55 protein-coding genes and 1 riboswitch (2 of these 56 running past the window's edge) are annotated in these 56366 nt (G+C 75.1%); of the genes, 24 read left to right on the top strand and 31 right to left on the bottom strand.

Annotated features, from left to right (window positions below; translation table 11 throughout):
• Both GTY84_RS07690 and GTY84_RS07685 read left to right on the top strand, forming a co-directional pair.
• Positions 1-838: the 3' portion of a S8 family serine peptidase gene (locus tag GTY84_RS07690; RefSeq protein ID WP_161225343.1), read on the top strand. Its footprint begins 674 nt before the window's first position; 838 of the gene's 1512 nt are visible here — the last part of the coding sequence; its start codon lies beyond the left edge, outside the window; the stop codon is at positions 836-838.
• A 253-nt stretch (positions 839-1091) separates the two neighbouring features.
• A complete protein-coding gene (locus GTY84_RS07685) occupies positions 1092-2099 on the top strand; it encodes a CopD family protein (RefSeq protein WP_161225342.1) in 1008 nt (335 codons plus the stop codon).
• Positions 2100-2139: 40 nt separating this feature from the next.
• On the opposite strand, the gene GTY84_RS07680 is transcribed toward GTY84_RS07685, so the two are convergent.
• Positions 2140-2850: a VIT family protein gene (locus GTY84_RS07680; RefSeq protein ID WP_161225341.1), complete on the bottom strand. Its 711-nt coding sequence runs from the start codon at positions 2848-2850 to the stop codon at positions 2140-2142.
• Positions 2851-3032: 182 nt separating this feature from the next.
• Here GTY84_RS07680 and GTY84_RS07675 point away from each other — a divergent pair, with 182 nt between their 5' ends.
• Entirely contained in the window at positions 3033-4022 is a 990-nt protein-coding gene (locus GTY84_RS07675; protein WP_161225340.1) for a DEDDh family exonuclease, read from the top strand.
• Between the two features lie 306 nt (positions 4023-4328).
• Here GTY84_RS07675 and GTY84_RS07670 read toward each other — a convergent pair whose 3' ends face one another.
• Entirely contained in the window at positions 4329-4577 is a 249-nt protein-coding gene (locus GTY84_RS07670; RefSeq protein ID WP_161225339.1) for a hypothetical protein, read from the bottom strand.
• 404 nt (positions 4578-4981) lie between these two features.
• On the opposite strand from GTY84_RS07670, the gene GTY84_RS07665 reads away from it, so the two are divergent.
• Positions 4982-5785, top strand: a complete 804-nt coding sequence (locus GTY84_RS07665) for an SURF1 family protein (protein WP_161225338.1) — start codon at positions 4982-4984, stop codon at positions 5783-5785.
• A 131-nt stretch (positions 5786-5916) separates the two neighbouring features.
• Positions 5917-6672 carry an SDR family oxidoreductase gene (locus GTY84_RS07660; RefSeq protein WP_161225337.1) on the top strand — a complete coding sequence of 252 codons (756 nt, stop codon included), beginning with the start codon at positions 5917-5919 and terminating at the stop codon, positions 6670-6672.
• Between the two features lie 458 nt (positions 6673-7130).
• Here GTY84_RS07660 and amaP read toward each other — a convergent pair whose 3' ends face one another.
• The 5 genes from amaP to GTY84_RS07635 are packed head-to-tail and all read right to left on the bottom strand — an operon-like array spanning position 7131 to position 9495.
• Positions 7131-7718 carry an alkaline shock response membrane anchor protein AmaP gene (amaP, locus tag GTY84_RS07655; protein WP_161225336.1) on the bottom strand — a complete coding sequence of 196 codons (588 nt, stop codon included), beginning with the start codon at positions 7716-7718 and terminating at the stop codon, positions 7131-7133.
• A complete protein-coding gene (locus GTY84_RS07650; protein WP_161225335.1) occupies positions 7715-8413 on the bottom strand; it encodes a DUF6286 domain-containing protein in 699 nt (232 codons plus the stop codon). Before GTY84_RS07650 ends, amaP begins: the two co-directional genes overlap by 4 nt.
• The gene (locus GTY84_RS07645) at positions 8410-8793 is read right to left on the bottom strand and encodes an Asp23/Gls24 family envelope stress response protein (RefSeq protein WP_161225334.1); all 384 of its coding nucleotides are present in this window, start codon (positions 8791-8793) and stop codon (positions 8410-8412) included. Before GTY84_RS07645 ends, GTY84_RS07650 begins: the two co-directional genes overlap by 4 nt.
• On the bottom strand, positions 8790-8975 hold the full coding sequence (locus GTY84_RS07640) for a hypothetical protein (RefSeq protein ID WP_161225333.1): 186 nt from the start codon (positions 8973-8975) through the stop codon (positions 8790-8792). The genes GTY84_RS07645 and GTY84_RS07640 overlap by 4 nt, the downstream gene beginning before the upstream one ends.
• A gap of 43 nt (positions 8976-9018) precedes the next feature.
• Complete coding sequence (locus tag GTY84_RS07635; protein WP_161225332.1) at positions 9019-9495, bottom strand: Asp23/Gls24 family envelope stress response protein; 477 nt, start codon at positions 9493-9495, stop codon at positions 9019-9021.
• Between the two features lie 806 nt (positions 9496-10301).
• On the opposite strand from GTY84_RS07635, the gene GTY84_RS07625 reads away from it, so the two are divergent.
• Positions 10302-10520: a hypothetical protein gene (locus GTY84_RS07625; protein WP_202550007.1), complete on the top strand. Its 219-nt coding sequence runs from the start codon at positions 10302-10304 to the stop codon at positions 10518-10520.
• Positions 10521-10940: 420 nt separating this feature from the next.
• Here the strand turns inward: GTY84_RS07625 and GTY84_RS07620 are convergent, their stop codons facing one another.
• The 6 genes from GTY84_RS07620 to GTY84_RS07595 all read right to left on the bottom strand — a co-directional run bounded on the left by GTY84_RS07620 (position 10941) and on the right by GTY84_RS07595 (position 18302).
• A complete protein-coding gene (locus tag GTY84_RS07620; protein ID WP_161225331.1) occupies positions 10941-11744 on the bottom strand; it encodes an enoyl-CoA hydratase/isomerase family protein in 804 nt (267 codons plus the stop codon).
• Positions 11745-11900: 156 nt separating this feature from the next.
• A complete protein-coding gene (locus GTY84_RS07615) occupies positions 11901-12122 on the bottom strand; it encodes a helix-turn-helix domain-containing protein (protein WP_018567695.1) in 222 nt (73 codons plus the stop codon).
• Between the two features lie 334 nt (positions 12123-12456).
• Positions 12457-14055, bottom strand: coding sequence for an ABC-F family ATP-binding cassette domain-containing protein (locus GTY84_RS07610; protein ID WP_161225330.1), 1599 nt, complete (start codon positions 14053-14055; stop codon positions 12457-12459).
• Between the two features lie 409 nt (positions 14056-14464).
• The gene (locus GTY84_RS07605; RefSeq protein WP_161225329.1) at positions 14465-15727 is read right to left on the bottom strand and encodes a hypothetical protein; all 1263 of its coding nucleotides are present in this window, start codon (positions 15725-15727) and stop codon (positions 14465-14467) included.
• 515 nt (positions 15728-16242) lie between these two features.
• A complete protein-coding gene (locus tag GTY84_RS07600) occupies positions 16243-17373 on the bottom strand; it encodes an alpha/beta hydrolase (RefSeq protein ID WP_161225328.1) in 1131 nt (376 codons plus the stop codon).
• 197 nt (positions 17374-17570) lie between these two features.
• A complete protein-coding gene (locus tag GTY84_RS07595) occupies positions 17571-18302 on the bottom strand; it encodes a class II aldolase/adducin family protein (protein ID WP_161225327.1) in 732 nt (243 codons plus the stop codon).
• Between the two features lie 236 nt (positions 18303-18538).
• Here GTY84_RS07595 and GTY84_RS07590 point away from each other — a divergent pair, with 236 nt between their 5' ends.
• The 7 genes from GTY84_RS07590 (at position 18539) to GTY84_RS07560 (ending at position 27308) form a co-directional block, all read left to right on the top strand.
• Positions 18539-19903: an inorganic phosphate transporter gene (locus GTY84_RS07590; protein ID WP_161225326.1), complete on the top strand. Its 1365-nt coding sequence runs from the start codon at positions 18539-18541 to the stop codon at positions 19901-19903.
• Between the two features lie 43 nt (positions 19904-19946).
• Positions 19947-20168, top strand: a complete 222-nt coding sequence (locus tag GTY84_RS07585; protein ID WP_161225325.1) for a hypothetical protein — start codon at positions 19947-19949, stop codon at positions 20166-20168.
• A gap of 303 nt (positions 20169-20471) precedes the next feature.
• A riboswitch (cobalamin riboswitch) is annotated at positions 20472-20564 on the top strand.
• Positions 20565-20683: 119 nt separating this feature from the next.
• On the top strand, positions 20684-21670 hold the full coding sequence (locus tag GTY84_RS07580; protein ID WP_161225324.1) for a cobalamin biosynthesis protein: 987 nt from the start codon (positions 20684-20686) through the stop codon (positions 21668-21670).
• Positions 21667-23175, top strand: coding sequence for a cobyric acid synthase (locus GTY84_RS07575; protein WP_161225323.1), 1509 nt, complete (start codon positions 21667-21669; stop codon positions 23173-23175). The genes GTY84_RS07580 and GTY84_RS07575 overlap by 4 nt, the downstream gene beginning before the upstream one ends.
• A gap of 73 nt (positions 23176-23248) precedes the next feature.
• Positions 23249-25318: a putative cobaltochelatase gene (locus tag GTY84_RS07570; RefSeq protein WP_161225322.1), complete on the top strand. Its 2070-nt coding sequence runs from the start codon at positions 23249-23251 to the stop codon at positions 25316-25318.
• A complete protein-coding gene (cobO, locus tag GTY84_RS07565) occupies positions 25318-25917 on the top strand; it encodes a cob(I)yrinic acid a,c-diamide adenosyltransferase (protein WP_161225321.1) in 600 nt (199 codons plus the stop codon). Before GTY84_RS07570 ends, cobO begins: the two co-directional genes overlap by 1 nt.
• Positions 25911-27308, top strand: a complete 1398-nt coding sequence (locus tag GTY84_RS07560; protein ID WP_161225320.1) for a cobyrinate a,c-diamide synthase — start codon at positions 25911-25913, stop codon at positions 27306-27308. The genes cobO and GTY84_RS07560 overlap by 7 nt, the downstream gene beginning before the upstream one ends.
• 17 nt (positions 27309-27325) lie before the next feature.
• Here GTY84_RS07560 and GTY84_RS07555 read toward each other — a convergent pair whose 3' ends face one another.
• Positions 27326-28069: a ZIP family metal transporter gene (locus tag GTY84_RS07555; protein WP_161225319.1), complete on the bottom strand. Its 744-nt coding sequence runs from the start codon at positions 28067-28069 to the stop codon at positions 27326-27328.
• A 62-nt stretch (positions 28070-28131) separates the two neighbouring features.
• On the opposite strand from GTY84_RS07555, the gene cobC reads away from it, so the two are divergent.
• Positions 28132-29691, top strand: coding sequence for an Rv2231c family pyridoxal phosphate-dependent protein CobC (gene cobC / locus GTY84_RS07550; RefSeq protein ID WP_161225318.1), 1560 nt, complete (start codon positions 28132-28134; stop codon positions 29689-29691).
• A 60-nt stretch (positions 29692-29751) separates the two neighbouring features.
• On the opposite strand, the gene GTY84_RS07545 is transcribed toward cobC, so the two are convergent.
• The 3 genes from GTY84_RS07545 to GTY84_RS07535 all read right to left on the bottom strand — a co-directional run bounded on the left by GTY84_RS07545 (position 29752) and on the right by GTY84_RS07535 (position 32628).
• Complete coding sequence (locus GTY84_RS07545; RefSeq protein ID WP_161225317.1) at positions 29752-30678, bottom strand: SCO1860 family LAETG-anchored protein; 927 nt, start codon at positions 30676-30678, stop codon at positions 29752-29754.
• A gap of 186 nt (positions 30679-30864) precedes the next feature.
• The gene (locus GTY84_RS07540) at positions 30865-31962 is read right to left on the bottom strand and encodes an amidohydrolase family protein (RefSeq protein WP_161225316.1); all 1098 of its coding nucleotides are present in this window, start codon (positions 31960-31962) and stop codon (positions 30865-30867) included.
• Between the two features lie 78 nt (positions 31963-32040).
• Entirely contained in the window at positions 32041-32628 is a 588-nt protein-coding gene (locus tag GTY84_RS07535; RefSeq protein WP_202550006.1) for a hypothetical protein, read from the bottom strand.
• A 199-nt stretch (positions 32629-32827) separates the two neighbouring features.
• Here GTY84_RS07535 and GTY84_RS07530 point away from each other — a divergent pair, with 199 nt between their 5' ends.
• The 5 genes from GTY84_RS07530 to thpD all read left to right on the top strand — a co-directional run bounded on the left by GTY84_RS07530 (position 32828) and on the right by thpD (position 37600).
• The gene (locus GTY84_RS07530; protein WP_161225315.1) at positions 32828-33928 is read left to right on the top strand and encodes an aminotransferase class V-fold PLP-dependent enzyme; all 1101 of its coding nucleotides are present in this window, start codon (positions 32828-32830) and stop codon (positions 33926-33928) included.
• A gap of 365 nt (positions 33929-34293) precedes the next feature.
• Positions 34294-34848 (top strand): diaminobutyrate acetyltransferase, encoded by a 555-nt coding sequence (gene ectA / locus GTY84_RS07525; protein ID WP_161225314.1) that lies wholly within the window; start codon positions 34294-34296, stop codon positions 34846-34848.
• Positions 34849-34934: 86 nt separating this feature from the next.
• Positions 34935-36206 (top strand): diaminobutyrate--2-oxoglutarate transaminase, encoded by a 1272-nt coding sequence (gene ectB, locus GTY84_RS07520; protein ID WP_161225313.1) that lies wholly within the window; start codon positions 34935-34937, stop codon positions 36204-36206.
• 92 nt (positions 36207-36298) lie between these two features.
• On the top strand, positions 36299-36697 hold the full coding sequence (locus tag GTY84_RS07515) for an ectoine synthase (protein WP_161225312.1): 399 nt from the start codon (positions 36299-36301) through the stop codon (positions 36695-36697).
• 6 nt (positions 36698-36703) lie between these two features.
• Positions 36704-37600, top strand: a complete 897-nt coding sequence (gene thpD / locus GTY84_RS07510) for an ectoine hydroxylase (RefSeq protein WP_161225311.1) — start codon at positions 36704-36706, stop codon at positions 37598-37600.
• A gap of 181 nt (positions 37601-37781) precedes the next feature.
• On the opposite strand, the gene GTY84_RS07505 is transcribed toward thpD, so the two are convergent.
• A complete protein-coding gene (locus GTY84_RS07505) occupies positions 37782-38504 on the bottom strand; it encodes a DsbA family oxidoreductase (protein WP_161225310.1) in 723 nt (240 codons plus the stop codon).
• Between the two features lie 163 nt (positions 38505-38667).
• Between GTY84_RS07505 and GTY84_RS07500 the strand changes: the two genes are divergently transcribed.
• From GTY84_RS07500 to GTY84_RS07490, 3 genes are all read left to right on the top strand, one after another.
• A complete protein-coding gene (locus GTY84_RS07500) occupies positions 38668-39156 on the top strand; it encodes a GNAT family N-acetyltransferase (protein ID WP_161225309.1) in 489 nt (162 codons plus the stop codon).
• A 64-nt stretch (positions 39157-39220) separates the two neighbouring features.
• Positions 39221-40678: a penicillin-binding transpeptidase domain-containing protein gene (locus GTY84_RS07495; protein ID WP_161225308.1), complete on the top strand. Its 1458-nt coding sequence runs from the start codon at positions 39221-39223 to the stop codon at positions 40676-40678.
• Positions 40679-40964: 286 nt separating this feature from the next.
• Entirely contained in the window at positions 40965-42239 is a 1275-nt protein-coding gene (locus GTY84_RS07490) for a TerD family protein (protein ID WP_161225416.1), read from the top strand.
• Positions 42240-42427: 188 nt separating this feature from the next.
• On the opposite strand, the gene GTY84_RS07485 is transcribed toward GTY84_RS07490, so the two are convergent.
• Complete coding sequence (locus GTY84_RS07485; protein ID WP_161225307.1) at positions 42428-43936, bottom strand: alkaline phosphatase PhoX; 1509 nt, start codon at positions 43934-43936, stop codon at positions 42428-42430.
• Positions 43937-44256: 320 nt separating this feature from the next.
• Positions 44257-45684: a hypothetical protein gene (locus GTY84_RS07480; protein ID WP_161225306.1), complete on the bottom strand. Its 1428-nt coding sequence runs from the start codon at positions 45682-45684 to the stop codon at positions 44257-44259.
• 411 nt (positions 45685-46095) lie between these two features.
• Between GTY84_RS07480 and GTY84_RS07475 the strand changes: the two genes are divergently transcribed.
• Positions 46096-47937 (top strand): endonuclease/exonuclease/phosphatase family protein, encoded by a 1842-nt coding sequence (locus GTY84_RS07475; protein ID WP_161225415.1) that lies wholly within the window; start codon positions 46096-46098, stop codon positions 47935-47937.
• Between the two features lie 51 nt (positions 47938-47988).
• On the opposite strand, the gene GTY84_RS07470 is transcribed toward GTY84_RS07475, so the two are convergent.
• From GTY84_RS07470 to GTY84_RS07460, 3 genes are all read right to left on the bottom strand, one after another.
• Entirely contained in the window at positions 47989-48696 is a 708-nt protein-coding gene (locus GTY84_RS07470) for an antibiotic biosynthesis monooxygenase (RefSeq protein ID WP_161225305.1), read from the bottom strand.
• Between the two features lie 345 nt (positions 48697-49041).
• Positions 49042-49566, bottom strand: coding sequence for a DUF3618 domain-containing protein (locus GTY84_RS07465; protein ID WP_161225304.1), 525 nt, complete (start codon positions 49564-49566; stop codon positions 49042-49044).
• Positions 49563-49982, bottom strand: coding sequence for a phage holin family protein (locus tag GTY84_RS07460; RefSeq protein ID WP_161225303.1), 420 nt, complete (start codon positions 49980-49982; stop codon positions 49563-49565). The genes GTY84_RS07465 and GTY84_RS07460 overlap by 4 nt, the downstream gene beginning before the upstream one ends.
• Positions 49983-50138: 156 nt before the next feature.
• On the opposite strand from GTY84_RS07460, the gene dapA reads away from it, so the two are divergent.
• A complete protein-coding gene (gene dapA / locus GTY84_RS07455) occupies positions 50139-51086 on the top strand; it encodes a 4-hydroxy-tetrahydrodipicolinate synthase (protein WP_161225302.1) in 948 nt (315 codons plus the stop codon).
• A 185-nt stretch (positions 51087-51271) separates the two neighbouring features.
• Here dapA and dapD read toward each other — a convergent pair whose 3' ends face one another.
• The 8 genes from dapD to sufD form a co-directional block, all read right to left on the bottom strand.
• The gene (gene dapD / locus GTY84_RS07450; protein WP_161225301.1) at positions 51272-52261 is read right to left on the bottom strand and encodes a 2,3,4,5-tetrahydropyridine-2,6-dicarboxylate N-succinyltransferase; all 990 of its coding nucleotides are present in this window, start codon (positions 52259-52261) and stop codon (positions 51272-51274) included.
• A 128-nt stretch (positions 52262-52389) separates the two neighbouring features.
• Positions 52390-52710, bottom strand: coding sequence for a multidrug efflux SMR transporter (locus GTY84_RS07445; RefSeq protein ID WP_161225300.1), 321 nt, complete (start codon positions 52708-52710; stop codon positions 52390-52392).
• A 129-nt stretch (positions 52711-52839) separates the two neighbouring features.
• Positions 52840-53172, bottom strand: a complete 333-nt coding sequence (locus tag GTY84_RS07440; protein WP_161225299.1) for a metal-sulfur cluster assembly factor — start codon at positions 53170-53172, stop codon at positions 52840-52842.
• Positions 53169-53639: a Fe-S cluster assembly sulfur transfer protein SufU gene (gene sufU / locus GTY84_RS07435; RefSeq protein ID WP_161225298.1), complete on the bottom strand. Its 471-nt coding sequence runs from the start codon at positions 53637-53639 to the stop codon at positions 53169-53171. The genes GTY84_RS07440 and sufU overlap by 4 nt, the downstream gene beginning before the upstream one ends.
• A 17-nt stretch (positions 53640-53656) precedes the next feature.
• On the bottom strand, positions 53657-54913 hold the full coding sequence (locus GTY84_RS07430; protein ID WP_161225297.1) for a cysteine desulfurase: 1257 nt from the start codon (positions 54911-54913) through the stop codon (positions 53657-53659).
• A complete protein-coding gene (gene sufC / locus GTY84_RS07425) occupies positions 54910-55674 on the bottom strand; it encodes a Fe-S cluster assembly ATPase SufC (RefSeq protein ID WP_161225296.1) in 765 nt (254 codons plus the stop codon). Before sufC ends, GTY84_RS07430 begins: the two co-directional genes overlap by 4 nt.
• 7 nt (positions 55675-55681) lie before the next feature.
• Entirely contained in the window at positions 55682-55999 is a 318-nt protein-coding gene (locus GTY84_RS07420; RefSeq protein ID WP_161225295.1) for a non-heme iron oxygenase ferredoxin subunit, read from the bottom strand.
• Positions 55996-56366, bottom strand: partial view of a Fe-S cluster assembly protein SufD gene (gene sufD / locus GTY84_RS07415; protein ID WP_161225294.1) — the 3' end only. 853 nt of this gene lie beyond the right edge of the window; only the last 371 of its 1224 coding nucleotides appear in the window; its start codon lies beyond the right edge, outside the window — the gene reads right to left on this strand; its stop codon occupies positions 55996-55998. Before sufD ends, GTY84_RS07420 begins: the two co-directional genes overlap by 4 nt.

The raw sequence follows: 56366 nt of genomic DNA, 5'->3' as shown, positions 1-56366 counted from the left end.
GATCGCCGCCGCCAGGAACGGCATCGGCATGACCGGTGTGGCCCCCGGGGTGAAGGTGTCCGGCATCAAGGTGTCCAACCCGGACGGCTACTTCTACACCGAGGCCGTGGTGTGCGGCTTCATGTGGGCCGCCGAGCACGAGGTCGACGTGACCAACAACAGCTACTACACCGACCCCTGGTACTTCAACTGCGACAACGACCCCGACCAGAAGGCCCTGGTCGAGGCCGTCTCCCGGGCCTCGCGACACGCGGAGCGCAGGGGCGCGGTCAACGTCGCCGCGGCCGGCAACGAGAACCTCGACTTCGCCGCCCGCACGCTCACCGACTCCACCTCCCCGAACGACTCCACCCCCGGCGACCGGGTGGTGGACCTGTCCCGGTGCTTCGACATCCCGACCCAACTCCCGGGCGTGGTGACCGTCTCGGCGACCGGCGCGAAGGGCGTCAAGTCGTCGTACTCCAACTACGGCCGGGGCGTCATCGACATCACCGCGCCCGGCGGCGACTCGACGGTGTACCAGACCCCGGCGCCGCCCGCGACCAGCGGTCTGATCCTGGGCACGCTGCCCGGCGGCAAGTGGGGCTACATGGCCGGTACGTCGATGGCGGCGCCGCACGTGGCGGGCGTGGCCGCGCTGATCAAGTCCCGCCACCCGCACGCGCCCGCCGCCCTGGTGAAGGCGAAGCTGTTCGCCCAGGCCGACGCCCTCGCGTGCACCGACCCGTACGACATCAACGGAGACGGCCGGATCGACGCGGTGTGCCAGGGCCCGAAGAACCGCAACGGCTTCTACGGCCGGGGCATGGCCGACGCGCTGGACGCCGTGACCCGCTGACCCGCTGAGCCACTGACCCGCCGACGGCCGGTCCGTGGACCGGCCGACCGGCACCACCCACGCGCACGGGACGGATCGGGGCGACCGCCCCCGGTCCGTCCCACGTCCACGTCCGCGCCCCGGCCGGGCACGGCACCGGACTGCCGGACGGTGACCTTCCGCGGGGTCGCAATGGGATGTTGTGCACCGAATCGCACCCCGCCCTCCTCTCGGGAACTTGCCCGATTCCGGGAGGTCTGGTGAAGATCCTGCGGTGACCTCGATACCCCCCTCGTCCCGGTCCACCGGCTCCGGGCGGCACGCGCGGCCCTCCGGCACCGGCCGGGCCGTGGCCGTCCTGGTCCTCGTGGCCCTGGGCGCGCTGATCCCCGTGCTCGGCCCCTCCCCCGCCCTGCACGGCACCGGGGAGGCCGAGGCACCGGGCACCGGCGGCATCGCCCTGCTGCGCACGGTGCTCTTCGCGGCGCTGGCCGTCCCCCTGGGCGAGCTGTTCGTGCTCCGGCTGGCCCGCACCCTCCCCGGCGCCCCCGCCGTACGGCCCTCCTCCTGGGCGCGGCCGGCCGCCGCCGCGGGCTTCCTCGCCGCCCTGGGGCTCGCGTCGGTCGTGGCCACCGGCAACCTCGTGCCGGGCGGTGTCGCCGAGATCGACGTGGGCGGCCTCTACGAGTCCCGGGACGGCAAGCTCGCCCTGCTGGAGGTCAACGGCTTCCTCGCCGCCGGCCTGTGCGCCGGGTCGCGGCGGCCGGTCGGCCGACTCTGGCCACTGGCCGCGGTGATCGTCGCCGAGGCCCTGCGCGCGCACCCCACGACCGAGTACAGCCCCCTGCTCGGCTCCGGGCTGACCCTCGTCCATCTGACCTGCGCGTCCCTCTGGGTCGGCGGGCTGCTGTACGCGCTGCGGACCCTGCGCCTCTGGCGGACCGCCGAAGCGGGCCCCGCCCTGTTGGGCCGCTTCGCGCGGGTGGCGGCCTGGCTGCTGGCCGCCCTCACCGCCACGGGGCTGTGCAGCACGCTGCGCCGGATGCCCGTGGACACGGTCGTGGAGCAGGTGACGGACACCGCGTACGGACGGGTGCTGCTGGCGAAGGCGCTCCTGATGGCGGCCGTCGGCGCGCTCGCCCTGTGGGCGCGGATCAGGCTGGGCCGGGCGGCCGACCCGCTGGCCGCCTGCACCCCCGCACGCGTGGAGGTCGTCGTCCTGGGCCTGGTGGTGGCCGTGTCGGGCCTCCTGACGGCCGTTCCGGTACCGATCCGCTGGTGACGCGGGCTTCCGGCACCGGCGGCGCCACCGGCCGCCCCCGCTACACCCCCGCGACGCCCAGCAGCGTCCCGGCCCCGTAGGTGACCGCCATCGCCAGCGCGCCGCCCATGACGTTGCGCAGCACCGCGCGTCGCGGCGGCGCCTGACCGAGCCGCGCGCTGCTCCACCCGGTCAGGACGAGGGCGACCAGCACACAGCCGACGGTGACGCCGAGCCGCGCCCCGGCGGGCGGCAGCACCATCGCCAGCAGGGGCAGCAGCGCGCCGACGGTGAACGCCAGGAAGCTCGCCCACGCCGCGTGCCAGGGGTTGGTCAGCGCGTCGGGGTCGATGCCGAGCTCCACGCTGGCGTGCGCCCGCAGCGCGTCCCTCCGGGTGAGCTGCACGGCCGCCTCCCGCGCCACCTCCCGGCTCAGGCCCCGGTCCGTCAGCAGGCCCACCAGTTCCGCCAGCTCGGCCTCCGGCTGCTCGCTCAGCTCCCGGCGCTCCACGGCGAGGGCGGCCTTCTCGGCGTCCCGCTGGGTGGAGACCGACACGTACTCCCCCGCCGCCATGGACAGGGAACCGGCCAGCAGCCCGGCCAGTCCGGCGGTCAGCAGGGCGGACCGGTCGCCGGTCGCCCCGGCCACGCCGACCACCAGCCCGGCGGTCGAGACGATGCCGTCGTTGGCGCCGAGCACCGCCGCCCGCAGCCAGTTGAGGCGGGTGCCGAGGGCCCCGCCGCGGGCCTCTTCGCTCGTGGGTTCCGTCACACCCGGGAGGATGCCACCGCGACGCCCGCGCGTCCCGCACCGACGCTTCCCCGCCGCCCCCGGCGTCGGCCGCCCGGCAACCGGTCGACCGCGTCCGGAACTTGACGGTGCGACCGGACCGGCGGGCGTGGCGGGCACCTGTGGGACGGCGCTGTCGTCGGGGGCCCGTATCCTCATGGACCATGTTCGCAGACCGCACGACCGCAGCGCCGTCCGCCACGGCGTGGCCGACCGCGTACCCCGAGGGGTATGCCGTCGTCGACGTGGAGACCACCGGCCTGGCCCGCCACGACCGCATCATCTCGGCGGCCGTCTACCGGCTGGACGCCCGCGGCGAGGTCGAGGACCACTGGTACACGCTGGTCAACCCCGAGCGGGACCCGGGCCCGGTGTGGATACACGGTCTGACGAGCGATGTGCTCGAAGGGGCGCCCCTCTTCCGGGAGGTGGCCGGGGAGTTCGCGGAGCGGCTCGACGGGCGGGTCCTCGTCGCCCACAACGCCGTCTTCGACTGGCAGATGATCGCCCGCGAGTACGCCCGCGCACAGGGGCGCGCCCCGGTGCGGCAGCGGCTGTGCACCATCGCCCTCTCCAAGGAGCTGGGGCTGCCGCTGCCCAACCACAAACTGGAGACGCTGGCGGCCCACTTCGGCGTCGTCCAGCGGCGGGCGCACCACGCGCTGGACGACGCGCGGGTGCTGGCGGAGGCGTTCCGGCCGAGCCTGACCGCAGCGGCGGCGGGCGGGGTGCGGCTGCCGCTGCACGAGTGCCTGCCGCTGACGGAGTGGTCGGACGCCCCGCCGCCCCGGATCGGCCCGCAGGGCGGCCACGGGGGCCGGGGTCCGGCCGGCTGGCGCCCCTCCCGCAAGCGGCCCGCCTGCCCCCATCCCAACCCCGGCCGGTACCAGGAGGGCGGGCGGCTCAAGCAGGGGATGCGGGTGGCCTTCTCGGGCGACACCTCCGTGGAGCGCGATCTGCTGGAGGACCGCGCCACGGAGGCCGGGCTGCACGTCGCCACCAGCCTGTCCCGGCTGACCAGCCTGCTGGTGACCAACGATCCCGACTCGGGCACCTCCAAGGTGGTCCGGGCCCGGCAGTACGGCACCCCGGTGGTGGACGAGGCGGCCTTCGGACAACTCCTGCGCGACGTGGAACCGGCGAAGGGCGGCTGAGCCGGGAGCGGCCGGACGGCCGAGGGCGGCCGCCCCCGGGCCCCGGGCGGGCAGTGGCTTCCGCCGGCACGAGCGGGATGCCGGGCGGCGCGGCGCGGGGCACGGAAGACGGGTCGGCGGGAGGCACGGCGGCGGGAGGCGTTGCCGCGGGAGCCGCGCGGGCCCGCCCCGTTCGGTGCCCGGCGAAGGACGCCGGGGCGCCCCGCACCGGCCCCGGGCGGCGCGGGGCCCCGCCGGTCGGCCAGGTGGGAAGGGCGGTCGAGGGCAACGGGCGGCCGACGGTACGGCCGGGGAGCGGACGGCCGGTCAGGCGGCGGAGCCGACCTTGTCCACGATGCCCACCTTGCCCTCCGCGCGGGCGCAGTGGGCGCCGCAGTACCACTGGCCGTCCGCCTCGACGCCCTGGCCGATGATCTGCACCCGGCAGTGCTCGCAGAGCGGGGCCATGCGGTGGATCGCGCACGCGAACGAATCGAAGACGTGCCGCGCGCCGTCCCGCGTCTCGACGGTGAACGCCAGTTCGTAGTCGTTTCCGCACACTTCGCAACGTGTCATGAACCGCATTCTGGGCGGCGACCGAAACCCCCGCAAGCCGGGTGAAGCGGGCACTCCCGGCCCTCGCCGCCACGCTCCGGCGGGTCCGCGCACCGACGGCACGCCCACGCCGCCCGGCCCGTACCCGCCCGCAGCCGCGCGCACCCGGCGCCGGACTCCGCCCGCCGGCCGCCGGCTCCCCGGGCCGCCCGGCCGCCCGCGGCGGGTCCGCCGGAGGTCCGCGCCGCCGACCGCCACCGACTGCCGCCGGACGGGTGACCAGCCCGGGCCGCGCCCCGTTCCCGTCCCGCCGCCGCGCCGTGGCGCGAGGTCTCCCGGAGCACGGACCGCGGCGGGATTCCGGCGGGTCGCGGGGCACGGGACCCTCCCGGAGGGGCGGTGTCCGGGCAAGGTACCGTCGACGCGTGTACCGCTTCCTCCTGTCCCGCCAGTGGGTGATCCTCACGCTGCTGGCCCTGCTGCTCATCCCCACGATGATCCGGCTGGGCTTCTGGCAGATGCACCGCTACGAGGAGCGCACCGCCCGCAACGACCTGGTCGCGCGGGCGCTCGACGCCGATCCGGTGCCCGTGGAGCGGCTGACCGCGCCCGGCCGGAGGATCGGCGGCGAGCAGCGGTACCGCACGGTGACCGCCGAGGGCCGCTTCGACACCGACCGCGAGGTCGTCGTCCGCCGCCGCACCAACGCCGACGACGCGATCGGCTACCACGTGCTGACCCCGTTCGTCCTCACCGACGGCAGGGTCCTGCTCGTCAACCGGGGCTGGATCCCCGCCGACGGCCCCAGCCAGACAGCCTTCCCGAGGGTCCCCGCCCCGCCCCGGGGCGCGATCACCGTCACCGGGCGGCTGATGCCCGACGAGACGACCGCCGCGAGCGGGATCAAGGACCTGGAGGGCCTGCCCGACCGGCAGATCATGCTCATCAGCAGCGAGCGGGAGGCCGCCCGGCTGGACGCGGAGGTGCTCGGCGGATACGTCGTCCTGGCCGAGCCGAAGCCGGCCGCGGGCGGTCCGCAGCTCATCGGCAGGCCCGGCGACGAGGACTCGGCGCTGAACTTCGCCTACGCCGTCCAGTGGTGGCTGTTCGCCGCGGCCGTACCCGTCGGCTGGTGGTTCCTGGTGCGCCGCGAGGTCCGCGACCGGACCGCCGCGCCGGACACCGCCCCCGGCCCCGCGGAGCCCGACCCGGAGCCCGCGACCCTGTAGGGGTTCCGCCGGCTCGTTCCGCGGTGCGCGGAATGTCCGGGCCGGCGGGCCGGGACACCGTCCCCCAACGCGACGGGGCCCGGCGGAGGCGCCCTGGACGCCACCCGGGGGCGACGGGGCAGGATGGGGCCATGGATCTCGGACTGAAGGACCGTGTGTACGTCGTCACCGGAGCAACCCGCGGCCTGGGCAACGCCGCCGCGCGCGAACTGGCCGCCGACGGTGCCAAGCTGGTGGTGACGGGGCGGAGCGCGGAGAGCGCGGAACGGGCCGCCGCCGGGCTGGGCCCGGACGCGGTCGGGGTGGCCGCCGACAACGCCGACCCCGGGACCGCCGCCCGGCTGGCCGCCATCGCCCGGGAGCGCTTCGGCCGCTTCGACGGGGTGCTGATCAGCGTGGGCGGGCCGCCGCCCGGGTTCGTCGCGGACATCACCGACGAGCAGTGGCGGACCGCCTTCGAGTCGGTCTTCCTGGGCGCCGTGCGGCTGGCCCGGACGGCGGCGGCGGAGCTGGAGGAGGGCGGGGTCATCGGCTTCGTGCTCTCCGGTTCGGTGCACGAGCCGATCGCGGGCCTGACGGTCTCCAACGGGCTGCGCCCGGGGCTCGCGGGCTTCGCCAAGTCCCTCGCGGACGAGCTGGGTCCGCGCGGCATCCGCGTCGTGGGCGTACTGCCCGGCCGCATCGACACCGACCGGGTCCGCGAACTCGACGAGATGTCCGCCGACCCGGCGGCGACCCGGGCCGCCTCGGAGTCCCGCGTCCCGCTGCGCCGCTACGGCACCCCGCAGGAGTTCGGCCGGGCGGCGGCCTTCCTGCTCTCCCCGGCCGCCTCCTACGTCACCGGCGTCATGCTCCCCGTCGACGGCGGCCTCCGGCACGGCTTCTGACGGCGGCCCGGACGACGGGGGGCGGGGCGCCGAACTGCAGCGATGAGGCGCGCACGGCGGCACGGGGGCGGCGCGGCACTGGCCGGTGACACCACGGCCGGGGCCGGGCGCGGACGGGGACGGCACCGGGCCCCCACGGCAGCGCGGGCCCGGTGGCACCCCGGGCAGGCCGGGCGCGGTCGGCGCCGGACCACCGGTCCGGCTGTGTTCCCGGAACGGGGACGGCGAGTGCCCGGGGAGGGGACGGCGAGGACGGGCAGGGGCCGAACCGACGGGGACGGACCGGCGGGGGCGGACCGACGGGGGCAGGGACGGACCCGGTCCGGGTCTCCTCGGGGAGGAGGGTGGCCGGGACGGGCAGGGGTCCGGCACAGGCGATGAGGGACCGGAGGCTCTCCTCCGGTGCCCGCGCCCGGCAGGCGCGCCCGGCCCGGCTCAGGTGACCCGCCCGGCCCGGCTCAGGTCACCCGCTCGGCCTGGTGCTTGACGCCCCGGAGGCGGACCTCCGCCGGGAGCGCGTCGAGCCCCGCCGAGGCACGGGCGTGTCCGAGGGCCCCGGTGGTGAGACCGGCCAGCGCCGCCCCGGGGTCCACCTGCGGGGCCAGGGTGAGGCGGACCCGGGTGCGCGGGGCGGTGCGCCGCCCGTTCAGCCGGACCCGTACCCCCTCGACGCCGTCGGCCCGGCCCGCCTCCCGGGCCAGCGCCTCCTCCAGCGCCCGGCCGCGCAGCACGGCGCCCTCCCCGTCGCCCGTGTCCACCAGGACCTCGGCCAGTCGGCGCCGGCGCACCGCCGCCACCAGCCACCAGAGGGAGCCCAGCAGCAGGAGCGCGAGCGCCGCGAGGACCACCGGCCACCACCATCCCTCGTTCCGCCACCGGGTCCGCTCGGCCGTGCTCAGCAGCACGTCGTGCGGGCCCTGGTGGATCCACCAGGAGGGCGGGGCGGCGCCCAGCCCGACGGCCAGCACCGAGCCGCCGACGGCGAGCAGCACCAGCCCCGCCAGCCCCACCAGGACACGGTTGACGCCTCCGCGCACCGTCCTCACCCCTTCCGTCCGGGCCGCTTGACCCGCAGGGACACGGCGGGCGGGCGGGCCAGCCCCAGCCCGCGCACCGCGTCGTCGAGCACCTCGCCCAGATCGGCGCGGACCTCGTCGAGTTCCCGGAAGTGCGACCGCGCGCGGACCCGGGCCGCGCGGCGGCGCACCCGCACCCGCACCGACCGCACCCCGGCGGTCTCCATGGCCCGGTCGCGCAGCACCAGGGCGGCGGCGTCCCGGTCCAGTCCGGCACGGACGTCGGCGTCGTCGCGGCGCATCGGCAGCAGCCGCCGCAGCCCGGGGGTGAGCGCGGTGAGCAGCAGCCACAGCCCCAGCGCGGCGGCGACGGCCGCCCCCACCCGCACCCAGATGTCGTCGAGCGGGCGCTGGTCGAGCTGCCGGGCGAGTTCGCGGCGCCAGCCGAGGGCGTCCCGCCCGGCGCGAACGGCCGCCACGTCGTAGAGGAAGGCGCCGGAGACGACCAGCAGCGGCACGGCGACGAGGACCGCGGGGACGCGACGGGCCGACCAGAAGCGGCGGGCCCGGCCGCCGTTCCCGGCCGCCGGGGGCTCGGCCGTCGGGGGCCCGGCCGTCCGGGGGTCCGTGCCGCTCTTCTCCAGGGCCGGGCCCCGGGTGCTGCCCTCGGCGGTGCCCGGGTGGGTCCCCTCGGTGCCGTCCTCGCTGTGGCGGGGGTCGTTCACCGCGTCCTCCTCCCGGCCGCGCCGTACTCGGCCGGCGGGTGCAGCCGTTCCACGTGGACGACGACCTCCGGCACGGCCATGCCCGCCAGGGTCCGCACCCGCTGGACGATCCGATGGCGCACCCGTCCGCAGCGGGCGCCGATGTCGGCCGGATAGCCGAGTTCCACATGGACGCGGACCCGGGCGGTGTCCTGGTGCACGGCGACCGAGGCGTAGGGGCGGGCGGCGTCCGGCGGCAGGGGCCCGGCCGCCTCGCGCGCCGCCCGGGCGGCGATCTTGGCGACGACCCGGTCGGCGATCCTGGTGGCGCCGCGCTCGCCCGGCGGTACGGCGGCCGGGGTGTCGCGCGGCTCACGGAGCCCGCCGCTCACCGCGGTCACCGGCGTCGGTCGTCGCGCGAGCGGAAGAAGTCCCCGGGTTCCAGATCGCCCGCCAGGAACCGGCCGACGACGAACCCGACGGCGCCCAGCGCCGCCACCAGCAGAAAGGCACCGAATCCGCCGAAGTACCCGGCGAAGCCCAGTGCCATGCCGGCGATCATGCCGGCCAGGGCCATGCTCATGGTGCGCTCTCCTCGGTGCGTCCGCGTGGGGTGCCGGTCGGGATCACTGGATCCGCGGTTCCGGCTCCTCGTCCTCCTCGTCGGGGAGCTTGACGTCGCTCACCGCGATGTTGACCTCGACCACCTCCAGGCCGGTCATCCGCTCCACCGCCGCCACCACGTTCTCCCGCACCTCGCGGGCCACGTCGGAGATCGACACGCCGTACTCGACGACGATCTCCAGATCGAGCGCCGTCTGCTTCTCCCCGACCTCGGCCTTCACCCCGCGCGTCACCGACTTGGTGCCGCCGGGCACCCGGTCGCGCACGGCGCCGAAGGTGCGGGAGAGTCCGCTGCCCATGGCGTGCACACCGACCACGTCGCGCGCGGCCATGCCGGTGATCTTCTCGACCACTCCGTCGGCGATGGTGGTCCGGCCCCGGGTGGAGGGGGCGCCGCCGCCGCGCCGGGTGCCCCGGCCCACGCCGGATCCCTCGCCCGTGTCCTGCCCCGTCTGGTGGCGTTCCGTCATCTCACTCATGGGGATATGTCCCTTTCGCCGTGTCCTGTGGACCACGTTAGGCGGGGTTGCTCGATCGCGCGCCGTGGATGGGGCAGGGTGGAGGAATGACGACGGCGGACGGGTGGGCCCGGGCGGTGCGGGAGCGGGTGGGGCTCGGCAGGCTCCTTCCACTGGGCGGCGTGGGGGACGGCGCGTGGATCACGGAGCGGGCCGCGCGGAAGGTGCTGCTCGGGGCGGTCAGCGCGGTGCCCGGAACGCGGGTGGAGGGGCTGCGCATCGGCCCGGACGGCTCCGGCGGTGAGCTGCGGCCGGTGGTCCCGCCGCCGCCGAGTGCCCTGCCGCCGGGCCCGCTGCGGGTGACGGCGGACTTCGCGGCGGTGGCCGACGGGCCACTGCCCACGACGGCCGGCCGGCTGCGCGCCGCGCTGGCCGGGGCGGCGCACGGGCTGGGGCTGGAGGTGACGGAGGTGGACCTGCGGGCGGTCGGGCTGCTGGAGGCCCACCCGGTGCCGGGCTCCGGGACGGCCCACGGATCCGGTGAGCGGGGTGGACACGGTGGACCCGGGGCTTCCGACGGGACCGATAGGACCAGTGGAACCGACGGGACCGGTGGGACCGGTGGGACCGGTGGGACCGGTGGGACCGGTGGAGCCGGTGGAGCCGACGGGTCCGACGGGTCCGACGGGTCCGATGCTCCCGCAGCACCCCGCAACCCCGGGGCGGGGCAGCCCGCCCCCACAGGAGCACCCGCCCCCGCGCCCGCGGGGGAACCGGCGGGTTCACTGGCGGACCGGGCCGGAGCCGCCGCGCTGGCGGTGCCCGGGGTGAGCAGGCTGACCTCCGTACTGGGGCGGCCCGCGCAGGTGGCGGAGCACCACCCGACGGGTGCCGCCGCCTCCCTGCCGCGGCCCCATGTACGGGTGGAGCTGGCGGTCCGCGGGGACCGCTGCGCGGCGGAGGTGGCCCGCAGGGTGCGCGGAGCGGTGGCGGACGCGCTGCCGGACCACCCGACGGTGGCGGTACTGGTGACGGCGGTCGACTGAGCTCCGGGGGCGGGAGGGGCCGGGCCGTGGACGCCCTTCGGCGTCTCCGCCCGGACCCGTTCCGCGGCCGCACCGCGGCACGACGGGTGTCGAGGGAGGGTGGTCGGGCGCCGTACGGGAGGCACCTGCCGGGGACCGTGTACGAAACCCTCCACCAGCACACCGCCGCCACACCCTTCGGCGGGGTGGCACCGCCCGGGGCCCGCGCGGCCGGGCGCCGTTGAGGACAGGCCCCGGGGTCCCGCCGGGGAGACCCTCGTCGGGACCCCGGAGAGATGCGGGTGGCGGGGGGACGGCACGGAAATCGGCGCGGGTAACGCCGGGACGGTGCGGACGGCGCGAGGACGCCTCGGGTGGCGCCGGGGGACAGCGGACAGCGGGGGCACCGGCGTGGCAGGGCCCGCCCGCGCCCCCGGCCCGTCACTCCCCGAGCCCGGCGAGGTCGCGCAGCCTGCGGGCCTGGGCGGCGCGCTCGGCGGCGCGCTGGGAGTCGAGGCCGCGGCCCGCCGCTCCCTGGAGCAGCGCCTTGGTCTCGATGAGCGCGTCACGGGGCGCCGCCAGGAGCGCCGACGCCAGATCGCGCGCGGCCCCGTCGAGCTGGTCGCCGGGGACGGCGAGGTTGGCCAGCCCGCAGGCCACGGCCTCCTCGGCCATGACGAACCGCCCGGTGGCGCAGATCTCCAGCGCACGGGCGTAGCCGACCAGCGAGACCAGGGGGTGGGTGCCCGTGAGGTCGGGCACCAGCCCGAGGCCGGTCTCGCGCATGGCGAACTGCGCGTCCTGCGCGACGACCCGGAGGTCGCAGGCGAGGGCGAGCTGGAACCCGGCCCCGACGGCGTGCCCCTGGACCGCGGCGATCGAGACGATGTCCCGCCGCCGCCACCAGGTGAACGCCTCCTGGTACCCCGCGATGACCGCGTCCAGCTCGGCATCGCCCATCCGGGCGAGGTCGGGGAACGACGGCTCGCCGTCGAAGCCCTCCGGGGTGAACCCCTGCCGGTCGAGCCCGGCCGAGAAGGACTTGCCCTCGGCGCGCAGCACGACGACCCGGACGGTGCCCGGCAGCAGCCGCCCGGCCAGGGTCAGCGCCCGCCACAGAGCGGGGCTCTGCGCGTTGCGCCGCGCCGGGTCGGTCAGCGTCACCGTGGCGAGGGTCTCGTCGACGGTGAGCCGCACACCGTCCTGGTCGAGTGCGGGACCGGGGTCGTGGGCGGGCGAAGCCATGGGGCGCCTCCGGGGGGTGCGGTCGTCGTCCCCGCCGTACGCCGGTGGTCGAACCGGAGCACGGCGGGGCTGAGTGACTGCACAGTAACCACCCGGTCGGCCGGAGGACCGGCCGGGTGACCACCTTCCGCCGGAGCCGAGGGGCCGCCCGGGACGTCAGGCCGAAGCGGCCTTCTTGCCCCGGGTCGCCCCGCCACGCCCTCGGAGCGTGACGCCCGACTCACTGAGCATGCGGTGCACAAAGCCATACGAGCGGCCGGTTTCCTCGGCCAACGCCCGGATGCTCGCACCGGCGTCGTACTTCTTCTTCAGGTCTGCCGCGAGCTTGTCGCGCGCGGCGCCGGTCACCCGGCTGCCCTTCTTCAGAGTCTCGGCCACCCGTGCCTCCTCGTGGGAAGTGCGCTCTGGTCTCCTCATGATCACCCCTCCGGGCCTCCATGGCCACCCATTCGGCAAGGTCGATGAGGCAAGGTTGTGACGACAGGAGCGCGTCTCCACATATGGAATGCGGGATTCCAGAGCTTCGCATCCGTACGTCCGAACGGGTTGCCGGGTGAAGCCGCAGGTCAGAAAGGCGAGACGGCCGGACCCCCGGGAAGGGGGGTCCGGCCGTGCGGCGCGGGGAGGACACACCTCGTGATGAGGAGATCTCACACAGATGGTGGATCACGGCTCGGCCGAATGATCCATACCCAGTGGATCATTCATTCGATCAAGCCAGGGCGACGAGATCCGCGTAGTCGGAGCCCCAGAGGTCCTCGACCCCGTCCGGCAGCAGGATGATCCGCTCCGGCTGGAGCGCCTCGACGGCGCCCTCGTCGTGGGTGACCAGGACGACGGCGCCCTTGTAGGTGCGCAGCGCGCCGAGGATCTCCTCGCGGCTGGCCGGGTCGAGGTTGTTGGTCGGCTCGTCGAGCAGCAGCACGTTGGCCGAGGAGACCACGAGGGTGGCCAGGGCCAGCCGGGTCTTCTCGCCGCCGGAGAGGACCCCGGCGGGCTTGTCCACGTCGTCGCCGGAGAACAGGAAAGAGCCGAGCACCTTGCGGACCTCGACGAGGTCCATGTCGGGGGCGGCCGAGCGCATGTTCTCCAGGACGGTGCGCTCCGGGTCGAGCGTCTCGTGCTCCTGGGCGTAGTAGCCGAGCTTGAGGCCGTGGCCCTCGCGGACCTCGCCGGTGTCCGGCTGCTCCACCCCGCCGAGCAGACGCAGCAGGGTGGTCTTGCCGGCGCCGTTGAGACCGAGGATGACGACGCGGGAGCCCTTGTCGATGGCCAGGTCGACGTCGGTGAAGATCTCCAGCGAGCCGTACGACTTGGACAGCCCCTCGGCCGTGAGCGGGGTCCGGCCGCAGGCCGCGGGCTCGGGGAAGCGGAGCTTGGCGACCTTGTCGGACTGGCGGACCGCCTCCAGCCCGCTGAGCAGCTTGTCCGCGCGGCGGGCCATGTTCTGCGCGGCGACGGTCTTGGTGGCCTTGGCGCGCATCTTGTCGGCCTGGGCGTTGAGGGCGGCGGCCTTCTTCTCGGCGTTGGCCCGCTCGCGCTTGCGGCGCTTCTCGTCGGCCTCGCGCTGCTGCTGGTAGAGCTTCCAGCCCATGTTGTAGACGTCGATCTGGGAGCGGTTGGCGTCCAGGTAGAACACCTTGTTGACGACCGTCTCGACCAGGTCGACGTCGTGGGAGATCACGATGAAGCCGCCGCGGTAGGTCTTCAGGTAGTCGCGCAGCCAGACGATCGAGTCGGCGTCGAGGTGGTTGGTCGGCTCGTCGAGCAGCAGGGTGTCGGCATCCGAGAACAGGATGCGGGCCAGCTCGATACGGCGCCGCTGGCCGCCCGAGAGGGTGTGCAGGGGCTGGCCGAGCACCCGGTCGGGCAGGTTGAGCGCGGCGGCGATGGTGGCGGCCTCGGCCTCGGCGGCGTACCCGCCCTTGGTGAGGAACTCGGTCTCCTGGCGCTCGTACTGCCGCAGCGCCTTCTCCCGGGTGGCGCCCTGGCCGTTGGCGATGCGCTGCTCGTTCTCGCGCATCTTGCGCATCAGGACGTCGAGGCCGCGGGCGGACAGGACACGGTCGCGGGCGAGCATGTCGAGATCGCCGGTGCGCGGGTCCTGCGGGAGGTAGCCGACCTCGCCGGAGCGGGCGACGGTGCCCGCGGCGGGGATGCCCTCGCCGGCGAGGACCTTGGTGAGGGTGGTCTTGCCGGCGCCGTTGCGGCCGACGAGTCCGATGCGGTCGCCCTTGGTGATGCGGAAGGTGGCGCTCTCGATGAGGACGCGGGCACCGGCGCGCAGCTCGATGCCGGAGGCGGAGATCACGGACAGACTCCTGTGCGGGTGGTTGGCGGGACGGGCGGCGGGGACGCTGCCGCGCGCGGCGCACCATGACGAGCGTGGTGGCGGGCGACGGGCGGAGTACCGCCGTCTAATGCGCGAGGAGAATGGCCATGGGGGCCAGTCTAACGGGCACGTGCAACCTGTTTTCCCGCCTCGGGCACCGGAGGCCGCCGCGCACGGCGGGCGGGCGGGCCCGGCAGGGTCCTCGGAGGGGTGCGGATCCGGACATTCCGGGGACGGGCGGGACCGGTTCTCGCGGGGCGTCCCGGTACGGGTCCTCGCGGCGGCCCCGCTCGGGAGCGGCCGGTCCGAGGGGCCCGGGGGCGGGGACCCGCCCGCCCGGACAAGCCGGACGGGCAGGAGCGGGCCGGGGCCGGGGGCCCGGTGGGGATCAGCCCGCGCCCGTGTGGACCTGGAAGGCGGCCCGGCGCACGGCCTTGGCCAGGGCCGGATCGGGGTGGGCGGCGGCGAGGGCCACCAGGACCTGCACGGTGCGCGGGTGCCCGACCGCCCGGACCTCGTCCAGCAGCGCGGGGACGGTGGGCTGCACCGCGGACTCCAGGTGCCGCACCAGCAGCGGGGCCTCGCCGTGGTCGGCGACGGCGGCGGCCGTGTCCACCCAGAGCCAGGTGGCCTCCTCGCGGGTGAGGACCTCGTGGGCGTCCTCGGGGTCGGCGCCGTCGTGCTCGGCCAGCCACAGCAGGGCGTACGGCCGCAGCGTGGGCTCGTCGAGGACGGCGCGCACGTCCGGTTCGGCGGGCGCGCCGACCACCCGCAGCGCCTCGAAGGCGAGGCCGCGCAGCAGGGCGTCCTCGCCGCGGGCGGCGCCGACGAGTTGGGTGACGGCGGCGCCGACGGGCCGTGCGGCGAGCCAGGCGCGGTACTCGGCGCGGGCCGCGTTGGGGCGCAGCCGTCCGCAGCCGCGGAGCATGTCCTCGGCGGTCTGCTCGATGTTCCCGGCGGGGCTCTGCGCGGCGACGCAGATCTGCTCCAGCTTGACCCAGACCGCCCAGCTTCCCAGCGGGGTGAGGGTGGCCTGGCCGTCACCGCAGGTGAGGGCGCCGACGGCGGCGAGGGCGTGCAGGGCCCAGTCGAGGAGCGGGGCGAGCGGCGCGTCGACGGCGGTGTCGGGGGCCTGCTGGGCGGCGCCCGGCTCCAGCCCGGGGTCGTAGGTGATCTCGCAGCGCTCGGTGCGCAGTTCGGTGACCCGTTGCTCCAGCAGGTCGAGGAGCTGGACGACCGGCACCGGTCCGGCGGAGAGTTGGAGGAAGGAGAGCACCTGCGGCATCGCGGAGACGACCTCGGCGACGGCGGCGGGCTCGTGCCCGTCGGGCTCGGGGTGGGCCAGTGACCAGGCGTCGAACAGGGCGACCCAGCCGCGCAGTACGGCGCTGTCGTCCCGGTTCCAGGCACGCAGGCGCCAGCCGGGGCGGGCGGTGCCGCCGTGCACCTCGATGAGTCCGGCCAGGCGGGCGGTGTCCCAGTCGGCGCGCACCCGGACGGCCGTCAGGCCCAGGTCCAGGGCCGCCTGCTCGGCGGTGGCGTCGGAGAGGGTGGCCATTCCGTCGGCGGTCGCGCCGCCGCGGCCCGGACCCAGGGCGGTGTCGGCCCAGCGGGCCACACGGGCCGCTCCGAACAGGCCGGAGCGAGCCATTCCGGCCAGCTCCGAGCGGGCCGGTGTGCCTTCCGGAGGGCGTGGCGCGGGGCGGCGCGTACGCTGCTGGTTGATCGCTGTGGGGGCGGCGGCCAGGGGTCGGGGGCGGACGATTCGAAGCCTGGAGTCGCGCGGGATACGGGACGTCACGGATGCAGTCTTGCGGTTGACGGTCCGAAATCCCAAACGGGAGGCCGCGGTGGGCTTCACGGGCGGTGGACGGGGGGCTTCCCGTCGTGCTCCGGGCACCGGAACCGGCCAGTGGCGGGGTGCCGTCCGGAACCCGTCGGCGGGTCGGCCGAGGGGGCCGTCCGCCCGCCCGCCGACGGGTTCCCCTCCGTTCCCTCCGGCCCGCCGGCGGGTGTCCCCGGCGGGCCGTCCGGGGCCGGCGGCGGGTTCCCGGCGGATCCGGCGGCGGGTGTCCGGAAGCCGCCCCGGCCGGTGACCGGCGGGACGGGCGGATCGCCGGGCGGAGCCCTCGGGGCCGGATCGGACCGGCGGGCCCCTCCGGCCGGTCAGACCAGGGGGACCAGGAAGCGGCGCAGGGTCTCCTCGTAGTCCGCGGGGTCGGCGTTCCACATGGCCGCGTGGGGGGCGCCGGTGACGGGGTGCAGGGTGACCGTGCGGGGCGAGGCGGCGGCGAGGCGGCGCGAGAGGGACCAGGGGGCGACCTCGTCGTCCGGGCCGTGGAAGACCAGCGTCGGCACGGCCGGACGGAGGACGCCGTCCGGGTCGGCGCCGTCGTCGGGGGGGAGTCCCGCCCGGCCCTGGGCGGCGCGGACGGCGAGCGGCAGGAGCGGCGCGGGCACGTGCCGTGCGGTGGCCAGGGCCCGCAGGGTGGTCTCCCAGCTCAGCACCGGGGAGTCCAGGACGAGGCCCGCGATGCGGTCGCGGACACCGGACCGGGCCGCCGCGCGCAGGGCCATGGCGGCACCGGTTGACCAGCCGAGCAGCACCACCTGCCGGGCGCCGTTCTCGACGGCGTGGCGGACGGCCGCGTCCACGTCGTGCCACTCGGTCTCCCCGAAGTGCTGGAGCCCGTCCGGCGAGGGCGGGGCGCCGACGTCGCCGCGCAGGGTGGGCGCGAGCACCGGCATGCGCCGCTCGTACAGCGGCGTCATCAGGTTCATGACCTGCTCGCGGGTGGTGCCCAGGCCGTGCACCGCGATCAGCCAGGTGGGGCGGGCGCCCGGCAGGAACCAGGCCGGGAGGGGCCCGAGGTCGCCCGGGATCTCCAGGTCGGTGTGGTCGATACCGAGGGCGGTGCGGGGGGTGCCGACGTGGAGGTTGGGGGTGAGCCAGGCGCGGTCGCCCGCCGCGAAGGAGCCGTGCGTGACCCGTTCCAGTCGGCGGACCACGGTGTCGGCGCCCTCCCGGGCCCCCTCCAGCACCGGGCCGACGACCGCGTGCGAGCCGTCGCCCGCGAGGCCGTAGCGGCCCGGGCGCAGGGCGGCCAGGTCCCGGGTGAGGGTGATCCGGCCGGGGGCGGTGCCGTGCACGGTGAGCCGGGGCTCGGTCGGCAGGGGGCGGCCGGGGGACACCTTGAGCGCGGCGTCGCTGGCGACCCGTCCGGCGGCGACGCCGGCCGCGCCGGCCGCCGCCAGGGCCGCGGTGACGGCGGCGGCCGTTGCTGTGGCAGTGCGCATGGCGTCAGTCTCCCGGTGGACTCCGCGACCGGCCAGCGGAACACCCGGCGGGGGGTGACGGCGGCCACCCCTCCGGTACCCCCGGGGCGGCGCTCCACGCCCGGGGACGGTTGGTGGGGCGAGGGGGGTGACGGGTGAGAGGGAGTGACGCCCTCCTTCCGCCCCCGCCTCTCCCCCTCTCTTCCCCCGACGGGCCGTCAGGGGCGTTGCCCGTAGGTGGCCAGGCGCCGGGAGACCTCCGCGAGGTCGGCCTCCGTGAGCAGGGTGGGGGCGCGACCGGGGACGGAGGAGGCGGTCAGCCAGAGGCGGCACATCCACTCCAGCTGCGCGGTGCGGTCGTACGCCTGGTCCAGGGTGGCGCCGTGGGTGAGCGTGCCGTGGTTGCGCAGCAGGCAGCCGGTGCGGCCCGCCAGGGCGTCCAGCGTGTGCGCGGCGAGTTCCTCGCTGCCGAAGGCGGCGTAGGGGGCGACGCGGACCGGGCCACCCAGCGCGGCGGCCATGTAGTGGACCAGGGGCAGCTCGGTGACGAGGGTGGAGACGGCCGTCGCGTGGACGGCGTGGGTGTGGACGACGGCGCGGGCGTCGGTGGCGCGGTACACGGCGAGGTGCATGGGCAGTTCGCTGGTGGGGACCAGGGTGCCGAGCACCTGCCGCCCGTCCAGGTCGACGCCGGTCGCGTCCCCGGCCGTCAGCCGGTCGTACGGCACCCCCGACGGTGTGACGAGCACGGTGTCCCCGATCCGTACCGAGACGTTCCCGGAGGTGCCGACCACCAGTCCGTCGGCCACCGTGCGGCGGGCTGCGGCGACCAGGGCCCGCCACGCCTCCGCCCGCTCGGCGTCCCCCGCCGCCCCCGGTTCCGGTTCCGTTCCCGGTTCCGGCCCCGCGCCGGGTTCCGGTTTTGCTCCCGCGCGCTGCGGTTCGGTCACGATCGCGCCTCCTCCCGGGTGCCGCCGGGCACCCCGTCGCCCGCCCCGGCGGGCGGTCCCGCGGCGATCCTGCCAGCGGCGTCTCCGGAGAGCACCGGCGCGCGCACGCGGCGCGTCCGGCCGCGGAGGTCCCGGCCCCGTTTTCGGACACCACGACGCCCTATCCAGTTCATCTTCCGTTCACCATGGTTACCTAGGTTCGTCGCGCCAATGACCTCGAACGATTGCCTGGGTAAATGGAAAGCTTCTCGCTGATCCTCGCGATTGTGGTGGTAACCGCACTCGCGTTTGATTTCACGAACGGTTTCCACGACACCGCGAACGCGATGGCAACCACCATTTCGACCGGTGCGCTCAAGCCCAAGGTTGCGGTGGCCATGTCCGCCGTCCTCAACCTTGTCGGCGCCTTCCTCTCGGTGGAGGTCGCCAACACGATCTCCAAAGGTCTCGTCGACGAGACCGGCATCCGTCCCGAGGTCATCTTCGCCGCTCTGGTCGGCGCGATCCTCTGGAACCTGCTGACCTGGCTGGTCGGCCTGCCGTCCAGTTCCTCGCACGCCCTGATGGGCGGTCTGATCGGCGCCGCCGTCGCCTCGGCCGGCCTCGGCGCGGTCCACGGCGGCGTGCTCGTCACCAAGGTGCTGCTGCCCGCCGTCGCCGCCCCGATCGTCGCCGGCGTCGCGGCGATGCTCGCCACCCGGATGACCTACCGGCTCGGCCGCCGGGCCGACGGCCGGGCCGCCGAGAAGGGCTACCGCGCCGGGCAGATCGCCTCCGCCGGCCTGGTCTCGCTGGCCCACGGCACCAACGACGCCCAGAAGACCATGGGCATCATCACCCTCGCGCTGATCGCGGGCGGCGCCCTCGCCCCCGCCTCCGACCCGCCGGTCTGGGTCATCCTGTCCGCGGGCCTCGCCATCGCGCTCGGCACCTACCTCGGCGGCTGGCGCATCATCCGCACCATGGGCAAGGGCCTGACCGACCTCCAGCCGCAGCAGGGCTTCGCCGCCCAGACCAGCGCCGCGACGGTCATCCTGGCCTCCTCCCACCTCGGCTTCTCGCTCTCCACCACGCACTCGGTCTCCGGTGCGGTGATGGGCGCCGGCCTCGGCCGCAAGGGCGGCGTGGTCCGCTGGTCCACGGCCACCCGCATGTTCGTCGCCTGGGGGCTCACCCTCCCGGCCGCGGCCCTGGTCGCCGCGATCGCCGAGTGGGTCTGCCGCCTCGGCGACTGGGGCACGGCCGCGGTCGCGGTCTTCCTGATCGCCGCGAGCTTCGCGATCTGGCGGATCTCCCGGCGCGAGGTCATCGACCACACCAACGTCGTCGACGGCCACGGCCACGGCCACCACCACCCGGAGCCGGAGCCGAACGGGGTCGTCACCCAGGCCATCGCCGCCGTCATCCCGCCGCCCACCGACGCCGCCGTCGAGTGCCTGACGGCCGACGCCCTCGCCGCGGACGCGCTCGCCGCCGACGCACTCGCCGCGGACGCACTCGCCGCCGACGCGCTGGCCGCGGAGATCCCGGCCCCCTCGCCCGCCGTTCCGGCCGCCGCCGAGGCCAAGACCCCCTCCGCCTCGGCGCCCACCGCCGTCTGAGCCCGCGTCCGGGTCCGTCCGGGAGCGAAGGAAGAGAAGCACCATGCAGATCGACTGGGCAGCACTCGGCTCCGTCTTCGGGGTCAGTCTCGTGGTCACCGTGGCCCTCGTGGCCCTGTTCACCCTCGGCATCACCGGCCTCTCCCACCGGGAGCGGGCCGCCGCCCAGGGCCGGCCGGCGACGCTCGCCGTCACCGCCGCCTGCGCCTGCTTCGCGGCCTGCGCCGCGGCGGTGACCTACGGGATCTACCTGATCGTCGCCTGACCGGCCTCCGGCGGAGGGGCGCGGGGCGTTGCTGCGGGACACCGCCGTACGCCCCGCGCCCCTTCGCGCTCCCCCGCCCCCGACGACCGCGAGCGCGCGCCCGCGCCCCTCCGCCCTTCCCGCCCGCCCCGCGCCCGTCCGCCGCCCCCGCGTGCCCCGGCCCGCCCTTTCCGCGCCGCGCGCGCCGCGTCCGGGGCCCGCGCGCCGTGTGGGGCTTCCCACACTCACCCCGCGCAGGTCAACGGCGAGTTGACGGGCCTTCGCGGACCGTGGTGGACTTCCCGGTGCCATTACGGCGGCTGGAGAGGAAGCCGGTGCGATTCCGGCGCGGTCCCGCCACTGTCACCGGGACGGCACGCACCACGCGGTGCGCGCGGTCCCGGGAGCCAGGAACTCCCACCGCCGGTTCCGTCGAGCCAGGGCGTGGACACCCTGAGTGAGGACATACCCCCATGCGCGCCCGACGCCCGAGGTACCCCGGCACCCCGCTCCCCCGCCCCGCGACCGGCTGAGCCGTGCGCGCCGAACGCGTCTTCGCGTACGGTGCCGCCGCCGGCCTCCTCGGTGACCTGCTCCTCGGCGATCCCCGCCGCGGGCACCCCGTCGCCCTGTTCGGCCGTGCCGCCGGTGCCGTGGAACGCGGGCTGTGGCACGACCACCGCGGCTGGGGCGCCCTGCACACCGCCGTGTGCGCCGGGGGCGCCGCCGCGCTGGGCACCGCCGCCGCCCGCGCCGTGCGCCGCTCCCCCGCCGCCTCCGTCGCCCTGACCGCCGCCGCCACCTGGGCCGTCGTCGGCGGCACCTCGCTGGCCCGCGAGGCGCGCGCCGTCGGCCGCGCCCTGGAGGCCGGGGACCTCGGCACCGCCCGGGCCCGGCTGCCGCACCTGTGCGGGCGGGACCCCAAGGCACTGGACGCCGACGGGATCGCCCGCGCCGTCGTCGAGTCCGTCGCCGAGAACACCTCGGACGCGGTGGTCGGCGCCCTGGTGTGGGGCGCCGCGGCCGGGGTGCCGGGGCTGCTCGGCTTCCGCGCCGCCAACACCCTGGACGCCATGGTCGGCCACCGCTCACCGCGCCATCTGCGGTACGGCTGGGCCTCCGCCCGCCTCGACGACCTCGCCGGATGGCCGGGCGCCCGGCTGACCGCCGTCCTCGCGACCGCCTCCGGCGGCGATCCGCGCGGCGCCCTCCGCGCCTGGCGCGCCGACGCCGGACGCCACCCCAGCCCCAACGCGGGCCCGGTGGAGGCCTCGTTCGCCGGTGCCCTCGGCGTACGGCTCGGCGGCACCCTCTCCTACGCCGGCCGGGTTGAGCACCGGCCGGTGCTCAACGGCGCCGCCGGGCGCCCCGTCCGGACCGGCGACATCGAGCGGGCCGTGCGGCTGTCCCGGCGCGTGGGCTGGCTGGCGCTGGGCGTGTGCGCGGGCGCGCGGCTGCTCGCGCGCCGGGTGGCCGCCCCGGGACGCCGCGCCGCCGGGCGCGGGGCGGGGGGCCGGTCATGAGCGGCGGTCTCCTGGTCGCCGGCACCACGTCCGACGCGGGCAAGAGCGTCGTCACCGCCGGTATCTGCCGCTGGCTGATGCGGCAGGGCGTGAAGGTGGCCCCCTTCAAGGCGCAGAACATGTCGCTGAACTCCTTCGTTACCCGTGAGGGGGCCGAGATCGGCCGGGCCCAGGCGATGCAGGCGCAGGCCTGCCGGCTGGAGCCGACCGCGCTGATGAACCCGGTGCTGCTCAAGCCGGGCGGCGACCGCAGCAGCCAGGTGGTCCTGCTCGGCCGGGCGGTCGGGGAGATGAGCGCCCGCGGCTACCACGGCGGGCGCCAGCGGCAGTTGCTCGGCACCGTCCTCGACTGCCTGGCCGAACTGCGGGCCACCCACGACGCGGTGGTCTGCGAGGGCGCCGGCAGCCCCGCCGAGATCAACCTGCGCCGCAACGACATCGTCAACATGGGGGTGGCCCGGGGCGCCGGACTGCCCGTCCTGGTCGTCGGGGACATCGACCGCGGCGGCGTCTTCGCCTCCTTCTTCGGCACGGTGGCCCTGCTCTCCCCCGAGGACCAGGCGCTCGTCGCCGGGTTCCTGGTCAACAAGTTCCGCGGCGACGTGAGCCTGCTGGAACCCGGACTGGGCATGCTGCGCGACCTGACCGGCCGCCGGACCTACGGCGTGCTGCCCTTCCGGCACGGGCTCGGCATCGACGAGGAGGACGGCCTGCGGGTCTCCCTGCGCGGCACCGTGCGGGAGTCGGCCGTCGCCCCGCCGGTGGGCGAGGAGGTGCTGCGGGTCGCCGTGTGCGCGGTGCCGCTGATGTCCAACTTCACCGACGTGGACGCGCTGGCCGCCGAACCCGGCGTGGTGGTGCGGTTCGTGGACCGCCCGGAGGAACTGGCGGACGCCGACCTCGTCGTCGTGCCCGGCACCCGGGGCACCGTCCGCGCCCTGGACTGGCTGCGGGAGCGGGGACTGGCCCGCGCCCTCGTCCGCCGGGCCGCCGAGGGCCGCCCGGTGCTCGGCGTGTGCGGGGGCTTCCAGGTCCTCGGCGAGGAGATCGAGGACGACGTGGAGAGCCGCCGGGGCCGGGTCCAGGGGCTCGGCCTCCTGCCCGTGCGGGTCCGCTTCGCCCCCGCCAAGACCCTCGCCCGGCCGGTGGGCGAGGCCCTCGGGGAACGCGTCGAGGGGTACGAGATCCATCACGGCGTCGCGCGGGTGACGGGCGGCGAGCCCTTCCTCGACGGCTGCCGGTCCGGGCAGACCTGGGGCACCCACTGGCACGGCTCGCTGGAGTCGGACGGCTTCCGGCGGGCGTTCCTGCGCGAGGTCGCCGCCGCCGCCGGACGCCGCTTCGTCCCCGCCCCGGACACCTCGTTCGCCGCGCTGCGGGAGCGGCAACTGGACCTGCTGGGCGATCTGATCGAGGAGCACGCGGACACCGACGCCCTCTGGCGCCTCATCGAGTCCGGCGCGCCTCCCGGACTCCCCTTCGTCCCGCCCGGGGCACCCGGGTGAGCCCCGCCCCCGGGCCCGCGCCGCACGGTGCCGGGCCCCGTCGCCGTACCCCCTTCGAAGGAGTGACCGCCGCGTGAGCACGCCCTATCCGTTCACCGCCGTCGTCGGCCAGGACGACCTGCGGCTGGCCCTGCTGCTGAACGCGGTCTCCCCGCGGGTCGGCGGGGTCCTCGTGCGCGGGGAGAAGGGGACCGCCAAGTCGACCGCCGTGCGGGCGCTGGCCGCGCTGATGCCGCGCCTCGCGGTCGTGTCCGGCTGCCGCTTCGCCTGCGACCCCGCCTCCCCCGACCCGTCCTGCCCCGACGGCCCGCACGGCTCGCCCCCCGCGGCCGAGCGCCCGGCCGCCCTCGTCGAGCTGCCGGTCGGCGCCTCGGAGGACCGGCTGGTGGGGGCGCTGGACATCGAACGGGCCCTGGCGGAGGGCGTGAAGGCCTTCGAGCCGGGCCTGCTCGCCGCCGCCAACCGGGGCATCCTCTACGTCGACGAGGTCAACCTCCTCCACGACCACCTCGTCGACCTGCTGCTGGACGCGGCGGCGATGGGCGCCTCGTACGTCGAGCGCGAGGGCGTCTCCGTCCGGCACGCGGCGCGGTTCCTGCTCGTCGGGACGATGAACCCGGAGGAGGGCGAGCTGCGTCCGCAGCTGCTGGACCGCTTCGGGCTCACCGTGGAGGTGTCCGCCTCGCGCGATCCGGAGCAGCGGGTGGAAGTCGTCCGGCGCCGCCTGGCCTACGACGACGACCCCGCCGCTTTCGCCGCGCGCTGGGCCGGGGAGGAGGCCGCGCTGCGGGAGCGGATCGTGGCGGCGCGGGCCCTGCTGCCCTCGGTACGGCTGGACGACACGGCGCTCCGCCGGATCGCGGCGACCTGTGCGGCGTTCGAGGTGGACGGGATGCGCGCGGACATCGTGATGGCCCGTACCGCGACCGCGCTCGCCGCGTGGGCGGGGCGGACCGAGGTGCTGGCCGAGGACGTGCGCCGGGCGGCGCTGCTGGCCCTGCCGCACCGGCGCCGCCGCAATCCCTTCGACGCCCCCGGGCTGGACGAGGACCGGCTCGACGAGGCCCTGGACGAGTTCGGCGACGACGATCCCGACCCGGGGCCGGACGGCCCGGGCGGTCCCGGCGGTCCGGAGGGGCCGGGCGGGCCGCCGGAGTCCGGCGGCGGAGGGCACGGGGACAGCGCGCCCTCCGGGGACGGCGGTGACGCCGGGGAAGCGGGTGACGGCGCGGACGCCGGGACCGGTGGTCCGGAGGGCGCCGGGGAGGGGTCGCGGCCTCCCGGCGGGCCCGGTGCGGGCGAGCAGGCCCCGGCGCGGGCCGCCGATCCGTTCCGGACGAAGGTGCTCAGCGTGCCCGGCCTCGGGGACGGCGCCGCCGGCCGCAGGTCGCGGGCGCGCACCGAGCAGGGCCGCACCACCGGCGCCCGCCGCCCCCGGGCCACCCTGACCCGGCTGCACCTGTCCGCCACCGTCCGGGCCGCCGCCCCCCACCAGCGGGCGCGCGGGCGCGGTGGCCCGGGGCTGGTGGTGCGGCGGGACGACCTGCGGCAGGCGGTGCGCGAGGGCCACGAGTCCAACCTCGTGCTGTTCGTCGTCGACGCCTCCGGATCGATGGCGGCCCGGCGGCGGATGGGCGCGGTGAAGGGCGCCGTCCTCTCCCTGCTGCTCGACGCCTACCAGCGGCGGGACAAGGTCGGCCTGGTGACCTTCCGCGGCACGGCCGCCGAGGTGGCGCTGCCCCCGACCTCGTCGGTGGACGCGGCGGCGGCCCGGCTGGAGTCACTGCCGACCGGCGGGCGCACCCCGCTGGCCACCGGGCTGCTCCGGGCCCACGACGTGCTGCGGGTCGAACGGCTGCGCGACCCGGCGCGCCGGGCGCTGGTCGTGGTGGTGACCGACGGACGGGCCACCGGCGGCCCCGATCCGGTGGCGCTGTCCGCGCGGGCCGCCCGGCTGTTCGCGGCCGAGGGCACCGCCTGCGTGGTCGTGGACTGCGAGACGGGCCCGGTGCGGCTGGGGCTGGCCGGCCGGCTCGCGGGTGAACTGGGCGGCACGGCCGTCACGTTGGAGGAGCTGCGGGCGGACACCATCGCCGGGCTGGTCAGGGATGTCCGGGAGACCGGGACGAGGAGGGCCGCGTAGTGCCGAAGGGACAGCCGAGCGTCGTACCCGAGGACGGTCTGACGACCCGTCAGCGGCGCAACCGCCCGCTGGTGATGGTCCACACCGGCCCGGGCAAGGGCAAGTCCACCGCCGCCTTCGGGATGGCGCTGCGCGCCTGGAACCAGGGGTGGCCGGTGGGGGTGTTCCAGTTCGTCAAGTCCGCCAAGTGGAAGGTCGGCGAGGAGAACGCGCTGCGGGTCCTCGGCGCCTCCGGCGAGGGCGGGACCGTCGACTGGCACAAGATGGGCGAGGGCTGGTCCTGGGTCCAGCGCGACGACCAGATGGACAACGAGGAGAAGGCCAGGGAGGGCTGGGAGCAGGTCAAGCGGGATCTCGCCGCCGAGCGCTACCGCCTCTACGTCCTCGACGAGTTCGCCTACCCGCTGCACTGGGGGTGGATCGACACCGGCGAGGTGATCGAGACGCTCCGCGCCCGGCCCGGCAACCAGCACGTCGTCGTCACCGGCCGCAACGCCCCCGCCGCGCTGCTGGACTTCGCCGATCTGGTGACCGAGATGACCAAGGTCAAGCACCCGATGGACGCGGGCCAGAAGGGCCAGCGGGGCATCGAGTGGTGACCTCCCCGTCCGTGCCCCGGCTGGTGGTCGCCGCGCCCTCCTCGGGCAGCGGCAAGACCACCGTCACCACCGGGCTGATGGCCGCCCTCACCGCGCGCGGGCTGACCGTCTCCCCGCACAAGGTCGGCCCGGACTACATCGACCCCGGCTACCACGCCCTCGCGACCGGGCGCACGGGCCGGAACCTGGACTCCTACCTGTGCGGGCCGGAGCTGATCGGGCCGCTGTTCCTGCACGGGGCGCGCGGCTGCGACATCGCCGTCGTCGAGGGCGTGATGGGCCTCTACGACGGCGCCGCGGGCGAGGGGGAACTCGCCTCCACCGCCCAGGTCGCCAAGCTGCTGCGGGCACCGGTGGTGCTCGTGGTGGACGCCTCCTCGCAGTCGCGTTCGGTGGCGGCGCTGGTGCACGGCTTCGTGAGCTGGGACCCGGAGGTGCGGATCGGCGGGGTGATCCTCAACAAGGTCGCCTCCGACCGCCACGAGGAGCTGCTGAGGGAGGCCCTGGAGCACGTCGGGGTGCCGGTCCTCGGCGTGGTGCGGCGCGCCCCCGAGGTCGGCACCCCCTCCCGGCACCTGGGGCTGGTGCCGGTCGCGGAGCGGCGGGCGGCGGCGCTGGACGCCGTGGCGGCGATGGCGGCGCGGGTGGCCGCCGGGTGCGACCTGGAGGCGCTGCTCGCGCTGGCGCGCGGGGCCGGGCCGCTGTCCGCGCCGGTGTGGGACGCGGGCACCGCGCTCGCGGACGCCGCGCCCGCGCCGGACGGCACCGGGGCCGACGGGGTGCCGGGGGCGCCGACGGTCGCCGTCGCCGGCGGGCCCGCCTTCACCTTCTCCTACGCCGAGCAGAGCGAACTGCTCACCGCCGCCGGGGCCGTCGTCGTCCCCTTCGACCCGCTGCGGGACGAGGCGCTGCCGGACGGCACCCGCGGACTGGTCGTCGGCGGCGGCTTCCCCGAGGTGTACGCCGCGGAACTGTCCGCCAACGAGCCGCTGCGCGCGGCGGTGGCGGCGCTGGCGCTGGGCGGCGCCCCCGTCGCCGCCGAGTGCGCCGGGCTGCTGTACCTCTGCCGCGAGCTGGACGGGCGGCCCCTGTGCGGGGTGCTGGACGCCTCGGCGCGGATGTCGGAGCGGCTGACGCTCGGCTACCGGGACGCGGTGGCCGTGACCGATTCCGTCCTGGCCGCCGCCGGGACGCGGATGCGGGGTCACGAGTTCCACCGGACGGTCGTGGAGCCGGGGGCCGGGGCGGCTCCGGCCTGGGGGTTGCGCGGGCCCGGACGGCGCGTGGAGGGCTTCGTGCGGCGGGGCGTGCACGCCAGCTATGTGCACACCCACTGGGCGGCCCGGCCGGAGACCGCCCGGCGCTTCGTGGCGGGCTGCCGCGCCCCGTGACCGGTGACGGGCGGCGCTCACTCGGCCAGCCCCACCACCAGCCAGATGAAGGCGGCCCCGGCGACGGTGCAGAGCAGGGTCGCCGGGGCGGGGTGCTCGTGGTGGGCCTCGGGCAGGATCTCGGCGGCGGCGAGATAGAGGAGCACACCGCCGAAGAGGCCGAGGTAGCCGCCGAGCGCGGCGCCGGGGACGGAGACGACGAGGGTGGAGGCCGCCCCGGCCACCGGGGCCACGGCGTCCGCGACGAGCATGGCGACCGCGCGGCGGCGGGCGTTCCCGTACAGGCTGGTGAGCGTGTAGGTGTTGAAGCCGTCGGCGAAGTCGTGGGCGATCACGGCCAGGGCGACGGCCGCGCCCATGCCGCCGCCGACCTGGAAGGCCGCGCCGATGGCCACGCCGTCCATCGCGCTGTGCCCGACCATCGCGGCGGCGGCCGTCAGCCCCACCTCGGGCGAGCGCCCGCCCGTCGTGCCCTCGGCGTACTCGTCGCCGCCGTGGGCGGCTCGGCGGGCCGCGAGCAGCCGCTCCACCATGTGCGCGAGGAGGAATCCGGCCACGAACAGCAGCAGGGCCACCGGGACGCCGAAGACCGGGTGGCCGGCGGCCTCCAGTGCCTCGGGCAGCAGGTCCAGGCCGACCACGCCCAGCATCAGACCGCCGGCCAGTCCGAGGACCAGGTGCCGCCGGTCGGTCACGCGCTGAGCCGTCCAGCCTCCGGCCAGCGTCATCAGGAACGCGCCGAGCGCGACGAGGACCGCCATGCCCCCTTGCTATCCGATCGGGGCGCCGTCACACGCGCACGACAGCGGGAACGGCGGTAAATATGTGCGGAGTCGCTGGTGGGACCGGAGGGACGGCGGCCGGGTCCCCGGGCCTGGTGGTCGGGATCGGGGCCTCCCCCGGCGTGCCGGCCGGGGAGGTGGTCCGGCTGGTCGCGGACGCGCTGAGGGAGGCCGGGGCGGCCGGGCCGGTGGTGGCGCTGGCCACCGTGGACGCCCGGGGGAGGGAGCCCGGGATTCTGATGACAGCGAAACGTTTCGGTGTTCCCGTTCTCACCTACCCCCCCGAGGAACTGGCCGCCGTCGAGGTGCCCCATCCCTCCGCCGCGGCGCTCCGCGCGCTCGGCACCCCGTCCGTCGCGGAGGCGGCGGCCCTGCGGGGCGGCGGCGAACTGATCGTGCCCAAGCGCAGATCGGCGGCGCGTCCGGCGCGGGCGACCGCCGCCGTCGTCCGCCTCCCGGCCCCGGCGTCGGCGGACGGGACCGCCCCGGGCACCATCGCGTGCATGGACACGTACTCAGCACCCGGCCCCGGCACGCGGCACCGCCCCGGCCCGCCGCCCCCTCCCGATCTGCGGCACCACGGGGACGCCGAGGTCCGGGACGACGGCGCGGCCCTGGTGGACCTCGCGGTCAACGTGCGCGCGGACACGCCGCCGCGCTGGCTGCGCGAGCGCCTGGCCGCCTCGCTGGACTCCCTCGCCGCCTATCCGGACGGGCAGGCCGCGCGGGCGGCGGTGGCGGAGCGGCACGGGCTGCCGGTGGAACGGGTGCTGCTGACGGCGGGCGCGGCGGAGGCGTTCGTCCTGCTGGCCCGGGCGCTGGGGGCGCGCCGTCCGGTGGTGGTGCATCCGCAGTTCACCGAGCCGGAGGCGGCGCTGAGGGACGCCGGGCACACCGTCGGCCGGGTCCTGCTGCGCGCGGCGGACGGCTTCCGGCTGGATCCGGCGGCGGTGCCCGGGGACGCCGATCTGGTGGTGATCGGCAACCCCACCAACCCGACGTCGGTGCTGCATCCGGCGCGGGACGTGGCCGCGCTCGCCCGGCCCGGGCGGACCCTGGTGGTGGACGAGGCGTTCATGGACGCGGTGCCGGACGAGCGGGAGGCGCTGGCCGGGCGGACGGACGTGCCGGGGCTGGTGGTGCTGCGCAGCCTCACCAAGACCTGGGGGCTGGCGGGGCTGCGCGTCGGCTACGTCCTCGCCGAACCGGGGACCGTCCGGGCGCTGGGGCGTGCCCAGCCCCTGTGGCCGGTCTCCACGCCCGCGCTGGTGGCCGCGGAGGCGTGTGTGGCGCCCCCGGCCCTCGCGGAGGCCGCCCGCGCGGCCCGCGCCATCGCCGCCGACCGGGCCCATCTCGTCGCCGGGCTGGGGCGGTTCGCGGGGGCGGGACTGCGGGTGGCCGGGCCTGCCGAGGGCCCCTTCGTCCTCGTCCGGGTGCCCGGTGCCGCGGCGGTGCGCCACCGGCTGCGCGCGCTCGGCCACGCGGTGCGCCGCGGCGACACGTTCCCGGGCCTGGACTCCGACTGGCTGCGCCTCGCGGTGCGGGACCGGGCGACGACGGACGCCTTCCTGGCGGCGCTGGCCGAGGCACTGCGGGGCTGAGCGGGGCGCCGGCCGGCCCGTGGCGGGGACAGGGCCACGGGCCGGCCGGGGCCCGTTGCGTCAGCCCCGCCTGCGGCGGGCCAGGACCAGGGCCCCGCCGCCGCCCAGGACGAGCACGGCGGCGCCGGCGGCGATGTACGGGGTGGCGGAGCTGCCGCCCGTCTCGGCCAGGTCGACCTCCTCCTTGGAGCCCTGGGGCGCGGTCCCGGCGGCCGGTTCGACGGCGGGCGACTCCGGCGCGGGCGGCTCGGCGGCCTCCCGGGCGGGCGGCGGGGCCTCGCAGGTGGCCTCGGCGAGCGTCACGGTGCCGTCGACCTCGGACACGTTCAGGTCGAGCGGGTTGACGGAGACCTTCAGCACGAGGGCGGTGGCGGCGGCCGTGCGGGAGGTGGTCGCGGCCCGGGACAGGTCCAGCCGCACCTCGCCCACGCCCGGGACCTTCACCTCCGTGGTGCCCCCGGCGGTCAGTTCGGTCTTCCTGCCGAGCACCGTCACCGGGCCCAGCAGGTTCGACGAGGCGACCGGCTTCCTCCCGGCCTCGCAGGTGGCCGTGGCGGTGACCTGCTGGACCTCGATCAGCGACAGCAGGGGCAGTCCGGGGAGGTGCACCGCGGCGTTGACCAGCCGGGTGGCGCCCTCGGCCCGGCTCCCGTCGGCGTCGGCCCGCGCCTCGGCCACGTCGGCGCGCAGCACGGCGAAGGGACGGCCGCCGTCGACGGCGTCCAGGGTGGCGGACAGCGCGGTCCGGTGCGCGTTGCCGGGCGCCCGCACCTCGTTGAGGCCGACCGTGAGCGGGACGTTCACGGTCCGGTTGAGCAGGGAGACGTCGAGCGCGGTGCGCAGGACCGCGGCGCTCGCGCGGCCCTGGTCACCGGTGGCGTGGGCGGTGCCCGCACCGGTCAGGACCGCGGGAGCGGCGGTCAGGACCGTGGCCGCCGCGAGGGCGGCCAGACGGTGTGCGGGCATGCGGAAGGTGTTGCCGTTCAAGGTGGTGGGACCCCCACTGGGACATGCGTGCGGAACACGCATGAGCGACATGCTCGGGACCCGCACAGAATGGCTCCGCGCGCCGTCGGCCGTCAGCGTTCCCGGGGCACTTCACCCCTTCGTGAGGTTTCCGCCCGCGTTTTCGATTCTTTCTGCACAGTCGTTCCCTCCCGTCACCCGTGCCCGCTATCCGACCACGCGTCCGTTGAGCACCACCCGGTGCGGGGCGCCGAGCACGCGCACGTCCGCGCGCGGGTCCCGCTCGTAGACCACGAGGTCGGCCGGGGCGCCCTCGTCCAGGCCGGGGCGGCCGAGCCAGCGCCGGGCGGCCCAGGTGGCGGCGGAGAGGGCCTCGACGGGCGGGATCCCGGCGGTGACCAGTTCGGCGACCTCCGCCGCCGCCAGGCCGTGGGCGAGGGAGCCGCCCGCGTCGGTGCCGACGAAGACGGGGACCCCGGCGTCGCGGGCGTTGCGCACCGTCTCGTAGCGCCGGGCGTGCAGCCGGCGCATGTGGGAGGACCAGCGCGGGAACTTGCCCTCCCCGCCATCGGCCAGGGCGGGGAAGGTGGCGATGTTGACCAGGGTGGGCACGATGGCGACGCCCCGCTCCGCGAAGAGCGGGATGGTGTCGTCGGTCAGTCCGGTGGCGTGCTCCACGCAGTCGATGCCGGCCTCGACCAGATCGCGCAGCGAGTCCTCCGCGAAGCAGTGCGCGGTGACCCGGGCGCCCAGCCGGTGGGCCTCGGCGATGGCCGCCTCGACGGCGTCGCGCGGCCAGCAGGCGGAGAGGTCGCCGAGGTCGCGGTCGATCCAGTCGCCCACCAGCTTGACCCAGCCGTCGCCGCGCCGGGCCTCCCGGGCGACATGGGCGACGAGGTCCTCGGGCTCGATCTCCCAGGCGTAGCCGCGGATGTAGCGGCGGGTGCGGGCGATGTGCCGGCCGGCCCGGATGATCTTCGGAAGGTCCTCGCGGTCGTCGATCCAGCGGGTGTCGGAGGGCGAACCGGCGTCGCGGATGAGCAGGGTGCCCGCGTCCCGGTCGGTGAGCGCCTGCCGCTCGGCGACGTCGGCGGGGACGGCGCCGTGGCGGTCGAGGCCGACGTGGCAGTGCGCGTCGACCAGCCCCGGCAGCGCCCAGCCCTCGACGGTGCGGACGTCCCGGGCCCCGGCGGGGCGGTCGTACGAGATCCTGCCGCCGATCACCCACACCTCGTCGCGGACGTCCTCGTCCCGGGGGCCGACGAGGACCCGCCCCTTCACGTGCAGCACCGCCTGATCAGTCATGTCCGGCACCCTAGGCCCTGCCGTCGCCTACCCGTCCGCCCGGTCCGCCCGGTCGCGACGGGGACGCGGCGGCGGCGCCTACGGCCGCTCCGTCCGGCCGTACGGCGGGGCGGACGGTCCGCTCCCCCGCTCCCGGCGGGCACGGGCCGCGGCACGGGCGCCGAGTTCCCCCGCGCATCCGGCGCCGACGGCGCCCGCGGCGGCGGTCAGACCGAGCACGGCGACGCCGGGGTTGGCGTAGCCGGGGATCTCGCCGGAGTCGTAGCCGTCGCCGTCGCCCGTCTCGCAGAGGAAGCCGAGGGGCAGGTAGGAGGCGGAGTAGTCGACGACCCGGGCGGCCCGTTCCGGTTCGGCGCCGGTCCGGCAGGGAGCCATGGGCGCGGAGGCGGTGCCGCCGTCCTCCGCCTCGACGACCGCCCAGGCCACGGAGAGCGCGCCCCAGGCGTACAGGGCGGCGGCCCCGACCCCGGCACACCCGGCGACGGCACGCAGCCGCGCTCCGGCGCGGCGGTACGCCGGGGGGACGGCCGGGCACGCGGACGCGGCCCCGGTGGCCCGCGCGCCCCGGACGCACCGGGGGACGCGCTCGGGCGGGGCCGGGGCGGCGCGACGCAGGACGAGGGCCGTCACCACCGCGATGAGGACGAGCAGCAGGAGGACGAGCACGCGGAGGAGTCCATCAGGTCGGGGAGCGGCTCGGCAGTGGCGGAAGCCACAGTTCCGGGCGCGGGCGCCACGGCGGACGGCATCCGGCGCGGAGGGCCGCGCGGGGCACGGTTACCCTCGATCCCGTATCCGCAGCCCGCCCGGCCGTGACGGCCCACCGGTCCGACCGCGCCCGGACACGACCGAGAAGAGCGCCGCCGTGACCCACCCCCTGCTGGACCCGGCCCCGATGGACGCCGCCCGTTTCGCCGCGATCGAGGACCGGGTGGCGCGGCTGCTGGACACCGCGCAGGACGTGGTGATCACCCAGGGCGAGGCGCTGCTGCCGCTGGAGGGCGCGATCCGCGGCGCCGCCGGTCCGGACACCGTCGCGCTCAACGTGATCACCGGCCCGTACGGGCAGACCTTCGGGAACTGGCTGCGGGACTGCGGGGCGACGGTCCACGACCTGGCCGTGCCGTTCCACACGGCGGTCACCGCCGAGCAGGTGCGGGAGGCGTTCGCGGAGCATCCGGAGATCGACTTCGTGTCGCTGGTGCACGCGGAGGCGGCGACCGGGAACACCAACCCGGTCGCGGAGATCGGCGAGGTGGTGCGGGAGCGGGGCGCGCTGTTCTCCGTGGACGCGGTGGCCTCGGTCGGCGCGGAGCCGGTGCTGCCGGACGCCTGGGGCGTGGACCTGTGCGTGATCGGCGCGCAGAAGGCGCTGGGCGGTCCGGCCGGGGTCTCCGCGGTGTCGGTCAGCGAGCGGGCGTGGGCGCGGATGGCGGCCAACCCGCGCGCGCCGCGCCGTTCGTACCTGTCGCTGCTGGACTGGAAGGAGCGCTGGATCGACGGGGGCCGCCGGGCGCTGCTGCACGCCCCGGCGCAGTTGGAGATGCTGGCGCTGGAGGCGTGCCTGGAGCGCGTCGGGGCGGCGGGGCTGCCCGCGGTGATGGCGCGGCACGCGTCGGCCGCGGCGGCCACCCGGGCCGGGGCGACGGCGCTGGGCGGCGGACTGGAGCCCTATGTGCGCGAGGCGCGGGACGCGGCGCCGGTCGCGACGACCCTGCGGACGCCGCCGGGGGTGGACGCCTCCGAACTGGTGGCGCGGGCCCTGGCCGCCGGCCCGGCGCTGCCGCTGGCCGCGGGCGGCGGGGCGCTGGCCGGGGAGATGATCCGGGTCAACCACTACGGGCGGGACGCGACGCCGGAGACGGTGCTGGCCTGCCTGTCCGCGCTGGGCGACGCGCTGGCCGGGACGGGACGGACGACGGACCCGGAGGGGGCGCGACGCGCCGCCGCGGGTGCGTGGCGTTGACGAACGAAAGCACGAACCACTCATCACCATGAATAACGGGTAACGTCAGAATATTCGATCACCTGAAATTAATGAATTCTTTTCAGGGCAGCTTCCCGTATTCTTCTGCCCGCTTTCCGGGGACCTAAACGCAGTGATTTCAAGGAGCCGGAAAGCGGGCGATTCCGACGTTGCGGCGAACGGGTTACATGATTGTGACCCGTTACACATACTGTCCGTTTTCTACCATATAACCCGGTCGAAATATCCCAAAACGTCAACCTCCTGATGCCCCGTAACGCGCCCGCGTGATAACACAGGCAACGCCGACATGTAACCCCGTCCGGCGATGCATTTTCCCATTTCCCTGGGTAAATTCAATCTGCATGACTCCCGCGCAAGCAGAGCTGCAAATCGACCGTCCGAGAGTGGCCGACGGGGCCGCCCTGTGGCGGATGGCAAGGGATTCCCAGGTGCTCGATCTGAACTCCTCCTACAGCTATCTGCTGTGGTGCCGCGACTTCGCCGCCACCTCGGCCGTCGCCCGCGACGGGCGCGGTGAGCCGGTCGGTTTCATCACCGGGTACATCCGGCCGGACCGCCCCGACACCCTGCTGGTGTGGCAGGTGGCGGTGGACAACGCCCTCCGCGGGCGGGGGCTGGCCTCGGCCATGCTGGACTCGCTCACCGCCCGGACCGTCGCCGAGCACGGGCTGACCGCGGTCGAGACCACGATCTCGCCCGGCAACACCGCCTCCGAGCGGCTGTTCACGTCCTTCGCCCAGCGGCACCGCGCCCCGCTGGAGCGCGAGGTGCTGTTCGCGACGGAGTCGTTTCCCGACGGGCCGCACGACCCGGAGGTCCTGTACCGGATAGGCCCGCTGTCCGCCCCGGCCACGGCCGGCGCCGCGGACGCCCCCGGCTCCCCCGCCTCCCACTGACCCGGTTCCGGCCCGGAACGCCGCCGTTCCGCCGGAATCCGCCCGACTCCCCCTCTCACCCCTCTCGCAACGAGGAGCGATTCGTCGTGACCATCACCCAGCCCGATCTGAGTGTCTTCGAGACCCTGGAGTCCGAGGTGCGCAGCTACTGCCGCGGCTGGCCCACCGTCTTCGACCGTGCCCACGGCAGCCGCATGTACGACGAGGACGGCCACGAGTACCTCGACTTCTTCGCCGGAGCCGGTTCGCTCAACTACGGGCACAACAACCCCGTACTGAAACGCGCGCTGATCGACTACCTGGAGCGGGACGGCGTCGCGCACGGCCTGGACATGTCGACCGTGGCCAAGCGGCGCTTCCTGGAGACCTTCCAGGACGTGGTACTCCGCCCGCGCGACCTGCCCTACAAGGTCATGTTCCCGGGCCCGACGGGCACCAACGCCGTGGAGTCCGCGCTGAAGCTGGCGCGGAAGGTGAAGGGGCGCGAGGCGATCGTGTCGTTCACCAACGCCTTCCACGGCATGTCGCTGGGGTCGCTCGCGGTGACCGGCAACGCCTTCAAGCGGGCCGGCGCCGGCATCCCCCTGGTGCACGGCACGCCGATGCCGTTCGACAACTACTTCGACGGCACCGTCGAGGACTTCCTGTGGTTCGAGCGGCTCCTGGAGGACCAGGGCTCGGGCCTGAACAAGCCGGCCGCCGTGATCGTCGAGACCGTGCAGGGCGAGGGCGGCATCAACGTCGCCCGCCCGGAGTGGCTGCGCGCGCTGGCCGCGCTGTGCGAGCGGCAGGACCTGCTGCTCATCGTCGACGACATCCAGATGGGCTGCGGACGCACCGGCGCGTTCTTCTCCTTCGAGGAGGCCGGGATCACCCCGGACATCGTCACCGTCTCCAAGTCGATCAGCGGCTACGGGCTCCCCATGTCGCTGTGCCTGTTCCGGCCCGAACTGGACGTCTGGGAGCCGGGCGAGCACAACGGCACCTTCCGCGGCAACAACCCGGCCTTCGTCACCGCGACGGCCGCGCTGGAGACGTACTGGAGCGACGGCTCCGCGATGGAGAAGCAGACCCGCACCCGCGGCGAGCAGATCGAGCAGCACCTCATCGCCATCACCGAGGAGAACCTGGCCGACATCAAGGAGTACCGCGGCCGGGGCCTGGTGTGGGGCGTGGAGTTCCACGACAAGCCGCGCGCGGGGCGGATCGCCCGGCGCGCCTTCGAACTGGGGCTGCTCATCGAGACCTCCGGCCCGGAGAGCGAGGTCGTCAAGCTGCTCCCGGCGCTGACCATCACGCCCGACGAGCTGGACGAGGGCATGAAGACACTGGCCCGCGCGGTGCGCGAGACGGCCTGAACCCGAGCGCTTCCGGCGCCCGCGCCCCGTGGCGGACCCGCGGGCGCCGGTATCCCCGCACCACCCCTTCACCGAGGAGGCATCGCAACACCGTGATCGTCCGTTCGTTCAAGGAGATCGAAGGCACCGACCGGCACGTGAAGTCGGCGTCCGGCACCTGGGAGAGCAAGCGCATCGTCCTCGCCAAGGAGAAGGTCGGCTTCTCCCTGCACGAGACGATCCTCTACGCGGGCACCGAGACCGACATGTGGTACGCGAACCACATCGAGGCCGTCGTCTGCACCCGGGGCGAGGCCGAGCTGACCGACCGCGAGACCGGGAAGACCTACTACATCACCCCCGGCACCATGTACCTCCTGGACGGCCACGAGCGGCACACGCTCAGGGTCAAGGAGGACTTCCACTGCATCTGCGTCTTCAACCCGCCCGTGACGGGGCGCGAGGACCACGACGAGAACGGCGTCTACCCCCTGCTCACCGAGGAGGTGTGAACCACCGTGACCACGGCCACGAACGTCACCGATCTCTACCCCACCCGGGGCTCCACCGAGGTGGTCACGCCCCGCCGCGACCCGGTCGTCTGGGGGGAGCCGGGCGCCCCCGGCCCGCTCGCCGCCGGTGACCTCGGCTCCTTCGAGCGCGACGGCTTCCTCGCCCTCGACCGGCTCCTCGCCCCCGAGGAGGTCGAGGTCTACCGGCGGGAGCTGGAACGGCTGGTGTCCGATCCGGAGATCCGCGCGGACGAACGCTCCATCGTGGAGCCCAAGTCCAAGGAGATCCGGTCCGTCTTCGAGGTGCACCGGATCAGCGAGGTGTTCGCGGAACTGGTGCGCGACGAACGGGTCGTCGGCCGGGCCCGGCAGATCCTCGGCTCGGACGTCTACGTCCACCAGTCGCGGATCAACGTCAAGCCGGGCTTCGGGGCCAGCGGCTTCTACTGGCACTCGGACTTCGAGACCTGGCACGCCGAGGACGGCCTGCCGCGCATGCGCGCGGTCTCCGTCTCCATCGCGCTGACCGAGAACCACGACACCAACGGCGGCCTCATGATCATGCCGGGGTCGCACCGGACGTTCCTCGGCTGCGCGGGGGCCACGCCGGAGGACAACTACAAGAAGTCCCTGCAGATGCAGGACGCGGGGACGCCGTCGGACGAGGCGCTCACCACGATGGCCGCGGAGCACGGCATCAGGCTGTTCACCGGCAAGGCCGGCTCCGCGACCTGGTTCGACTGCAACGCCATGCACGGGTCCGGCGACAACATCACGCCGTTCCCGCGCAGCAACGTGTTCATCGTGTTCAACAGCGTGGAGAACACGGCGGTCGAGCCCTTCGCGGCGCCGGTGCGCCGGCCGGAGTTCATCGGGGCGCGGGACTTCACGCCCGTGCGGTGAACGGCGGATGAGCCCGGCGGCGGGCGACGGCACCGGGCGGAGCCTCCCTGGCGGGGCCCGCCCGGTGCCCTGCGCGTGCGGGCACGGGTTGTACGGCGCGGGGTATATGGCGCGAGGCGAACGGCGCGGCGGATGCCGTGGGCGCGCGAGTGCCGTGCGCGCGCGGGTACCCGGTGCCGGGTCAGTGTCCGGGGACCGCGCAGCCGTCCGGGCCGCAGGTCTCCGCGTCCTCCCCGGCGCCGCCCCGGATCAGGGTCAGCGGGGTGCGCTCGCCCCAGGCCCGGGTGAGCACCTGGTCGAAGACCTCCGCGCTCTGGGCGCCGGAGACGCCGTACTTCTGGTCGATCACGAAGAACGGCACGCCCCTGGCGCCGAGTTCCGCCGCCTCCCGCTCGTCGGCGCGCACCGCGTCGGCGTGAGCGGCCGGGTCGGCGAGCACCGCGCGGACGGCGTCCTCCGCCAGCCCGGCGCCGGTGGCGAGGGCCACCAGCCGTTCGTCGTCGTTGAAGACCGTGGCCTCCTCGGCGAAGTTGGCCCGGTAGAGGGCGTCCAGCAGGGCCCCCTGCCGCCCGTGCTCCCGGGCGAGGTGCAGCAGCCGGTGCATGTCGAAGGTGCTGCCGTGGTCGCGGTCGCGGGTGCGGTACTCCAGGCCCTCGGCGGCGGCCTGGGCGCCCAGGTCGTCCTCGCCGGCCCGCACCTGGGCCTCGCTCATGCCGTACTTGGCGGTGAGCATGGACAGGACGGACTGGACGTCGTCCTTGGCCCGGTCCGGGTCCAGCTCGAAGGAGCGGTGGACGACCTCGACGGCGTCCCGGTGCGGGAAGGCCGCGAGCGCCTTCTCGAAGCGGGCCTTGCCCACGTAGCACCAGGGGCAGGCGATGTCGCTCCAGATCTCGACGCGCATGTCTCGGCTCTCTCCAGGTAGTCCGGCGTACGGCTGCGGGGACTCCTCAGCCTGTACGTGAACGTTCAAGCAGCCTGGGTGATTCCCGGCCCCAGGGGGAATCCGGCCGGGCGGTCGTTCCGGTCCCCGGCGCACCACCGGCACCGCCCCTTAGGCTCTCCCCATGGACATCGCACTGCGTGAGGTTCACGACAGCGACCTGCCCGTCTTCTTCCGGCAGTTGAACGATCCGGAGGCGCTGCGCATGGCCGCCTTCACCCCCGAGGACCCGGCCGACCGGGCCGCCTTCGACGCCCGCTGGGCGCGGGCCCGGACCTCCTCGGACGTGGTGCGCACGATCCTCGGCGACGGCGACGTCCTGGGCAGCGCCGCGGTGTACGGGGAGCCGGGCGAACGCGAGGTCACCTACTGGGTGGACCGGGCCTACTGGGGGCGGGGGGTGGCCACGGCCGCCCTGCGCCAACTGCTGGCCGAGGTGCCGGAACGGCCGCTCTACGCGCGGGCGGCGGCGGACAACGCGGGCTCTCTGCGGGTGCTGGAGAAGTGCGGCTTCACCCCGAGCGCGCGGACCCGGGGCCACGCTCCGGCGCGCGGCGTGGAGATCGACGAGGTCGTCCTCCATCTGCTGGACCGGACGCCCGGCGGCGGATGAGCGGACGATGAGAAATCACCGTCGGCGGAACGATCCCCCGCCCCCCGCTCGTCCAGGGAACGGGATGAACAGGATGATCAGGCGCGCGGCGGCCTTCTCTCTGATCCTGGTGCTCGCCCTGCTGGTCAGGGCCACCTGGGTGCAGTTCTACGAGGGCCGCGCGCTCGCGGACGACACGGACAACCGGCGCAACGCGATCAGGACCTACGCGCAGCCGCTCGGGAACATCGTCGTGGCCGGGCACCCGGTCACCGGTTCGGCGCCGACGGAGGGCGGTGACCTCCGCTACCGGCGCACGTACACGGACGGCCCCCTGTACGCGGCGGTGACCGGCTACACCTCCCAGAGCTACGCCCCCACCCTCCTGGAGGGCGTCCACCGGGACGCGCTGAACGGCACCGACCCCCGGCTGCGGACCGTGCTGGACACCGTCACCGGCGCCCGGTCCGCGCCGGGCGATGTGATCACCACCATCGACCCGGACGTGCAGCGGGCCGGATACGAGGCGCTCGGCGGGAAGAAGGGCGCCGCCGTCGCCGTCGACCCCGGCACCGGCCGCATCCTCGGCGTGGTGTCGACCCCCTCCTACGACCCGTCGGAGCTGACCGACGCCAACACCGCCGCCGCGGCCTGGAAGCGGCTCACCGGGGACCCCGACGAGCCCCTGACCAACCGGGCGCTGCGCCGGCCGCTGCCCCCGGGGTCCACCTTCAAGCTGGTGGTCGCGGCGGCGGCGCTGGAGGAGGGGCTGTACGGGTCGGTGGACGAACCGACGGACAGCCCCGACCCGTATCGCATGCCGGACACCTCGCGGAACCTCACCAACGAGAACCCGTCGGCCCCCTGCGAGGACGCCACGCTCCGCACCGCCCTGCGCCACTCCTGCAACAACGTCTTCGGGAAGCTGGCCGTCGACCTGGGCCAGGACAGGCTGCGGGCGATGGCGGAGCGATTCGGGTTCAACGACTCGGAGCAGGACGTGCCCGTCCGCGCCCACCCCAGCGTGTACCCCGAGGACATGGACCGGCCCTCGACGGCGCTGACCGGCATCGGCCAGTTCGACGTGACGGCGACACCGCTGCAGATGGCGATGGTCTCGGCGGCCCTCGCCAACGGCGGTGAGCTGGTCGCCCCGCACATGGTCTCCCGGGTCACCGACGGCGGCGGCGACGTGCTCCGGGACTACGACGGCGAGGCCACGTCGCGGCGGATCGTGGGCACCGCCACCGCGGCCCAGCTGCGCTCGGCCATGGAGACGGTGGTCCGGGAGGGCACGGGTACGAACGCCCGCATCCCGGGCGTCACCGTCGGCGGCAAGACGGGCACCGCCCAGCACGGCGAGAACAACAGCAGGACCCCGTACGCCTGGTTCACCTCCTACGCCACCTCCCCGGAGAACGGCCGGCAGGTCGCCGTGGCGGTCGTGGTCGAGCAGTCCGACGCCGCCCGCTCCGAGGTCAGCGGCAACGGACTGGCGGCACCGGTGGCCCGGGCGATGATGCGCGCGGCGCTTGAGGGGTAGACCGCGGCGGGGTGGGCCCCGCCCGGGGCCCACCCCGCGCAGGGGCCCACCCGCGCGGGAGGGACGGGACGCTCCCCGGAGCGCCGGACCCGGCGCGCGTGCGATCCCGAGCATGCCCCGGCCCCGTGGCATCGCCCGCACCCCCCACGGCACCCCGCCCGCGTCGTCATGGCCCGCCGGACCGGCGGGGCGGCAGGGTACGGGCGGGCACCGGGCGTACCTACCCGATCGGCCGAGGGTAAGGGAACGGCAAAACATCTTCGCTCGTTCACCCGGCATGACAGCTATGACCCCCGGCTCGAACATCCCTCTGACCGCCGCCCGCGTGGCGGTGGACGTCACCGCGCCCGTGCGGCTCGACGTATCGGGCCTGCTGCTCACCGCCGACGGCAAGGTGCGCTCCGACGACGACTTCATCTTCTACAACCAGCCCACCGGACCGGGCGTGACCCACCGCTCCGGCGGCGGCACCGCGCCCGACTCGGTCACCGTGGACACCGGCGCCGTCCCCACGGGCGTCGAGAAGATCGTCGTCACCGCCAGCCCGGACGCCGCCGGGCAGACCTTCCAGGGCATCGAGCCGACCGCGACCCTGCGCGACGCGGCGAACGGCTCCGTCCTCGCCACGTTCACCCCGCCGCGGCTCGGTGCCGAGACGGCGCTGGTGGTCATGGAGATCTACCGGCGCAACGGGGTCTGGAAGGCGCGCGCGGTCGGGCAGGGCTACGCCAACGGGCTTGCCGGTATCGCCACCGACTTCGGTGTCACGGTCGACGAGCCGGCGGCATCGGCGGCACCCACGCCCGTGGCACCTCCGGCACCCCCGGCCCCGGCAGCGCCCGCGGCTCCGGCGGCGCCCGCGGCTCCCCCGGCGCCGCCGGTCACGTACACGAGGTCGTCCGCCGCCACCGTGCCGGCGATGCCCGCGGCCCCGCCGCCCGCCCCGCCCTCGGCCCCGCCCGCTCACCCCGCGCCGGGCGCCGGGAAGATCAACCTGGACAAGGGCCGGGTCAGCCTCCGGAAGAACCAGACGGTGTCCCTGGTCAAGGGCGGCCGTCCGCTGCTCTCCCAGGTGCGGATGGGGCTCGGCTGGGAGCCGGCGTACCGGGGCAAGGACATCGACCTGGACGCCTCGGTCATCGCCTACGGCCCGCAGCGCAACCACATCGACAGCTGCTACTTCGGCAAGCTGCAGATCCTCGGCGGCGCCATCCAGCACTCGGGCGACAACCTCACCGGCGAGGGCAGCGGCGACGACGAGATCATCACCGTCGACCTGGGCCGTCTCCCGCAGGAGGTCAGCGGTCTGGTCTTCACGGTGAACTCCTTCTCGGGCCAGAGGTTCACCGAGGTCGCCAAGGCGTACTGCCGCCTCTTCGACGCCGCCACCGGCGAGGAACTGGTCCGCTTCGACCTGACCGGCGCCGAGCCCCAGACGGGCGTGATGATGGCGAAGCTCATCCGCCAGTACTCCGGCGAGTGGGAGATGACCGCCATGGGCGACTTCCTGAAGGCCCGCACGGTCCGGGGCATGGTCAAGCCCGCCGCCCAGGCCCTCTGACCGCCGGACCGGACCACCCCACCGCCCGTCCCCGCGGGGGTGGGGAGAAAAAAGAGTGAACAGATGGCCGCACCCTGTGCATCGTGCGCTCATCCGAGCGGGCCGTGCACAGGATCGCGGCCACTGTTCACATCGTTTGACACACCCCCGCGGACCGGAGGGGCCCGGCGGCGGTGCGGGCCCGCGCCTCAGCCGCGCTTCTGGCGCTTCCAGGGGCCGGTGATGGCGAGCATGATGCCCGGCGTCTGGATGTTGGTGTAGAGGGTGCGGCCGTCGGGCGAGAAGGTGACGCCGGTGAACTCGCTGTACTCGGGGTCCGCAGCGGTGCCGGTGTTCAGCTCGTTGCGCGCGATGGGGTAGGTGCGCCCGCTGTCGGTGGCGCCGAAGAGGTACTGGAGGCCGTCGCCGTCCTCGGCGATGACCAGGCCGCCGTACGGCGAGACGGTGATGTTGTCGGGACCGTCGAAGGCGCTCTCGGCCGCCGGGGCGGGGTTGACGCCGAGCAGCACCTTGAGGGTGAGGGTGCGGCGCTTGGGGTCGTAGAACCAGACCTGGCCGTCGTGCGGCAGGCCGGGGCTCTCGGCACGGGCGTAGGACGACACGATGTAGGCGCCGCCGTCGCCCCACCACATACCCTCCAGCTTGCGGGCCCGGGTGACCTGGCCGGTGGTGAACTGCTTGCGCACGGAGGTGGCGGCGGCGTCGCGGTCGGGGACGTCGATCCAGTCGACGCCGTACACCGTGCCGGTCCGGGTGGCATGGGAGAGGTCGTCGACGAACCGGCCGCCGGAGTCGAAGCACCGGAACGCCTGGAGGACGCCCGCGTCGGCGGCGAGGGTCCGCAGCCGGCCGCGGCCGTGGCGGAAGTCCCTGGGCGGGGTCCAGCGGTAGAGCAGGCCGTTGGGGTTGGAGGCGTCCTCGGTCAGATAGAGGTGACCGCCCTTGGGATCGACGACAACAGCCTCGTGCGCGTAGCGGCCGAGAGCCTTGATCGGCTGCGGGTCGCGGTTGGCCCGGCGGTCCTCCGGGTCGACCTCGAAGACATAGCCGTGGTCCTTGGTCATGCCGTTCCTGCCGGCCTTGTCCTCGGTCTCCTCGCAGGTCAGCCAGGTGCCCCAGGGAGTGCTGCCGCCCGCGCAGTTGGTGGCGGTCCCGGCGATGCCGACCCACTCGACGACCTGCCCGTCGCGGCGGACCTCGACGACCGTGCAGCCACCGGCGGCGGCCGGGTCGTAGACGAGCCCCTCGGTCAGCGGTACGGGGTGGTCCCACTTGCCGCGGGCGCCGCCGAGCTCATGGTTGTTGACGAGCAGGGTGCTGCCGCGCGGGCCCGCGAAGGCGGCGGTGCCGTCGTGGTGGGAGGGGGTGTACTCGCCCGACTCCAGCCGGGTCCGGCCGCTGTGGGTGATGATCCCGTAGCGGAAACCGGCGGGCAGGGCGAGGATGCCGGCGGGGTCGGGGACGAGGGGGCCGTAGCCGACTCCGTCGTACCCGCGGCCGTTGTCCCGGCCCTGACCGCTCTGGTCCTCGTCCTGGCCCTCGCCCTGGCCCCGCGCCCGCCCGGCACCCGCGGTCCCGACGTCCGCGGAGGCCAGCGCGTTGGGGGCGGTGGCGAGGACACCGGCGCTGCCCACCAGCGCGACCCCGGCACCGGTGAGTGCGGACCGTCGGGTGAAGTCCCTGCGGGTGAGCGACATCTGCGCCTCCTGTGACGGGGGTGGTGGTGCCGGAGGACCGCGGTCCTCGTACGGCGCACACGGTGCCGCGCGCGCCTGAACGGGACCTGAACACCGTCCGTCCGCCGTCCGGCCCCTTCCGGAACCCGCCCGCCGTCGGCCCCCGCGTCCCTACCGCGCGCCCCTCCCGTCCCGCACGGACCTCGCACCGTGCGGGACCGCACGGCCGCGAACGGCGGGCACGGGCGGCCGACCCGCCCGTGCGGGACCGCACGGCCGCGAACGGCGGGCACGGGCGGCCGACCCGCCCGTGCGGCCCCTCCGGCGGTCCCGCCGACGTGCTATCCGCCGTGCTGCGAGCGCGCCTTGAACGCCGCCTTGCGGGCCTCCTTGGCGACCTTCTTGTCGGGGTGCAGCCGCCCCATCGCCTCCAGCACGTCCGCCGTGGCCGGGTGCTCGACCCGCCAGGCCGTGTCGAAGAAGCCGCCGTGCTGCCGCGCGAGCCCCTCCACCAGGGCCCGCAGCTCCTCGGAGTTGCCCTCGGCGGCGAGCTGTGCGGCGAGGGTGTCGACGGTGAGCCAGAAGACCATCTCCTCGGGCGGCGCCGGGACGTCGCGCGCACCGTGCTCGGTGAGCCAGACGCGGGCCAGGCCGCCCAGTTCGGCGTCGTCGAGCACCTCCCGCAGCGCGGGCCCGGCCTCCGTCCCGACCAGGGACAGGGCCTGCTGGCAGCGCAGTCGTCGCAGCGGCGCGCCCGGGTCGGTGCCGCGCGCGGCGGCCAGCAACTCCCGTGCGGCGGTGAGCGGTTCGCGGGACTCCAGCCAGTTCCGGGTCTCCGCGTGGGCCGCCTGCGGCGGGTAGGCGGCGGTGCCGTCGAGCAGCGCGTCGGCGCCCTTGTCCGCGAGGTCGCCCACGGCGGGCGCGCCGAAGCCGGCCTCCAGCAGCCGGTTGCGCAGCCCGTAGAGGCCCAGCGGGGTGAGCCGGACCATGCCGTAGCGGGCGACGTCCGTGTCGTCGACGGGGGCGGCGGGCTCCTCGTCCGCGTCGGCCATGAGCGCCTCGTCGACGGGGCGGTAGGCGACGAGGCCGACCGGCTCCAGCATCCGGAACTGGTCGTCCAGCCGCATCATGGCGTCGGACACCTGCTCCAGCACGTCGTTGGTGGGTTCGCCCATGTCGCTGGGGACGATCACCGAGGCGGCCAGCGCGGGCAGCGGCACCGGGGCGTCGGCGGGCCCCTCCTCGGCGACGGTGAGGAGGTAGAGGTTGCCGAGCACACTGTCGAGGAACTCGGCCTCGGCCTCCGGGTCCCAGTCGAGGGACGACAGGTCGACCTCGCCGCCCTCGGCCATCGCGTCGACGAGATCGTCCAGGTCGGGCACGCTCGCGTCCGCGAGGACGGCCTCCAGGGCGGTGAGCCACACGTCGAGCACGTCCTGCGGGGAGCCGGCGGTGAGCAGGGCCAGGTCCGCGCCCGGGACGACGGTGCCCTCCTCCTCGTCGGTGATCTCGACCAGGCCGGTGTCGACGGCGATCCGCCATGCCTCGCCGGCGTGGGCCGCGGCGTCGTCCCCGGTGAGGTCCAGCGCGGCGGCCGCGGCGGGCAACTGCTCCTCGACGAGCCCGCCGCCGGCGTCGACACGGGTGGCGGGCCCGGCCCAGCGGGCGAGCCGCGCGGCGCGGGAGAGCACCGGCGTGGACAGGGCCTCGCGGGCCAGCTCCGCCTCGGGGCGCAACCGTGCGGGCGGCAGGGTGGAGCTGTCTGACATCGGCTGTTCTCTCCTCGCGCGCCATGACCGCCGTGCGTGTCCTCACCGCCGCACGGCCGTCCTCACTGCCGTACGGGCGGCCTGCGCACCGTAGGGCTCAGCGGCTCAGCCTAGACGGGTTTGGGCCCATGCCGCCCGGTTCATCTCCCCGACGGGTGGAGTACATGGCCGAAACCTTGACAACCAGGTTGGCCAGGCAGGAGATTGACGCGCGTAGAAATCGGCGGGACAACTGTTCACCGGGGCCGGTACGGGCCTCCCGGAGGGGTCTTCGGGACCTCGTGAACGGCCCGCCCCGGGCCGCTCCGTCCGTTCCGCGTTCCACGTTCCACGTTCCGCGTTCCGTCCCGCCCGACCGGCTCCACCGTCCCGCCCCGTCCCGGCGCTCCGTCACACATGCACCCCGGAGGGATTCCGTTGGCCAGTCACTCCGCGCGCCTCGCCGCGCTCACCGTCGCCGCCGTCTGCTCGGCTTCGTCCCTCGTCGCCGCCGCGCCGGCGCACGCCGGTCCCGCCCCCGCCGACGCGGTGCGCATCCATGACATCCAGGGCGCCACCCGCCTCTCCCCGTACGCGGGGGAGCAGGTCACGGACGTGGCCGGAATCGTCACCGGTCTCCGGGGCCACGGCTCCGCGCGGGGGTTCTGGATGCAGGACCCCCGGCCGGACGGCGACCCGGCGACCAGTGAGGGCGTGTTCGTCTTCACGGGCTCGACGCCGAAGGCGGCCGTGGGGGACGCGGTCACCGTCTCCGGGACGGTCTCGGAGTTCGTGCCGGGAGGCACCGAATCCGGTTACCAGTCGCTGACCGAGATCGTCCGCCCGGTGGTCACGGTCGTCTCGCGGGGCAACGAGGTCCCGGCGGCGGCCGTCGTCTCCGCCGACACGGTGCCGGACGCCTACGCCCCCGCGGGCGACGCCGCCGAGGGTGGCTCGATCGACCGCCTGGCGCTGCGGCCGGACCGGTACGCCCTGGACCTCTACGAATCCCTGGAGGGCATGGCCGTCCGGGTCGACGACGTCCGCGTGGTGGGCGCCTCCGACCCGTACACCGAGCTGTGGGTGACGGTGAAGCCGTCGGAGAACGCGACGCCCCGCGGCGGCACGCTCTACGGCTCCTACGAGGACGCCAACACCGGTCGGCTCCAGATCCAGTCGCAGGGCAGGCCGGCCGACTTCCCGGGGGCCGACGTGGGCGACACCCTAGCCGGGACCACCTCGGGCCCGCTGGACTACAACCAGTTCGGCGGCTACACCGTGGTCGCGGGCGAGATCGGCACGCTGCGGGACGGCGGCGTCCGGCGGGAGTCGACCCGCGCGCAGCAGGAGCGGGAGCTGGCGGTGGCGACGTACAACGTCGAGAACCTCGACCCGTCGGACGACACCTTCGCCGCGCACGCCGAGGCGATCACCCGCGACCTGCGGTCGCCCGACATCGTGTCCCTGGAGGAGATCCAGGACGACAGCGGGGTCGCGGACGACGGCACGGTGTCCGCCGGCGCGACGGTCGCCAGACTGGTCGACGCCGTCGTGGCGGCCGGCGGCCCGCGGTACGACTGGCGGAGCGTCGACCCGGTGGACAAGGCCGACGGCGGGCAGCCCGGCGGCAACATCCGCCAGGTGTTCCTGTTCAACTCCCGGCGGGTCGCGTTCACCGACCGCCCGGGCGGCGACGCCGTCACCGCCACCCGGGTCCACAAGGTGCGCGGCAAGGCGGCGCTGACCCTCTCCCCCGGCCGCGTCGCCCCGGCCGATCCGGCCTTCAAGGACAGCCGCAAGCCGCTGGCGGGCGAGTTCGTCTTCCGCGGCCGGACGGTCGTCGTGATCGCCAACCACTTCAGCTCCAAGGGCGGCGACCAGGGGCTGACGGCGCGGTTCCAGCCGCCGGCGCGCTCCTCGGAGACCCAGCGGCACCTCCAGGCGAGGGCCGTGAACACCTTCGTCAAGCAGGTGCTCGCGGTCGAGAAACGGGCCGCCGTGATCGCCCTCGGCGACATCAACGACTTCGAGTTCTCGACGACAACCGGGCTCCTGGAGGACGGCGGGGCCCTGTGGTCGGCGGTCAGGTCGCTGCCGCGCGCCGAGCGCTACTCGTACGTCTACCAGGGCAACAGCCAGGTCCTGGACCAGATCCTGGTGAGCCCGTCGGTCCGGCGGCACGGCCGGCCCTCCTACGACAGCGTGCACATCAACGCCGAGTTCCGGGACCAGATCAGCGACCACGATCCGCAGGTGCTCCGGTTCCGCCCCTGAGCCGGGGCCGGAGGAGTCGGCCCAGGGGCGGAACCGGCGGGCGGGGCGGGTTCAGCGGGGGACGAGGCCGAGGGCGTGGTCGTAGCGGCGGACCGTGCCCTTCGTGATCCCCGGCCAGGTCTGCACCCGCTCCCACTCGGGGCTCGGCGATCCGGGTCCGTCGCCGGGGGTGGCGAGGGCGTCGATGTGCGCCTGGGCGCTCACCCACTCGGCGTAGTTGAGGACCCGGGTGCCGTCGGTGCTGAGGTGGAAGTGGGCGGAGATGCCGCCGGTGTGCGGTTCCGGGTCGGCGGCCAGGGCCTCGAAGACGGCGTCGACCCAGTCCCGCTGCCGCTGCGGGTCGGGGCTCTCGAACTCGACGTCCACGATGACGACGCAGCCGGGGGCGGGGGCCTCGGGGCCGGTCGCGGAGGTGCCGCTCCGGTAGCGGCGGTAGCGGCGGAGTCCGTGGCGTTCGATGCCGGGCACGGCGGTGTCGATCTCGTCGAGGCGCTCCTGACGGCGGGTCCTGGCGAAGCCCTCGTAGGCGGACTCGTCCTCCCACTGGGAGTGGTGCAGCAGGGTGCTGCCGTCGTGCGCGGTGTAGAGGTGGTAGGCGCGCAGGGCCTCGGCGGGCCAGGGGCGGCGCTCCCAGGCGCGGGCGACGGCCTCGACGGTCCGCGCCTGCCGCTCGGGGGTGCCGACGCTCCAGGTGCTGAAGAGGGGGGCGCCCACGTCCGGGCGGAGGAGATCGGGGTGAGCGTCGGTACGGCGGGTCATACGGGCCTCCACGGGGCGTGCGCGTCGGATACGGCACCACCCTGCGACCTGTACCAAGGTTGAGGTCAAGCGGCGCGGGACGGCCCGGGGCATTGGCCCGAAGTCGCCCCGGCCCGGCCCGGACACCGGTCCGACGGGCTCCGTCCACCCCGGGATCCGGCCGCCACGGGCCCCGTCCACACCGGGATCCGGCCGCCACGGCCCCTGAGCCCTGAATCTGGCCCCTGGCCCCCGGCCCCCGGCCCCTGGTCCCTGGTCCCTGGTCCCTGGTCCCTGGTCCCTGGTCCCTGGTCCCTGGTCCCCTGAGCGTCCGGACCCCTGGCTCCCGGTCTCCGGCTGCCCGCTTCAGCAACTCCCCCGGTGTCCGCGCCGCAGGACGCCCACGGCGACCACCGCGCCCGCGACACCCGCCGCTCCGGCGGCCAGCACCACCCGGGGGTGTCCCCGCCCGGCGTCCACGACTCCGCGCAGCCGCCCGGGCGCCCGGTGCGTGCCGCCGGGCCCGGTGACGTCCGGACCGTCGCCGGGCGCCGCGCCGACGCCCTCCGCCCCGGTCCCGTGGCCGTTCCCTTCCGCCCCGGCCTCCGCCGCCCTCCACCCGGCCGCCCTCTCCCGCGCCGCGTGCCCGGCGTGCGCGGCGGTGGACCGGAGCTGGACGGCCCTGGCGCCCGCCCGGTCCCGCAGCGCGGCGGCCCTGACCCTCGCCCGGCGCCCGACGTCCACCTTCCCGGCGAGTTCCGCCACGGTGTCGCCGAGTTCGCCCCGGGTCCGCTCGATCTGCCGCCGCAGTTCGTCGGGGCCCTTGGCGCCTCCGGTGTGCTCGGCGGTGGCTCCGGTGCCCGTGCGGTCGCGGCTGGTGCGGTCGCTCATCGGTGCGCCCTTTCCCTGATGGTGTCGACGTCGGCCCGGAGTCCGTCGAGGGCCTCCTCGGGCTTCGGCGGGACGGCCCGGCGGAGCTGGGAGCGGCCGGTGAGGGCCAGCAGGCCCGCCACGACGAAGAGCACCCCCGTCACGATGAGCGCCGACGCCCACACCGGCAGCACCAGCGCGAGCGCGGCGACCCCGGCCCCCGCCAGGGCGAACAGTCCGACGTAGGCGACGGCTCCGGCGGCGCCGAGCATGCCGCCGCCGCGTCCGGCGCGTCTGCCCTTCTCGGCCAGTTCCTCCTTGGCGAGGGCCACCTCCTGGCGTACGAGCCGGGAGAGCTGTTCGGTGGCCCGGCCGACCAGCTCGCCCACGGAGTGCTGCTCGTCGCGCACCGGCCTGGTGTGCAGGGTTCCCGTCACGGTGTTCCCTCCTCTCGGTCCGGGGCCCCGGGTACCCCCGGCCGGACGCCGCTACCGCGCCCGCCGCTCCCCGGCCGCGACCTCTCAGCATTGCTTACCCGTACCCCGTAGCAAATTTAAGTGGCCCTACGCGATGGAGGGCCGGACACTGCTCCCATGAACAGACGACACGACACCGCGCCCCCGGCCCCGCCCCGCCCGGCCGCTCCCTTCGGCCGCGCGCTGTGCGCCATGGTCACGCCGTTCACCGAGGAGGGCGCGCTCGACCTGGACGGCGCCGGGCGGCTCGCCGCGCGCCTGGTGGCGGACGGCTGCGACGGCCTGGTGCTCTCCGGCACGACGGGCGAGTCGCCGACCACGACGGACGAGGAGAAGGCGGCGCTGGTCGGGGCGGTGCGGGAGGCGGTCGGGGCGGGGGTGCCGCTGGTCGCCGGGGTGGGCACGGCCGACACCCGGCACACGGTGGAGCTGGCCCTGGCCGCGGAGAAGGCGGGCGCGGACGGGCTGCTGGTGGCCGCGCCGTACTACAGCCGCCCGCCGCAGGACGCGCTGGAGGCGCACTTCCGGGAGGTCGCGGACGCCACCGGACTGCCGCTCGCGCTGTACGACATCCCGGGCCGCACCGGGGTGCGCATCGCGCCGGAGACCCTGATCCGGCTGGCCGCCCATCCGCGCGTGGTGGCCGTGAAGGACTGCGCGTACGACCCGATGGGCACCCAGAAGGTGCTGGCGGCGACGGAGTTGGCGTACTACGCGGGCTGCGAGGAGCAGATACTCCCCCTGTACGCGCTCGGCGGCGCCGGTTTCGTCAGCACGGTCGCCAACGCGGCCCCGGGGCCGCTGCGCGCCGTTCTGGACGCCTTCGACGCGGGCGACACGGCGGGGGCGGCCGGGTGGCAGCGCCGGGCGCTGCCCCTGATCGACCTGATGACGGCCTCCGGGCTCCCCGGCACGGTCACCGCCAAGGCCCTTCTGAACGCCCTGTCCCTCCCGTCCGGCCCGGTCCGCGCCCCACTCCTCCCGGCCTCCCCGGAGGTGACCGGGACGCTCGTCCGGGCCCACCGCGCGCTGACCGCCCCGGCCGGGCGGGCCGCCGCCGGGTGATCCGGCGGGTGCGCCGCCGCCACCCGTGCCCGGACGCCCGCCGGACGGAGGCACGCTCGGCGGGGCCGGTGAGGCGGGGCAGGCTGTAAGGCGGGGCAGCCGGAGGGGCGGGGCCCACGCCGCACGCCCCCGCCGGAGCGGCACCGGTGCCGTCCCGCGAGGGCGTGCGCTCCGGCGACCGGGCGTCAGTTGTGGCTGTGCAGGACCTCGTTCAGGCCGCCCCAGACCGCGTTGTTCGGGCGGGCCTCGACCGCACCGGTGACCGAGTTGCGGCGGAAGAGGATGTGGGAGGCGCCGGAGAGGTCGCGGGCCTTGACGACCTCGCCGTCGGGCATGGTCACCCGGGTGCCCGCGGTGACGTAGAGGCCGGCCTCGACCACGCACTCGTCGCCGAGGGCGATGCCCACGCCCGCCTCCGCGCCGACCAGGCAGCGCTCGCCGATGGTGATGCGGACGTTGCCGCCGCCGGACAGCGTGCCCATGGTGGAGGCGCCGCCGCCGATGTCGGAGCCGTCTCCCACGACGACGCCGGCCGAGATGCGGCCCTCGACCATCGACGTGCCGAGCGTGCCCGCGTTGAAGTTGACGAAGCCCTCGTGCATCACGGTGGTGCCCTCGGCGAGGTGGGCGCCCAGCCGGACCCGGTCGGCGTCCGCGATGCGCACGCCCTTGGGGGCGACGTAGTCCGTCATCCGGGGGAACTTGTCGACCGAGGTGACCTGGAGGTGCAGACCCTGCGCGCGGGCGTTCAGCCGGACCGTCTCCAGGTCGTCGACGGCGACCGGGCCGAGGGAGGTCCAGGCGACGTTGGCCAGGTGGGCGAAGATCCCGTCGAGGTTCTGGCCGTGCGGCCGGACCAGGCGGTGGGAGAGCAGGTGCAGCCGCAGGTAGACGTCGTGCGTGTCGACCGGCTTGTCGTCCAGCGAGGCGATGACCGTGCGGACCGCGACCACCTCGACGCCCCGGCGGGTGTCCGGGCCGGTCGCCGCGGTGGCGCCGCCGCCGAGCAGTTCGGCTGCCCGCTCGGCGGTCAGCCGCTCGGTGCCGGACGGGCCGGGCCCGTCGGACAGTTCGGGGGCGGGGTACCAGGTGTCGAGGACGGTGCCGTCGGCGGCGATCGTGGCGAGGCCGGCGGCCACGGCGCCGGTGGCGCGGGGAGCAGTCGTGTCGGTCATGAGGGCAACCTAACCGTCCGTCGCCCGCCGATGCGAGCCGACCCCGCGCCCGTCTCGCGTACCGGGCCGGACGGGACCGGGCACGTCCGGGCGGGAGGCCACGGGGACGGATCGAACGGGGCGGGCGGTCAGTGCGCGCCGCCCACGTTGAGGACCACCACGCCGATGATGATCAGCGCGATCCCGGCGGCCTTGGTGAGGGTCATCCCCTCCCCCATGAAGGCGACCCCGATCGCCGCGATGGCGGCGGTGCCGGCGCCGGACCAGATGGCGTAGGCGGTGCCGACGGAGAGCGTGCGGAGCGTCTGGGCGAGCAGGGTGAAGGAGATCAGATAGCCGAGGGCGGTCAGCAGGGAGGGCCCGAGCCTGCTGAACCCGTCGCTGTACTTCATGGCGGTGGTCCCGGCGACCTCGGCGGCGATGGCTCCGGCCAGGAGCAGGTATCCCATGGGGACGAGCGTACGCAGCGGGACGGGCGGAAACGCCGGAACGGCGGCGCCCTCGGGGGCGCCGCCGTTCCGGTGAGCCGAGGGTCCCCCGGCGGGCCGAAACGGCCCGAGGGGGACGGGGGCGTCGGCTCAGACGTTGAACCCGAGCGCCCGGAGCTGCTCGCGGCCGTCGTCGGTGATCTTGTCCGGGCCCCACGGCGGCATCCAGACCCAGTTGATCCGCAGCTCGTTGACGAGGCCGTCGGTGGCGGACCTGGCCTGGTCCTCGATCACGTCCGTCAGCGGGCAGGCCGCCGACGTGAGGGTCATGTCGATGGTGGCGATGTTCGCGTCGTCGACGTGGATGCCGTAGATGAGGCCGAGGTTGACGACGTCGATGCCCAGTTCGGGGTCGACGACGTCCATCAGGGCCTCGCGGAGCTCCTCCTCCGAGGCGGGCTTCATCTCCAGGGTGTCGCTCATGCCGTCGTCTCCTTCTCGGCGTCGGCTCCGTCCAGGGCCTGGGCGGTCGCGTCCTTCCAGGCCATCCAGCTCAGCAGGGCGCACTTGACCCGTGCCGGGTACTTCGACACCCCGGCGAACGCGACCGCGTCCTCCAGGATGTCCTCCATGGCGTCGTCGGGCTCGACCCGGCCCTTGGACTGCATCAGCTCCAGGAACGTCTCCTGGATGCGGCGGGCCCGGTCGAGGTCCTTGCCGACCAGCAGTTCGTTCAGTACGGAGGCCGAGGCCTGGCTGATCGAGCAGCCCTGGCCCTCGTACGACACGTCGCTGATCGTCGTGCCGTCGTACTTCACGCGGAGGGTGATCTCGTCACCGCACGTCGGGTTGACGTGGTGCACCTCGGCGTCGCCGTCCCGGAGACCACGACCGTGCGGGTTCTTGTAGTGGTCCAGGATGACTTCCTGGTACATGGAGTCCAGCTTCATGGTCTTCGCTCGTCCCGTCAGCCGAAGAAGTTCCGTACGTGCTCCAGACCGTCGATCAGTGCGTCGATCTCGGCCGGCGTGGAGTACAGATAGAACGACGCTCGCGTGGTCGCAGGAATTCCGTAGCGCAGGCAGACGGGGCGGGCGCAGTGGTGGCCGACCCGGACCGCGATGCCCTGCTCGTCGAGGACCTGGCCCACGTCGTGCGGGTGGATGTCACCGAGCGTGAAGGAGATCGCGGCGCCGCGGTCCTCGGCCGTGCCCGGCCCGATGATCCGCAGGTCGGGGACGTCCAGCAGCCGCTTGACCGCGTACTCGGTCAGGGCGTGCTCATGGGCGAGGACCTTGTCCATGCCGATGGCGTTCAGGTAGTCGATCGCCGCGCCCAGCCCGACCGCCTGGGCGATCGGCGGGGTGCCGGCCTCGAACTTGTGCGGCGCCGGGGCGTACGTCGACGAGTGCATCGACACGGTCTCGATCATCTCGCCGCCGCCGAGGAACGGCGGGAGGTCCTCCAGCAGTTCCTGGCGGCCCCAGAGGACGCCGATGCCGGTCGGGCCGCACATCTTGTGGCCGGTGAAGGCAACGAAGTCGGCCTGGAGCGCCTGCACGTCCATCGGCATGTGCGGCACGGCCTGGGAGGCGTCGACGCAGACCAGGGCGCCGACCTCCTGGGCGCGGCGGACGATCTCCTCGACCGGGTTCACGGTGCCCAGGATGTTGGAGACCAGCACGAAGGAGACGATCTTCGTCTTCTCGGTGATGACCTCGTCGATGTTGGAGAGGTCCAGCCGGCCGTCGTCGGTCAGCCCGAACCAGCGGAGCTTCGCGCCGGTGCGCTGCGCGAGCAGCTGCCACGGCACGATGTTGGAGTGGTGCTCCATCTCCGTGATGACGATCTCGGTGTCGGAGTCGACGCGGTAGGGCTCGTCGGCCCAGCCCAGCATGTTCGCCACGAGGTTCAGCGACTCGGAGGCGTTCTTGGTGAAGATCACCTCGTCGCGGGAGGGCGCGTTGATGAACTCCGCGACCTTGTCGCGCGCTCCCTCGTAGAGCGCCGTGGCCTCCTCGGCGAGGACGTGCACACCGCGGTGGACGTTGGCGTTGTGCTGCTCGTAGTACTGGCTGACCGCGTCGATGACCTGGCGCGGGGTCTGCGAGGTCGCGGCGTTGTCCAGATAGACGAGCCGGTGACCGTCGTGGACCTGGCGGTCCAGGATGGGGAAGTCCTTGCGGATCGCCTCGGTGTCGAGGAGGCCCGGCAGCAGTGTCACTCGGATGCGCCGCCCTTCGTGTATGCCTCGTAGCCCTCGTTCTCCAGCTTGTCGGCCAGCTCGGGGCCGCCGGACTCGGCGATCCGGCCGCCGGCGAAGACGTGGACGTGGTCGGGCTTGATGTAGCGCAGGATGCGCGTGTAGTGGGTGATCAGCAGGGTGCCGACCGCGCCGCTCTCACGGACCCGGTTGACGCCCTCGGACACGACGCGCAGGGCGTCGACGTCGAGTCCGGAGTCGGTCTCGTCGAGGACCGCGATCTTCGGCTTGAGCAGTTCGAGCTGGAGGATCTCGTGGCGCTTCTTCTCACCGCCGGAGAAGCCCTCGTTGACGTTCCGCTCGGCGAAGGCGGGGTCCATGTTGAGGCGCTGCATGGCCTCCTTGACCTCCTTCACCCAGGTGCGCAGCTTGGGGGCCTCGCCGCGGACGGCGGTGGCGGAGGTGCGCAGGAAGTTGGAGACCGAGACGCCGGGGACCTCGACCGGGTACTGCATGGCGAGGAAGAGTCCGGCGCGGGCGCGCTCGTCGACGGACATCTCCAGGACGTTCTCTCCGTCGAGGGTGACGGTGCCGCCGGTGACCGTGTACTTGGGGTGGCCGGCCAGCGAGTAGGCGAGGGTGGACTTGCCGGAGCCGTTGGGGCCCATGATGGCGTGCGTCTCGCCCTGCTTCACGGTCAGGTCGACGCCCCGGAGGATCTCCTTCGTGGCGTTGTCGGCCTCGACGGTGACGTGCAGGTCTCGGATTTCAAGCGTTGCCATGGATGCCTCAGGACTCCTGGGAGAGGGAGACGAGCACGTCGTCCCCTTCGATCTTTACGGGATATACGGGGACGGGGCGCGTCGCCGGAAGGCTGTCGGGCTTGCCGGAGCGCAGGTCGAAGCGCGAGCCGTGGAGCCAGCACTCGATGTGGCAGTCGTCGACCTCGCCCTCGGAGAGGGAGACGTTCGCGTGCGAGCAGATGTCGTGGATCGCGAACACCTCGCCCTCGGTGCGGACGAGGGAGACGGGCGTGCCGTCGATCTCCACCCGCTTGGGGGTGTCCTCCTCCAGCTCGTCGGCCCCGCAGACGCGTACGAAGGTCATGCGACCGCCGCCTCCAGCTCTTCCTCGATCTTGGCGAGCAGGCGCTCCTCGATGTCCGGGACACCGATCTGCTGGACCAGTTCGGCGAAGAAGCCCCGGACCACCAGGCGGCGGGCGTCCATCTCGGGGATGCCGCGGGCCATCAGGTAGAAGAGCTGCTCGTCGTCGAAGCGGCCGGTGGCGGAGGCGTGCCCGGCGCCGACGATCTCGCCGGTCTCGATCTCCAGGTTGGGGACCGAGTCGACCCGCGCGCCGTCGGTGAGGACGAGGTTGCGGTTCATCTCGTAGGTGTCGGTGCCCTCGGCCCTGGCCTCGATGAGGACGTCGCCGATCCAGACCGCGTGGGCGTCCTCGCCCTGGAGGGCGC

The organism is Streptomyces sp. SID8352, assembly GCF_009862265.1.
Taxonomy (GTDB): Bacteria; Actinomycetota; Actinomycetes; order Streptomycetales; family Streptomycetaceae; genus Streptomyces.
The sequence above is the reverse complement of the archived record's forward strand: the minus strand, read 5'-3'. Positions and strand labels throughout refer to the sequence as shown.

What these genes read in the sequence shown, in the direction of transcription:
- GTY84_RS07640 (WP_161225333.1), bottom strand. Translation starts at nt 8,975, where the DNA reads ATGAGCATGGCCCTGGCCGGCATGATCGCCGGCATGGCACTGGGCTTC.
- dapD (WP_161225301.1), bottom strand. Translation starts at nt 52,261, where the DNA reads ATGACCGACACGACTGCTCCCCGCGCCACCGGCGCCGTGGCCGCCGGC.
- GTY84_RS07635 (WP_161225332.1), bottom strand. Translation starts at nt 9,495, where the DNA reads ATGAGTGAGATGACGGAACGCCACCAGACGGGGCAGGACACGGGCGAG.
- GTY84_RS07555 (WP_161225319.1), bottom strand. Translation starts at nt 28,069, where the DNA reads ATGGCGGTCCTCGTCGCGCTCGGCGCGTTCCTGATGACGCTGGCCGGA.
- ectA (WP_161225314.1), top strand. Translation starts at nt 34,294, where the DNA reads ATGACTCCCGCGCAAGCAGAGCTGCAAATCGACCGTCCGAGAGTGGCC.
- GTY84_RS07440 (WP_161225299.1), bottom strand. Translation starts at nt 53,172, where the DNA reads ATGAGCGACACCCTGGAGATGAAGCCCGCCTCGGAGGAGGAGCTCCGC.
- GTY84_RS07420 (WP_161225295.1), bottom strand. Translation starts at nt 55,999, where the DNA reads ATGACCTTCGTACGCGTCTGCGGGGCCGACGAGCTGGAGGAGGACACC.
- GTY84_RS07540 (WP_161225316.1), bottom strand. Translation starts at nt 31,962, where the DNA reads ATGACTGATCAGGCGGTGCTGCACGTGAAGGGGCGGGTCCTCGTCGGC.
- GTY84_RS07620 (WP_161225331.1), bottom strand. Translation starts at nt 11,744, where the DNA reads ATGGCTTCGCCCGCCCACGACCCCGGTCCCGCACTCGACCAGGACGGT.
- GTY84_RS07490 (WP_161225416.1), top strand. Translation starts at nt 40,965, where the DNA reads ATGACCCCCGGCTCGAACATCCCTCTGACCGCCGCCCGCGTGGCGGTG.
- GTY84_RS07470 (WP_161225305.1), bottom strand. Translation starts at nt 48,696, where the DNA reads ATGACCCGCCGTACCGACGCTCACCCCGATCTCCTCCGCCCGGACGTG.
- GTY84_RS07485 (WP_161225307.1), bottom strand. Translation starts at nt 43,936, where the DNA reads ATGTCGCTCACCCGCAGGGACTTCACCCGACGGTCCGCACTCACCGGT.
- dapA (WP_161225302.1), top strand. Translation starts at nt 50,139, where the DNA reads ATGAACAGACGACACGACACCGCGCCCCCGGCCCCGCCCCGCCCGGCC.
- GTY84_RS07465 (WP_161225304.1), bottom strand. Translation starts at nt 49,566, where the DNA reads ATGAGCGACCGCACCAGCCGCGACCGCACGGGCACCGGAGCCACCGCC.
- cobC (WP_161225318.1), top strand. Translation starts at nt 28,132, where the DNA reads ATGTGCGGAGTCGCTGGTGGGACCGGAGGGACGGCGGCCGGGTCCCCG.
- sufC (WP_161225296.1), bottom strand. Translation starts at nt 55,674, where the DNA reads ATGGCAACGCTTGAAATCCGAGACCTGCACGTCACCGTCGAGGCCGAC.
- GTY84_RS07590 (WP_161225326.1), top strand. Translation starts at nt 18,539, where the DNA reads ATGGAAAGCTTCTCGCTGATCCTCGCGATTGTGGTGGTAACCGCACTC.
- GTY84_RS07605 (WP_161225329.1), bottom strand. Translation starts at nt 15,727, where the DNA reads ATGGCTCGCTCCGGCCTGTTCGGAGCGGCCCGTGTGGCCCGCTGGGCC.
- GTY84_RS07445 (WP_161225300.1), bottom strand. Translation starts at nt 52,710, where the DNA reads ATGGGATACCTGCTCCTGGCCGGAGCCATCGCCGCCGAGGTCGCCGGG.
- GTY84_RS07585 (WP_161225325.1), top strand. Translation starts at nt 19,947, where the DNA reads ATGCAGATCGACTGGGCAGCACTCGGCTCCGTCTTCGGGGTCAGTCTC.
- GTY84_RS07675 (WP_161225340.1), top strand. Translation starts at nt 3,033, where the DNA reads ATGTTCGCAGACCGCACGACCGCAGCGCCGTCCGCCACGGCGTGGCCG.
- GTY84_RS07495 (WP_161225308.1), top strand. Translation starts at nt 39,221, where the DNA reads ATGAACAGGATGATCAGGCGCGCGGCGGCCTTCTCTCTGATCCTGGTG.
- sufU (WP_161225298.1), bottom strand. Translation starts at nt 53,639, where the DNA reads ATGAAGCTGGACTCCATGTACCAGGAAGTCATCCTGGACCACTACAAG.
- GTY84_RS07660 (WP_161225337.1), top strand. Translation starts at nt 5,917, where the DNA reads ATGGATCTCGGACTGAAGGACCGTGTGTACGTCGTCACCGGAGCAACC.
- GTY84_RS07670 (WP_161225339.1), bottom strand. Translation starts at nt 4,577, where the DNA reads ATGACACGTTGCGAAGTGTGCGGAAACGACTACGAACTGGCGTTCACC.
- GTY84_RS07480 (WP_161225306.1), bottom strand. Translation starts at nt 45,684, where the DNA reads ATGTCAGACAGCTCCACCCTGCCGCCCGCACGGTTGCGCCCCGAGGCG.
- GTY84_RS07600 (WP_161225328.1), bottom strand. Translation starts at nt 17,373, where the DNA reads ATGCGCACTGCCACAGCAACGGCCGCCGCCGTCACCGCGGCCCTGGCG.
- GTY84_RS07505 (WP_161225310.1), bottom strand. Translation starts at nt 38,504, where the DNA reads ATGCGCGTCGAGATCTGGAGCGACATCGCCTGCCCCTGGTGCTACGTG.
- GTY84_RS07500 (WP_161225309.1), top strand. Translation starts at nt 38,668, where the DNA reads ATGGACATCGCACTGCGTGAGGTTCACGACAGCGACCTGCCCGTCTTC.
- GTY84_RS07575 (WP_161225323.1), top strand. Translation starts at nt 21,667, where the DNA reads ATGAGCGGCGGTCTCCTGGTCGCCGGCACCACGTCCGACGCGGGCAAG.